Origin of the sequence: Pelagibacterium sp. 26DY04 (assembly GCF_031202305.1) — a bacterium.
Taxonomy (GTDB): Bacteria; Pseudomonadota; Alphaproteobacteria; order Rhizobiales; family Devosiaceae; genus Pelagibacterium.
This window is the reverse complement of the sequence record NZ_CP101731.1, coordinates 3,287,825-3,343,631: the sequence shown is the minus strand read 5'-3', so window position 1 is coordinate 3,343,631 and position 55,807 is coordinate 3,287,825. Positions and strand designations below refer to the sequence as shown.

62 protein-coding genes and 1 pseudogene (2 of these 63 cut by a window edge) are annotated in these 55,807 nt (G+C 61.3%); 41 read left to right on the top strand and 22 right to left on the bottom strand.

Translation table 11 applies throughout. The features are described 5' to 3' along the window. The 16 genes and pseudogenes from NO932_RS16595 to NO932_RS16520 all read left to right on the top strand — a co-directional run. Positions 1–991, top strand: the 3' portion of a protein-coding gene (locus NO932_RS16595; protein ID WP_309208492.1) for a tyrosine-type recombinase/integrase. 374 nt of this gene lie to the left of the window's left edge; 991 of the gene's 1,365 nt are visible here — the last part of the coding sequence; its start codon lies off the left edge, out of view; its stop codon occupies positions 989–991. Then, entirely contained in the window at positions 988–1,845 is an 858-nt protein-coding gene (locus tag NO932_RS16590; protein WP_309208491.1) for a tyrosine-type recombinase/integrase, read from the top strand. The genes NO932_RS16595 and NO932_RS16590 overlap by 4 nt, the downstream gene beginning before the upstream one ends. Then, entirely contained in the window at positions 1,785–1,991 is a 207-nt protein-coding gene (locus NO932_RS16585; RefSeq protein ID WP_309208490.1) for a hypothetical protein, read from the top strand. The genes NO932_RS16590 and NO932_RS16585 overlap by 61 nt, the downstream gene beginning before the upstream one ends. Positions 1,992–2,075: 84 nt before the next feature. Beyond that, positions 2,076–2,222, top strand: a pseudogene (locus NO932_RS16580) (antirestriction protein ArdC); the annotation flags it as partial. Further along, positions 2,219–2,560: a hypothetical protein gene (locus tag NO932_RS16575; RefSeq protein ID WP_309208488.1), complete on the top strand. Its 342-nt coding sequence runs from the start codon at positions 2,219–2,221 to the stop codon at positions 2,558–2,560. The pseudogene NO932_RS16580 and the gene NO932_RS16575, both read left to right, overlap by 4 nt. A 122-nt stretch (positions 2,561–2,682) precedes the next feature. Beyond that, positions 2,683–4,815, top strand: a complete 2,133-nt coding sequence (locus tag NO932_RS16570; protein WP_309208486.1) for a chromosome partitioning protein ParB — start codon at positions 2,683–2,685, stop codon at positions 4,813–4,815. Between the two features lie 87 nt (positions 4,816–4,902). Further along, positions 4,903–5,394 (top strand): hypothetical protein, encoded by a 492-nt coding sequence (locus NO932_RS16565; protein ID WP_309208485.1) that lies wholly within the window; start codon positions 4,903–4,905, stop codon positions 5,392–5,394. 12 nt (positions 5,395–5,406) lie between these two features. Further along, entirely contained in the window at positions 5,407–5,574 is a 168-nt protein-coding gene (locus tag NO932_RS16560) for a hypothetical protein (RefSeq protein ID WP_014132000.1), read from the top strand. Further along, on the top strand, positions 5,567–5,788 hold the full coding sequence (locus NO932_RS16555) for a hypothetical protein (protein ID WP_309208482.1): 222 nt from the start codon (positions 5,567–5,569) through the stop codon (positions 5,786–5,788). The genes NO932_RS16560 and NO932_RS16555 overlap by 8 nt, the downstream gene beginning before the upstream one ends. Before the next feature lie 68 nt (positions 5,789–5,856). Beyond that, complete coding sequence (locus NO932_RS16550) at positions 5,857–6,285, top strand: hypothetical protein (protein WP_309208481.1); 429 nt, start codon at positions 5,857–5,859, stop codon at positions 6,283–6,285. Next, on the top strand, positions 6,282–6,542 hold the full coding sequence (locus tag NO932_RS16545; protein ID WP_309208480.1) for a DUF6117 family protein: 261 nt from the start codon (positions 6,282–6,284) through the stop codon (positions 6,540–6,542). Before NO932_RS16550 ends, NO932_RS16545 begins: the two co-directional genes overlap by 4 nt. Positions 6,543–6,722: 180 nt before the next feature. Beyond that, the gene (locus NO932_RS16540; protein WP_309208479.1) at positions 6,723–11,051 is read left to right on the top strand and encodes a strawberry notch-like NTP hydrolase domain-containing protein; all 4,329 of its coding nucleotides are present in this window, start codon (positions 6,723–6,725) and stop codon (positions 11,049–11,051) included. Continuing rightward, positions 11,048–12,085, top strand: coding sequence for a toprim domain-containing protein (locus NO932_RS16535; protein ID WP_309208478.1), 1,038 nt, complete (start codon positions 11,048–11,050; stop codon positions 12,083–12,085). Before NO932_RS16540 ends, NO932_RS16535 begins: the two co-directional genes overlap by 4 nt. Positions 12,086–12,391: 306 nt before the next feature. Continuing rightward, positions 12,392–13,330 carry a DUF2493 domain-containing protein gene (locus NO932_RS16530; protein WP_309208477.1) on the top strand — a complete coding sequence of 313 codons (939 nt, stop codon included), beginning with the start codon at positions 12,392–12,394 and terminating at the stop codon, positions 13,328–13,330. Positions 13,331–13,499: 169 nt separating this feature from the next. Beyond that, positions 13,500–13,916, top strand: coding sequence for a hypothetical protein (locus NO932_RS16525; RefSeq protein ID WP_309208476.1), 417 nt, complete (start codon positions 13,500–13,502; stop codon positions 13,914–13,916). A 648-nt stretch (positions 13,917–14,564) separates the two neighbouring features. Beyond that, positions 14,565–14,963: a single-stranded DNA-binding protein gene (locus tag NO932_RS16520; protein ID WP_309208474.1), complete on the top strand. Its 399-nt coding sequence runs from the start codon at positions 14,565–14,567 to the stop codon at positions 14,961–14,963. Positions 14,964–15,413: 450 nt separating this feature from the next. Here the strand turns inward: NO932_RS16520 and NO932_RS16515 are convergent, their stop codons facing one another. Both NO932_RS16515 and NO932_RS16510 read right to left on the bottom strand, forming a co-directional pair. After that, a complete protein-coding gene (locus NO932_RS16515; protein ID WP_309211105.1) occupies positions 15,414–15,587 on the bottom strand; it encodes a hypothetical protein in 174 nt (57 codons plus the stop codon). Positions 15,588–15,592: 5 nt separating this feature from the next. Then, complete coding sequence (locus NO932_RS16510) at positions 15,593–15,832, bottom strand: helix-turn-helix transcriptional regulator (RefSeq protein ID WP_309211075.1); 240 nt, start codon at positions 15,830–15,832, stop codon at positions 15,593–15,595. 317 nt (positions 15,833–16,149) lie between these two features. Between NO932_RS16510 and NO932_RS16505 the strand changes: the two genes are divergently transcribed. From NO932_RS16505 to NO932_RS16450, 13 genes are all read left to right on the top strand, one after another. Further along, positions 16,150–16,434: a DUF2285 domain-containing protein gene (locus NO932_RS16505; RefSeq protein WP_309208473.1), complete on the top strand. Its 285-nt coding sequence runs from the start codon at positions 16,150–16,152 to the stop codon at positions 16,432–16,434. Positions 16,435–16,590: 156 nt separating this feature from the next. Beyond that, positions 16,591–16,914 (top strand): transcriptional regulator domain-containing protein, encoded by a 324-nt coding sequence (locus tag NO932_RS19385; protein ID WP_375142778.1) that lies wholly within the window; start codon positions 16,591–16,593, stop codon positions 16,912–16,914. Beyond that, entirely contained in the window at positions 16,847–17,383 is a 537-nt protein-coding gene (locus NO932_RS16500; protein WP_309208470.1) for a DUF2285 domain-containing protein, read from the top strand. Before NO932_RS19385 ends, NO932_RS16500 begins: the two co-directional genes overlap by 68 nt. Positions 17,384–17,544: 161 nt before the next feature. Continuing rightward, positions 17,545–17,775, top strand: coding sequence for a helix-turn-helix domain-containing protein (locus tag NO932_RS16495; RefSeq protein WP_309208469.1), 231 nt, complete (start codon positions 17,545–17,547; stop codon positions 17,773–17,775). A 15-nt stretch (positions 17,776–17,790) separates the two neighbouring features. Then, complete coding sequence (locus NO932_RS16490; protein ID WP_309208468.1) at positions 17,791–18,627, top strand: replication initiator protein A; 837 nt, start codon at positions 17,791–17,793, stop codon at positions 18,625–18,627. Between the two features lie 271 nt (positions 18,628–18,898). Then, on the top strand, positions 18,899–19,366 hold the full coding sequence (locus tag NO932_RS16485; protein ID WP_309208466.1) for a DUF2840 domain-containing protein: 468 nt from the start codon (positions 18,899–18,901) through the stop codon (positions 19,364–19,366). Continuing rightward, positions 19,363–19,908, top strand: a complete 546-nt coding sequence (locus NO932_RS16480) for a S26 family signal peptidase (RefSeq protein WP_309208464.1) — start codon at positions 19,363–19,365, stop codon at positions 19,906–19,908. The genes NO932_RS16485 and NO932_RS16480 overlap by 4 nt, the downstream gene beginning before the upstream one ends. Before the next feature lie 35 nt (positions 19,909–19,943). Continuing rightward, the gene (locus NO932_RS16475) at positions 19,944–20,273 is read left to right on the top strand and encodes a DUF736 domain-containing protein (protein WP_309208462.1); all 330 of its coding nucleotides are present in this window, start codon (positions 19,944–19,946) and stop codon (positions 20,271–20,273) included. 147 nt (positions 20,274–20,420) lie between these two features. Further along, positions 20,421–21,017, top strand: a complete 597-nt coding sequence (locus tag NO932_RS16470) for a lytic transglycosylase domain-containing protein (RefSeq protein ID WP_309208461.1) — start codon at positions 20,421–20,423, stop codon at positions 21,015–21,017. Between the two features lie 342 nt (positions 21,018–21,359). Further along, entirely contained in the window at positions 21,360–23,099 is a 1,740-nt protein-coding gene (locus NO932_RS16465) for a DUF3363 domain-containing protein (RefSeq protein ID WP_309208460.1), read from the top strand. A gap of 228 nt (positions 23,100–23,327) precedes the next feature. After that, a complete protein-coding gene (locus NO932_RS16460) occupies positions 23,328–24,626 on the top strand; it encodes a cytochrome bc complex cytochrome b subunit (RefSeq protein ID WP_375142777.1) in 1,299 nt (432 codons plus the stop codon). Between the two features lie 178 nt (positions 24,627–24,804). After that, positions 24,805–25,908, top strand: coding sequence for a M23 family metallopeptidase (locus tag NO932_RS16455; protein WP_309208457.1), 1,104 nt, complete (start codon positions 24,805–24,807; stop codon positions 25,906–25,908). 240 nt (positions 25,909–26,148) lie between these two features. After that, a complete protein-coding gene (locus tag NO932_RS16450) occupies positions 26,149–26,862 on the top strand; it encodes a phosphatase PAP2 family protein (protein ID WP_309208455.1) in 714 nt (237 codons plus the stop codon). A gap of 156 nt (positions 26,863–27,018) precedes the next feature. Here the strand turns inward: NO932_RS16450 and NO932_RS16445 are convergent, their stop codons facing one another. Continuing rightward, complete coding sequence (locus NO932_RS16445) at positions 27,019–27,273, bottom strand: DUF2171 domain-containing protein (RefSeq protein ID WP_309208453.1); 255 nt, start codon at positions 27,271–27,273, stop codon at positions 27,019–27,021. Between the two features lie 518 nt (positions 27,274–27,791). On the opposite strand from NO932_RS16445, the gene NO932_RS16440 reads away from it, so the two are divergent. Further along, on the top strand, positions 27,792–28,427 hold the full coding sequence (locus NO932_RS16440) for a murein L,D-transpeptidase family protein (RefSeq protein ID WP_309208451.1): 636 nt from the start codon (positions 27,792–27,794) through the stop codon (positions 28,425–28,427). A 449-nt stretch (positions 28,428–28,876) separates the two neighbouring features. On the opposite strand, the gene NO932_RS16435 is transcribed toward NO932_RS16440, so the two are convergent. The 10 genes from NO932_RS16435 to NO932_RS16390 form a co-directional block, all read right to left on the bottom strand. Further along, positions 28,877–29,605, bottom strand: a complete 729-nt coding sequence (locus tag NO932_RS16435; RefSeq protein ID WP_309208450.1) for a cytochrome c biogenesis protein CcdA — start codon at positions 29,603–29,605, stop codon at positions 28,877–28,879. 84 nt (positions 29,606–29,689) lie between these two features. Continuing rightward, positions 29,690–30,445 carry a cytochrome c oxidase assembly protein gene (locus NO932_RS16430; RefSeq protein ID WP_309208448.1) on the bottom strand — a complete coding sequence of 252 codons (756 nt, stop codon included), beginning with the start codon at positions 30,443–30,445 and terminating at the stop codon, positions 29,690–29,692. 174 nt (positions 30,446–30,619) lie between these two features. After that, entirely contained in the window at positions 30,620–31,432 is an 813-nt protein-coding gene (gene phnE / locus NO932_RS16425) for a phosphonate ABC transporter, permease protein PhnE (RefSeq protein WP_309208446.1), read from the bottom strand. Next, on the bottom strand, positions 31,429–32,208 hold the full coding sequence (locus NO932_RS16420) for an ATP-binding cassette domain-containing protein (RefSeq protein ID WP_309208444.1): 780 nt from the start codon (positions 32,206–32,208) through the stop codon (positions 31,429–31,431). The genes phnE and NO932_RS16420 overlap by 4 nt, the downstream gene beginning before the upstream one ends. 5 nt (positions 32,209–32,213) lie before the next feature. After that, positions 32,214–33,113: a phosphate/phosphite/phosphonate ABC transporter substrate-binding protein gene (locus NO932_RS16415; protein ID WP_309208442.1), complete on the bottom strand. Its 900-nt coding sequence runs from the start codon at positions 33,111–33,113 to the stop codon at positions 32,214–32,216. Next, entirely contained in the window at positions 33,094–34,977 is a 1,884-nt protein-coding gene (locus NO932_RS16410) for a cytochrome c peroxidase (protein ID WP_309208440.1), read from the bottom strand. Before NO932_RS16410 ends, NO932_RS16415 begins: the two co-directional genes overlap by 20 nt. A gap of 396 nt (positions 34,978–35,373) precedes the next feature. After that, positions 35,374–35,754 (bottom strand): cytochrome c-type biogenesis protein CcmH, encoded by a 381-nt coding sequence (locus NO932_RS16405; RefSeq protein WP_309208438.1) that lies wholly within the window; start codon positions 35,752–35,754, stop codon positions 35,374–35,376. Between the two features lie 80 nt (positions 35,755–35,834). Beyond that, positions 35,835–37,817: a heme lyase CcmF/NrfE family subunit gene (locus NO932_RS16400; protein WP_309208437.1), complete on the bottom strand. Its 1,983-nt coding sequence runs from the start codon at positions 37,815–37,817 to the stop codon at positions 35,835–35,837. 100 nt (positions 37,818–37,917) lie between these two features. Next, positions 37,918–39,003 (bottom strand): c-type cytochrome biogenesis protein CcmI, encoded by a 1,086-nt coding sequence (gene ccmI / locus NO932_RS16395; protein ID WP_309208435.1) that lies wholly within the window; start codon positions 39,001–39,003, stop codon positions 37,918–37,920. 25 nt (positions 39,004–39,028) lie between these two features. Continuing rightward, a complete protein-coding gene (locus NO932_RS16390) occupies positions 39,029–39,613 on the bottom strand; it encodes a DsbE family thiol:disulfide interchange protein (RefSeq protein ID WP_309208433.1) in 585 nt (194 codons plus the stop codon). 302 nt (positions 39,614–39,915) lie between these two features. Here NO932_RS16390 and NO932_RS16385 point away from each other — a divergent pair, with 302 nt between their 5' ends. The 4 genes from NO932_RS16385 (at position 39,916) to NO932_RS16370 (ending at position 42,232) form a co-directional block, all read left to right on the top strand. Then, complete coding sequence (locus NO932_RS16385; RefSeq protein ID WP_309208431.1) at positions 39,916–40,272, top strand: hypothetical protein; 357 nt, start codon at positions 39,916–39,918, stop codon at positions 40,270–40,272. 46 nt (positions 40,273–40,318) lie between these two features. Beyond that, positions 40,319–40,879, top strand: a complete 561-nt coding sequence (locus tag NO932_RS16380; protein WP_309208428.1) for a copper chaperone PCu(A)C — start codon at positions 40,319–40,321, stop codon at positions 40,877–40,879. A 3-nt stretch (positions 40,880–40,882) separates the two neighbouring features. After that, the gene (locus NO932_RS16375) at positions 40,883–41,518 is read left to right on the top strand and encodes an SCO family protein (RefSeq protein ID WP_309208427.1); all 636 of its coding nucleotides are present in this window, start codon (positions 40,883–40,885) and stop codon (positions 41,516–41,518) included. Positions 41,519–41,587: 69 nt separating this feature from the next. Further along, the gene (locus NO932_RS16370) at positions 41,588–42,232 is read left to right on the top strand and encodes a thioredoxin domain-containing protein (RefSeq protein WP_309208425.1); all 645 of its coding nucleotides are present in this window, start codon (positions 41,588–41,590) and stop codon (positions 42,230–42,232) included. A 61-nt stretch (positions 42,233–42,293) separates the two neighbouring features. On the opposite strand, the gene NO932_RS16365 is transcribed toward NO932_RS16370, so the two are convergent. The 4 genes from NO932_RS16365 to NO932_RS16350 form a co-directional block, all read right to left on the bottom strand. After that, positions 42,294–42,548 (bottom strand): metalloregulator ArsR/SmtB family transcription factor, encoded by a 255-nt coding sequence (locus NO932_RS16365; protein WP_309208423.1) that lies wholly within the window; start codon positions 42,546–42,548, stop codon positions 42,294–42,296. Between the two features lie 503 nt (positions 42,549–43,051). Beyond that, complete coding sequence (locus NO932_RS16360; RefSeq protein WP_309208421.1) at positions 43,052–43,258, bottom strand: hypothetical protein; 207 nt, start codon at positions 43,256–43,258, stop codon at positions 43,052–43,054. A gap of 1 nt (position 43,259) precedes the next feature. After that, complete coding sequence (locus NO932_RS16355; RefSeq protein WP_309208420.1) at positions 43,260–43,904, bottom strand: thioredoxin domain-containing protein; 645 nt, start codon at positions 43,902–43,904, stop codon at positions 43,260–43,262. Continuing rightward, the gene (locus NO932_RS16350; RefSeq protein WP_309208418.1) at positions 43,901–44,332 is read right to left on the bottom strand and encodes a disulfide bond formation protein B; all 432 of its coding nucleotides are present in this window, start codon (positions 44,330–44,332) and stop codon (positions 43,901–43,903) included. The genes NO932_RS16355 and NO932_RS16350 overlap by 4 nt, the downstream gene beginning before the upstream one ends. A 97-nt stretch (positions 44,333–44,429) precedes the next feature. On the opposite strand from NO932_RS16350, the gene NO932_RS16345 reads away from it, so the two are divergent. Next, positions 44,430–44,612, top strand: a complete 183-nt coding sequence (locus NO932_RS16345) for a hypothetical protein (RefSeq protein WP_309208416.1) — start codon at positions 44,430–44,432, stop codon at positions 44,610–44,612. On the opposite strand, the gene NO932_RS16340 is transcribed toward NO932_RS16345, so the two are convergent. The 5 genes from NO932_RS16340 to NO932_RS16320 all read right to left on the bottom strand — a co-directional run bounded on the left by NO932_RS16340 (position 44,609) and on the right by NO932_RS16320 (position 49,737). Beyond that, a complete protein-coding gene (locus tag NO932_RS16340; RefSeq protein WP_309208415.1) occupies positions 44,609–46,618 on the bottom strand; it encodes a M23 family metallopeptidase in 2,010 nt (669 codons plus the stop codon). The two genes, NO932_RS16345 and NO932_RS16340, sit on opposite strands and share 4 nt — an antisense overlap. Positions 46,619–46,624: 6 nt before the next feature. Further along, positions 46,625–47,302, bottom strand: a complete 678-nt coding sequence (locus NO932_RS16335) for a L,D-transpeptidase (RefSeq protein ID WP_309208414.1) — start codon at positions 47,300–47,302, stop codon at positions 46,625–46,627. 642 nt (positions 47,303–47,944) lie between these two features. Continuing rightward, positions 47,945–48,376, bottom strand: coding sequence for a helix-turn-helix domain-containing protein (locus NO932_RS16330; protein WP_309208413.1), 432 nt, complete (start codon positions 48,374–48,376; stop codon positions 47,945–47,947). 282 nt (positions 48,377–48,658) lie between these two features. Beyond that, positions 48,659–48,838: a hypothetical protein gene (locus NO932_RS16325; RefSeq protein ID WP_309208412.1), complete on the bottom strand. Its 180-nt coding sequence runs from the start codon at positions 48,836–48,838 to the stop codon at positions 48,659–48,661. Between the two features lie 77 nt (positions 48,839–48,915). Further along, the gene (locus NO932_RS16320; RefSeq protein ID WP_309208411.1) at positions 48,916–49,737 is read right to left on the bottom strand and encodes a DUF1223 domain-containing protein; all 822 of its coding nucleotides are present in this window, start codon (positions 49,735–49,737) and stop codon (positions 48,916–48,918) included. A 226-nt stretch (positions 49,738–49,963) separates the two neighbouring features. Between NO932_RS16320 and NO932_RS16315 the strand changes: the two genes are divergently transcribed. The 6 genes from NO932_RS16315 to NO932_RS16290 form a co-directional block, all read left to right on the top strand. Beyond that, a complete protein-coding gene (locus NO932_RS16315; protein WP_309208410.1) occupies positions 49,964–50,422 on the top strand; it encodes a hypothetical protein in 459 nt (152 codons plus the stop codon). A gap of 1 nt (position 50,423) precedes the next feature. Then, positions 50,424–51,356, top strand: a complete 933-nt coding sequence (locus tag NO932_RS16310) for a cation diffusion facilitator family transporter (protein ID WP_309208408.1) — start codon at positions 50,424–50,426, stop codon at positions 51,354–51,356. Between the two features lie 148 nt (positions 51,357–51,504). Continuing rightward, a complete protein-coding gene (locus NO932_RS16305; protein WP_309208406.1) occupies positions 51,505–53,802 on the top strand; it encodes a heavy metal translocating P-type ATPase in 2,298 nt (765 codons plus the stop codon). Further along, positions 53,802–54,278, top strand: coding sequence for a signal peptidase II (gene lspA / locus NO932_RS16300; protein ID WP_309208404.1), 477 nt, complete (start codon positions 53,802–53,804; stop codon positions 54,276–54,278). Before NO932_RS16305 ends, lspA begins: the two co-directional genes overlap by 1 nt. A gap of 194 nt (positions 54,279–54,472) precedes the next feature. Beyond that, positions 54,473–55,546 carry an NAD(P)-binding domain-containing protein gene (locus tag NO932_RS16295; RefSeq protein ID WP_309208403.1) on the top strand — a complete coding sequence of 358 codons (1,074 nt, stop codon included), beginning with the start codon at positions 54,473–54,475 and terminating at the stop codon, positions 55,544–55,546. A gap of 30 nt (positions 55,547–55,576) precedes the next feature. Beyond that, positions 55,577–55,807: the beginning of a TlpA disulfide reductase family protein gene (locus tag NO932_RS16290; RefSeq protein ID WP_309208402.1), read on the top strand. 429 nt of this gene lie beyond the right edge of the window; the window shows 231 of its 660 coding nt (coding positions 1–231); its start codon is at positions 55,577–55,579; its stop codon lies off the right edge, out of view.

The window sequence follows — 55,807 nt, the reverse complement described above, 5'->3', positions numbered from 1 at the left end:
CCGACCCAGGCCATTCGGCAGCGTGCTGGGCAAGATGATGGTCGAGCACGTCACATTGATGCACAACCGGGGTTACAAATACACTGCGCAAGCGATGCGGCTATGGCGGCTCGACCGCTTCCTTCAGCTAAGCCCGGAGCTTCAGGACCAGCCGCTTGAGGTGATGCTTGAACACTGGTCCGCGGCGAAAACGACGCGCAATCATCCCAACGAGTGCGAAAAGCTCCGACGGGCCCTCGCGAAAATCCTGCGCCATCAGGACCCATCAATCTCGCCCCGCCGACCTGACCCGCGCCCGGAAAAGGAAGTAGCCAGACATTGGCGAAAACCGCATATTTACACACCGTCCGATGTGCTGCGTATGCTCGACATCGCCCGCTCTTATCCTTCACCTCGATCGCCGCTTCGTCCGTCGAGCATCTACACGATGCTGCTGCTCGCCTATTGCGCTGGTCTGCGGCGAAGCGAACTGGCTCGGCTAGATCTTGGTGACGTGGACTTCCAGGACGGTACGATCACGATCCGCCAAACCAAGTTCTACAAGACCAGGATACTGCCGCTGCCCGACAGCGTGATGGTAGAACTTCGATCATATACGGAAGCACGACGCCGCGCCGGTGGTTCCCTTGATCCGCGTTCTGGCCTGTTCTGGCATGAAGAGCGTGGTGACCGCTATACGAAGCAGGCAGTCGCCTGGCTGCTCGTTGACGTCATACGCCGTGCCGGGCTGAAGCCGCCTCGGGGGCGAACGGGACCTCGCCTGCATGACCTGCGGCATTCGATGGTCGTGAATCGGATTATCGAATGGTACGAAGCAGGCATCAACCCACAGGACCGGCTGCCGTTCCTTGCGACCTATCTCGGCCATCGGGACATCAACTCGACGCTGGTCTACATCACCGTCACGCAGGATCTGCTGCATCACGCCAATGAGCGGTTCCGCGTGCTCGGAGCGCCATGCCTCAATATCGGGCAGGAGGTGCGGGCATGAGCAAGAACAATCAGTTCCCGTGGCTGATGCGCGCGTTCTTCTATGAATGGCTGGTCGAGCAGCGCAATGCCTCCATCCATACGGTCCGGTCGTATCGCGATGCCTGGCGGCTCTTCCTCCGGTTCGTCGCAAAGCGCTCAGGCAAGAAGGTGGCGATGATCACGCTGGCGGATCTGACTGCCGGAGAGGTCATTGCGTTCCTCGGTCACGCCGAACACGAACGTGGCGGCAAGATCGGCACGCGAAACTGCCGGCTTGCAGCGATACGCAGCTTCTTCAACTTCGTTGCAACCAGGGATCCCGGATCGATCGCCCAGTGCGTCGAAATCCTCAACATCCCGATTAAGCGCGGTCCGGTGTCGGAACCCTGCTATCTGGACCCGGCGGAAGTGACGGCCATCCTGGCTCAGCCTGATCGTTCGACACTCGAAGGTATGCGCGACCACGCCTTGCTCTCGTTCCTCTACAACAGCGGCGCGCGAATACAGGAAGCGCTCGATCTGTGCCCCGATGCGGTCCGGTTCGACAGTCCGAGCTGCGTGCGCCTCACCGGAAAGGGTCGAAAAGAACGCATCTGCCCGCTCTGGCCGGAAACCGTGACACTGTTGAAGAAGCTGCTCGAACGGCAACCGCGGGCGCCAGACCAGCGGCTGTTCGTCAACCGCTATGGCGAACCGCTCAGCGCATCGGGGGTCCGGTTCAAACTTGCCGCCTATGTGAAGGCTGCGGCCGAAACCTCACCAACCCTGCGCGACAAGCATGTGACCCCCGCGCCTTCCGGCATGCAACCGCCGTGCATCTCATATCGGCGGGCGTCGACGTCACGGTCATCCGTAGCTGGCTCGGTCATGTGAGCCTCGACACAACCAACCACTACGCCAGAGCCAACCTCGAGACAAAGCGCAAGGCATTGGAAAAGGTCGGTGCTCCCGAAACACCCAGCCGCCAGCCATCGTGGAAACGCGATACGAGCGTTCTCGCCTGGCTCGATACGCTCTGAAATAATGCGGAGGAATGTGGCCAGAAGCCCCGGACTTCCGGCAACTCAGTCGCCTTCCTTCGCATTACGGGCTGCTGCGGATAACTTGACGTGCTGCGCGAGGACAACTGCGCCATCGTTCGTGCGGCCACGCAGGCGAGCAAGGCGGCCGACTGGATTCTGTTCTTCCTGCCGGAGAGCGACGGCAGCGGCGACCGCCCTGCCCATGAGAGCAACAGGAGGGCCGCATGATGACGCACGCCCAGTTGCATGCTGCACTCGATCGCATGGAAGCCAGTCTTGCCGAAACGCGCAGCAACCTGATCCGCGTCGAACACGCGCTCCGCAATCGTGCTGAAGCCGAGACGATCCGCCGGAGGCCGAAGGCTCGCTACTACCATCGCAGAATGAGCCGATGGACCGGGGCGGACGAGGCCGAATACCGGCGCATCCTCGGGCGCCTGCTGGAGACGTCCGGGCCGGAGTTGAACCGGCTGCACGGCAGGATCGCACGGCAGGACGCTGCCATCGAAGCGCTGCGCTCGAAATACCGCATCAACGCCAAGCGACTGCACCGCCCGGCCTGGTGACGATCTCGGGCCTTTCGCTCTCCCGCGGCGCGGGGAAGGGAGAGGGAGAGAGGGGTCGGTTTTTTGTGACGGGTTGGAGGTCGCGAGAGAGTCTTGCGGCCGCCCGTCGTGGAGAAACCGACATGGCAAAGTCGCCCAAGAAAATCGTCTTCTCACGCTCGCGCGACATTCCCTTCGACAAGTTGGTGATCAGCGAGGCCAATGTCCGCCAGATCCGGCCCGAAACCGGGCTGGACGAGTTGACCCAGGACATCGACCGCCGCGAGGATCTGATCCAAGGTCTCAATGTCCGCGCCCTTGTCGACGAAAACGGCGAGGAAACCGGATTTTTCGAAGTGCCCGCCGGTGGCCGCCGCTATCGGGCTATCGCGCGTCTGGTCAAGGCCAAGCGCTTCCCCAAGGACGGCCTGGTGCCGTGCGTCGTGCGCAAGTCCGACACCAAGATCCTCAAGGAAGACGATTCCCTGGCCGAGAACGTTCAGCGCGCTGGGCTGCATCCGCTCGATCAGTTTCGCGCGTTCAAGAGCATGATCGACCAGAACATGACGCGAGCCGAGGTCGCGGCCGCCTACTTTACCACGGAGCGGTTCGTCGAACAGCGTTTGCGCCTCACGAGCGTTTCGCCCAAGCTGCTCGACATCTATGCCGACGGGGGAATGACGCTCGAACTGCTCGAGGCATTTACCGTCAATCCCGACCACGACCGCCAGGAGCAGGTTTGGGACGCTATCCAGCATACCTATCGTCAGCCTTGGCAGATTCGGCAAATGCTGACCGAATCCGCGGTTCCATCTTCCGACAAAAGAGCCATTTTCGTCGGCACCCAAGCCTATGAGCAGGCCGGCGGCGGCGTACTGCGCGATCTCTTTTCCGAGCAGGTCGGCTATTGGCTCGAAGATCCGGCGCTCCTCGACAGGTTGACCACCGACAAGCTCAAGGAGGTCGCAGACGAGATCGCAGCCGAGGGCTGGAAGTGGATCGCCGTCGACGTCAACCTTCCCTACGGCTACAGCAACGGGTTGCGTGCCCTCTCGCGCGCCACGGTCGATCTCACCGAGGATGAACGTGCCGAGCGGGAAAGCCTGCGCGATGAGTACGCGAAGATCGAGGCCGAATACGAGGACGTTGAGGAGTACCCCGACGAGATCGACCAGCGCCTCGGCGAGATCGAAACGGCGCTGGAAGCGTTCGAGAATCGCCCTGTCATCTTCGAGCCGCTGGACATTCCCCTGGCCGGCGTCTTTGTCGGCCTCGATCGCGATGGCGAGCTGATTGTCGATCGGGGCTATGTGCGCCCCGAGGATGAAACGCCGGTCGATGCAGATGCCGAGGGCACCGGCGCCGATACCGGCGATGACGAGGGGAACGGTGCAACGACCCCCGTCGTCATCACTATTGGCGGCGAGCCCGCCCAGCCCGAGGATGAGGATGATGAAGGCGAGGCGGTCAAGCCCTTGCCCGAGCGCCTCGTGATGGAGCTGACAGCTCATCGCACCCTCGCGCTGCGCGATGCCCTGGCGGCCAATCCCCATGTCGCCGTCACGGCGCTTCTCCACAAGCTCGTGCGCGACACCTTCAGCCAGGTCAGGACCGAGGGCGCGGTGATCGAGGCCAACGTCCACCGTGTCCATTTCCGTGAGCAGGGCAAGGACCTTCCCGATACGCCCTATGCGCAGGCGCTTACGGAACGCCATGAAAACTGGAAGGCGGATATCCCGTCCGACGACGAGGCGCTCTGGGGCTGGATCGAAGGGCTCGACGATGCCAGTCGGCACGCCCTGCTGGCCCATTGCGTCTCCTTCGGGGTCAACGCGCTTTACGAGCGGCCGAACCAGTTCGGTGCGAGCGGCATCACCCAGCGCGGCCTTGAGCGGCGTATGGCCGAAGCCGAACGCATCGGCCATGTCACCGGGCTCGACATGGTGGAGGCAGGATTCCGGCCCACCGTCGAGAACTATCTTGGGCGGGTGACCAAGCGGCACATTCTCGAGGCGGTGCGGGAGGGCGTCGGCGACCAGGCCGCGCAGCTCATCGACCATCTCAAGAAGCCGGATATGGCGCGCGAGGCCGAACGCCTGCTCGCCGATAGCGGCTGGCTGCCCGAACCGCTCCGTGCCCTTGAGGTGGAATCGGACACCCCTCAGGGAGCCGACGCCGCTGCGTTACCCGCCTACCTTTCCGGCGGCGAGGAACCCGACGCAGACGCCTCGGTGGACTTCGAGGACAAGGCGACCCCTCCCGTCGCAGCCGAATAGACCCTGTTGGGACGGTGTCTGCCGCCCCGCCCCTCCCTTTCCGGCCCGGCCTCTCGCCGGGCCGTTTTCATTTCAGGAGACATGAGAATGTCCGCACTCACCATCTATGAGAACGCGCCGCTCGGTTCGCTCATCCGCTATTCCGACGGCACCCCCCGGCCTCCCGCCCGGTTCACACGAAAGCTCAAGGCTTGGGAACGTCGCAACGGTGTTGGCCGGCTGGTCAGGAAAGAGCCGGCGCACGAGCGGCCGACCTATTCGTCACCAGCCACGTTCGTGCTGCACGAGGGCAAATTCAGCGCAAGCGGCGTGACACTCATAAGCGTCATGTGCTCGTACACCGTCGACTCCGATCTCAGCTTCGAAGTCGCCGAGCGGCCCGCCATCGGCATGGTGCGCGTTATCCAGCCCGTCGGTGAAAACGCCGAATTGCTGCACCTGGCGGAAAGCCGAGAGGCGGCGGAGCTCTGGGTGTCCCGGAAGGGCTATAGCTCGGCCCGTCTCGAGGAGATCACGGCCGACGAGGTTGGCGCCGATGTCGTCGAAGGCCGGGCAGCTATGCCGGCCGTCGTCCTTTAAGGAGACTCTCTCATGCGCAACGAAACCCATGAGCAGTTCGAAGCCATTGCGGCGAGGGCCGGCTGGGACAGCTTTACCCTCCTGGTGCTGATCGCGCGATGGGCGGAAGACAACGGTCAGTTCCAACCGCTCATCGACTATCTCGATGGCCTCGCCGACGAGGAGGAAGACGATGGATAGGCCGGTCAGCGCCGCCAATCGGCACGTCGTATTCTCCTACCTCGTGCCCGTTCATGTCGAGGTCGAGGACGGCGTTGTGGTCGGTGTTACCGTCATCGACGAAACGCCGATTCGGAACCCGCAATGCGTCGAGGGCGACCCGGCCTATCTTGCCGAGGCCCTTGCCGCCGCAGAAGACGGCCAGCCCTGGCCGTCATGGCAATTCGGATACTGATCCCGTCCTCCACTCACAGCAACTCCCGCCCGGCCCCTGCGCCGGGCTTTTTCTTTATGGAGGCTCCAATGCCCATCTATACCGTTGAAACGACCTACCACCTGCCGGCCTATCGGCACAGGAGCTACGAAGCTGAAACGCCTGCGCAGGCATGCCGCCTCGCCATCGAGGATGAGGACTGGACCGGCGAAAAGCTCGACTATGAAACCGCCGGGGAAAACTATGTCACCGGGATCTGGCAGGGCGCCGACGCGGCCTATGAAGGCCCCTCCATCCCGGTGCCGCCTCGTTTCGAGGAAGGCGTCCAACGCCGCGCCACCCACTTTGAAGTTCTGCTCGGCGTCCTCAAAATCGTGACCGCTAACGCTGTTGCCGGTCGGGCGACTTCCGAGGACTGGCTCGCCAAGGCGTCCTGGGCCATCGAAAAGGCCGAGGCGATCCTGGCGGGCGCGCGCGGTCCTGATGATCCGTCCTCAACCGATGGAGGTCCGGCATGAGCATCCCAGACTATGCCCGCACCAATTTTCAAACCCTGTTGCGCGCCGCTGGCGATGGCAATTTGGCCCTCATGGAATGCGCGGACGCGGAGAGCGGACAGCCGCGCTACGTGATCTGCGCCGTGGGCCGCGACGGAACCGGCTACGTGTTCACGCCCTTCGGACATCTGGCGGACGGCGATCCCTATGACGCCTACCTGCCGCCAGACCCCGACGATCCGACCACCTTCATGCCAAAGGCCGAGCCACACCCCTAAATCTGAGCGCGAACGATGCTCAACCACAAGCGCCCCGCCTCTCGGTGGGGCGCTTTTTTCATGTTGTTCCGCGTAGCGCGATGGAGAGCGAGAGGGGGGCCGGGAAGGGTTCGAGCCGGTGCGGTCGAGAGAGAGCGCCGCGCGGCTCGTGTCCCTCCCGCTCTCCCGAGGCTTTATCCCATGTCCATGCCATCGCCGGTCCAGAGCGCGCCGTCCGCCGACGCCGCGACCGTTCGCCCATCTCTTCCTCCAATTCTCGCCGCCGCGCATCTTATCCTTCCCCATCTCGAACAGGGCCGCCGTGTCGATGCCGTCGCTCTGCGCGCGGCAATGGAGTCGTCTTTCGGCGCCTCGGACGCCTCCGGCGCCTGGGACTGGAAATCCGCCTATGAGGCGTGCGAGGCAGCGACAGTCTTGTTCCTGCGCAAATACGGCAAGGCGCTGCTGCGCAAGGCCGGATCTCCGGCGCTCGCACTCCCCATGCTGGAAAAGGTCGCCGCGCTCCTGCCGACCCACACGCGCCGTTCGGAGGAAAGCCAGTCCTTCCAGCAATTCTCAACCCCGGTTCCGCTTGGGCTGGCGGTTGCTGCCGCAGCGCGTATCACGCCCTCCGATCGTGTGCTCGAACCGTCGGCCGGCACCGGCCTGCTCGCTATTCTCGCCGAGATCGACAGGGGCACGCTCGCCCTCAACGAACTGGCCGAAACCCGCGCCGACCTCCTCGCCGCGCTCTTTCCCGATCTCACCGTCACCCGGTTCGACGCTGCCCAGATCGACGATCATCTCGACCCCGCCATCGTTCCGAGCGTCGTCATAATGAATCCGCCGTTCTCGGTGATGGCGAATGTGACGGGCCGGATGGCGGACGCCGCTTTCCGGCACGTCTCTTCCGCCCTGGCACGGCTGGCCGATGGCGGCCGGCTGGTCGCCATCACCGGCTCGAATTTCGCGCCGGACGCTCCGGCCTGGCGCGATGCCTACGCCCAGATCCAGGAACGCGGCCGCATCCTCTTCTCCTGCGCCATCGACGGCTCGATCTATGCGCGGCATGGAACGACCTTTTCGCCACGTCTGACCGTCATCGACAAACTGCCGGCCGAGGACCGCACGCGCTTTCCGGCTTCGCCCGGCATCGCCCCGGACGCGGCCACGCTCATGGCCTGGATCGGCGAACATGTGCCGCCGCGCCTGCCGGTTTCCCCCTCGGTCGCGGTTCGGCCGGCGCTTGCTCCCCGAACCCTTCGCGGCTACGTCGCACGCGCCGCACGTACCCCGTCGGCGGCCGCTCCGCTGGTGCAGCCCGAAGCCGAAGAGCTGGCTTTCGAAATCCGCGACTGGACGCCGCCCGAGGATGCGCGCCTCTCGGACGCGATCTATGAGGAATACGCCCTCCAGGCGGTCGCGATCCCAGGCGCTCAGCCTCATCCGACCAAGCTGGTGCAGTCGGCGGCGATGGCGTCGGTCGCCCCGCCCAGGCCCAGCTACCGGCCGATGCTTCCGCCAGCCATTGTCTCCAAAGGGCTGCTCTCGGACGCCCAGCTCGAAACCGTCATCTATGCCGGCGAAGCCCATGGCGGGCATCTTGCCGGGTTCTGGACCGTGGACGACACTTTCGATCTTGTCTCGGCCGCGCCCGAGGACGCCGAGAGCACCGTGCGCTTCCGCCGGGGCTTCATGCTCGGCGACGGCACCGGGGCGGGCAAAGGACGTCAGGTTGCCGGGATCGTCCTCGACAACTGGATGAAGGGGCGCCGTCGCGCGCTCTGGATATCGAAATCCGAAACGCTGATCGAGGACGCGCAACGCGATTGGTCGGCCCTCGGCATGGAGCGCCTTCTGGTCACGCCGCTGTCCCGCTTCCCGCAGGGAAAGCCGATCACGCTCAAGGAAGGTATCCTATTTCTTACCTACGCTACGCTCCGCTCTGAAGGCGGCGGAGAAAAGCTTTCCCGCGTCGAACAGATCGTCCAGTGGTTAGGGAGCGAGTTCGACGGAGTGATCGTGTTCGACGAAAGCCATGCCATGTCCAATGCCGCCGGCACCAGGAGCGAGCGCGGCGAACAGGCCGGGTCCCAGCAGGGCCGCGCGGGGCTGCGGCTTCAGCACGCCCTCGCGAACGCGCGCGTCCTTTATGTCTCGGCCACCGGAGCGACGACCGTTCACAATCTGGCCTATGCACAACGGCTGGGCCTTTGGGGTGGCGAGGATTTTCCATTCTCGACCAGAGCGGAGTTCGTCGAGGCCATCGAGGGCGGCGGCGTCGCGGCCATGGAGGTGCTGGCGCGGGATCTGCGCGCGCTCGGCCTCTACGCCGCTCGCTCGCTCTCCTATGATGGGGTCGAATACGAGATCCTCGAGCACGAGCTGACCCCGGAGCAGACACGCATCTACGACGCCTATGCCGGGGCGTTCTCCATCATCCATAACAATCTCGACGCGGCCATGCGCGCCGCAAACATCACCGGCAGCGAGGGGACGCTGAACCGGCAGGCCAAGTCGGCGGCGCGGTCGGCCTTCGAGAGTGCCAAGCAGCGCTTCTTCGGGCATCTGCTCACCAGCATGAAAACCCCCACCCTGATCCGGCGCATTCGGCGCGATCTCGAGGAGGGCCACGCGCCCGTCATCCAGATCGTTTCGACCGGCGAGGCCCTGATGGGAAGGCGGCTGGCCGAGCTGCCAACCGAGGAATGGAACGACGTCCGGGTCAATATCACGCCCAGGGAGTATGTGCTGGATTATCTCGCCCATTCCTTCCCGGTTCAGCTCTATGAGCCGTTCACCGATTCCGAGGGCAGGCTGGCGTCGCGGCCGGTCACGCGCGACGGCCAGCCGGTCGAAAGCCGTGAGGCCGTCGCCCGGCGCGACGATCTGATCGCCCAACTCGCGAGCCTGCCGCCCGTGCCGGGCGCCCTCGACCAGATCGTCCAGACCTTCGGCACCGACATTGCAGCCGAGGTCACCGGACGTTCGCGCCGTATCGTGCGCAAGAACGACCGCCTTATCGTCGAATCCCGCGCCGGCAGCGCAAATCTCGCGGAAACCCAGGCGTTCATGGATGACGTCAAGCGCATCCTGATCTTCTCCGATGCCGGGGGCACCGGGCGCAGCTACCATGCCGAGCTTTCGGCGCGGAACACGCGGCTGCGCAAGCACTATTTGCTCGAACCCGGCTGGCGGGCCGACAACGCCATTCAGGGACTGGGCCGCACCAACCGGACCAACCAGAAGCAGCCGCCGCTGTTCTGCCCCATCGCGACCAATGTGAAGGCCGAAAAGCGCTTCCTCTCCACAATCGCCCGGCGCCTCGACACATTGGGCGCCATCACGCGCGGTCAGAGACAGACCGGCGGCCAGGGCCTCTTCCGGCCCGAGGACAATCTCGAATCCCATTATGCCCGCGATGCGCTGCGGCAGCTCTATCTCCTCCTGGTGCGCGGCAAGATCGAGGGCTGCTCGCTTCATCGCTTCGAAAGCGCCACCGGCCTCAAGCTCATGGACGAGAACGGGATCAAGGACGAGTTGCCGCCGATAACGACTTTCCTCAACCGGCTTCTCGCCTTGACGATCGAACTTCAGAACATCCTCTTCGCCGCTTTCGAGGGTCTGCTTACCGCGCGCGTCGAAGGGGCCATCGCGTCGGGCACATACGACATGGGGCTGGAGACGCTGCGTGCGGAACGGTTCTCGATCATCGACCGTCGAACGATCTACACCCATCCCGGCACCGCAGCCGAAACGCGCCTGCTCACGATCAATCAGCGCAAGCGCAATCTCCCGCTCGCCCTCGATTCCGCGCTCGATCATCTGGGCGATCCGCGGGCGCAGCTGCTGATCAACGAGCGTTCGGGCCGTGCGGCCGTCCAGATCCCCACCACCGGCATCATGCTCGACGACGGGGAGATCGAGCGCAGGGTGCGCCTGGTCCGTCCGACCGAGGCTCAGAGTATTCCGGTCAGGATTCTGGCGGAAACCCATTGGACGGAAGCCGACCAGGCCGATTTCACTTCGGCCTGGACGGCCGAGTTGGCCGAGGTCCCCGAGTTCACCGAGTCCGTCATTCATATCGTCGCCGGCTTGCTGTTGCCGATCTGGAAGCGCTTGCCGGCCAATGAGGGCACACGGGTCTATCGCCTCCAGACCGACTCGGGAGAGCGCATCATCGGCCGTCGTGTTTCACCCGCCTGGGCCGCCAATGCTGTCGAAACCGGATCACTCTCGCTGTCGGCCGAGGACGCCTTTGCGGCGCTCATGGACGGGAGGACCGTTATCGACCTTCAAGAGAACCTCCAGCTTCGTCGCGTTCGGGTCATGGGCGGGCAGCGGATCGAATTGTCCGGCTTCACCGACACCATGCGTCAGCGCCTCAGCAATTTTGGGCTCTTCCACGAGATCATCTCCTGGAAGCTCAGAATGTTCGTTCCCACCGATACCAAGGGTGTCGCGGTCCTCGGCCGCGTACTCGACCGCTGGGCCATCGCGCGCGTTTCCGAGCGTGAGGCCGTCCAATGACGCGGCTCGACGCATCCGAGCTGGCGATCCGTCTCGGCCGAAAGGCCGAGGCGGTGTGCCGGCACTATCTTCCGGCCGGCCGCCGCTTCGGCCGCTATTGGTTCGTGGGCGACGTGCGCAACACCCCCGGACGCTCGATGTTCGTGCGTCTGGTCGGTCCCGACACCGGCAAGGGCGCGGCGGGAAAATGGACCGATGCGGCGACCGGCGAGCATGGCGATCTGCTTGATGTCATCCGGGAATCCCTGGGCCTTGCCGAGTTCAGGGATGTTGCCGAGGAAGCCCGCGCTTTCCTTGCCCTGCCGCGTCCAGAGCCAACATCGCGCCCGCCACTATCGTCGGGTCCGTCCAACTCCAGACGGTCCTCGAAACGCCTGATGTCCATCTCCCGTCCCATTCGCGGCACGCTTGCCGAAGCCTATCTGCGCGGCCGCGGCATCACCGCTTTCGACGGCACCGAAGCCCTGCGCTTCCATCCGCGCTGCTACTATCGGCCCGTTGACCACGGCCCCACCTTGACCTTGCCGGCAATGGTCGCCGCCGTGACCGACCTTGCCGGACGAACGACCGGGGCGCATCGGACCTGGCTCAGCCCCGACGGCTCGGGCAAGGCGGATGTCGAGTATCCCCGTCGCGCAATGGGCGATCTTCTCGGTCATGGTGTCCGCTTCGGAGCCGATGCCGAGGTGATGGCGGCCGGAGAGGGAATCGAAACCGTGCTGTCCGCGCGCTCGGGTCTGCCCTCCATGCCGATGGTCGCGGCGCTCTCTGCGGCACTCCTCGCCGCTTTCCTGTTTCCGGCGACGCTGCGGCGGCTCTACGTCCTGGTCGACCGCGATCCGGTAGGAAACCGAGCGCGGGACGCGCTTGTGTCCCGAGCGGCGAGCGTCGGGATCGAGGTGGTCAGCCTTTCGCCCATTGGCGGGGACTTCAATGACGATCTGCGCACCTATGGCCTCGATGCCCTTTGCAATGCCCTGCGAGCGGGGCTTCGCCCCGAAGACGCCCCCCGCTTTCTGATCGGCACGCCATAGATCGGGCGGAGTGCGGGCCGTGCTTCGGCATCGTCGTCATGGTCACATCGGCAGGCACTCCGTCTTCGGCTGGAGCCGCGACCGGCCTTCGAAGGGGATCGGCCCACAAACGGGACGGGCAGGCAATGGCCGCGCTTGTGGCTATATTCCGCCGGCCGGCGAGCCGGCCTTTGCATCGCCAACAAAATAGCCAACGCGGCCATCAAGGCCCTCGCGGGGCGAGGGCTGCCAGCCCCTCCCGCCCGTGGGCTTTCGTCGCCACGAAGGCCGCGAGGGTCGCGGTCAGACCGACGAAGGAGCACCCCGATGATCCACGACCATGGCGACGATGCCGAACCCCGTCACGCCTCTTCCCCGACCGATCATGTCCTTTCCGAACTTCAGCTCTATGGCTGGCGCCCCTATGAGGACGAACCCGATCCCAGGCCCTTGCCCGATGGCAATGTCGTCTTCTCCGCCCTGGTCGACGTCTTCGACGCCCTCGCTGCCTCGATGACCGACACTCGCCTGGAACCCGACCTCGAAGAGGTGCTCTGGGGAACCGTCAATCTCTTCCAGCGCGCCGCTGCCCGAATCGAACGCGATCTCGACGATAACGAGCAGGCCCAGCGCCGCCTCCAGGGCGAACAGGACGGCAGCGAGGTGAAGTCCGTCGAGCTGGAGCGCCGCACGGCCGAAGGGCTGACCCTTGTCGAGCGCCGCGACGCGATGGAACTCTTCCGCGATCTCGCCGCCGAACAGTTCGAGCAGCATATCGGCTCTGTCTGGCGGCCACGGTCCGGCTCCAAGGTCAACCATCGGGCGCTAACCTCGGCGCTGGTCGACAGCCGCGATTTCCTCACCGCCAAGCGCTGGGCGGACACCGAGGTCTATTGCCCCATTGGTCCGAAAATAGTCGTCTCGGGCGGCCTCGACTTCAACGATCACCGGCTGATCTGGGACGTCCTCGACAAGGTGCGCGACAAGTATGCGGACATGGTTCTCCTGCATGGCAAGTCGCCAAAAGGCGCCGAACTCATCGCCTCACGCTGGGCCGATCAGCGCAAGGTGCCGCAAGTCGGCTTTTCCCCGGATTGGTCCAAGCACGCCAAGGCCGCACCCTTCAAGCGCAACGACGCGATCCTCGAAACGCTGCCGCGCGGCGTCATCGTCTTCCCCGGTACGGGGATTCAGGACAATCTGGCGGACAAGGCGAGGAAGCTCGGCATCAAGATCTACGACTTCCGCGATCGGGGCGGCGCATAAGCGCCGCCTTCTTCGCCTCTGCTGCAAGAGATCGAAGCACCGCTCTCGACAGGACGGTCGCGGTACATTAATTTATTCGTGCAGAACCGGCGCAACTGCTTGGTCGCAGGCGAGAACTTTCCTTTGGCTGCCTGTCGTGATCTCTCGATCCCAGACTTCAGAGGTTGCCATGACGCTTATCCTGCTTGCCATCTCCGCCACGATTGTCCTCGCGGTGCTCGCCTGGAATCTCGCCCTTTATGCACTCCCCGTCATGGTGGCGACAACGGCTTTCCAGTGGATGTATGGAGCCGATATCGGGTTCTGGACGGCGCTGCTGGTTTCGCTCGGGGCCGCATTGATGTCATTTATGCTGGTATTCGCGATCATCGGCTTTGCCAGGAACCCGGCGCTGCGCCTCGCCGCGCTCGCACTGGTCGCCGTTCCCTCCGCCATCGCTGGCTACGCGCTCGCCTATGGCGTTGCCAAAGACGCCATCGACTCCGTGCTCCTTCTCAACCTGCTCGGTGGCATCAGCGGGATCGTCGTGGCTACCGCCGCGCTGTTCAATCTGGGCGCGGTCGCCGCCGCGATTTCCTCGCGCTGAGGCTCACGCCGCGCGTATGGAACCGCGAGGTCCATGTTGATCCAGCCGCCGGGCCTCGCTTGCCATAGCGTCGCCGTCTCATTCCGGCGTTTGCGTCATGGTTCGACCCGGCTGCATCCCCCTGTCGAATGCCCCCTCGGGACCAATCCCGACACCGCAGCGGACAAGCGTTTGGACCGTCCGCCTGGGCGTGGTGGATGCGGCTGCAAGCTGACCAGCCTTTCCGCTTCCGGCAGCATTGACCCAGCCCTGGCCGTCAGCCGTGAGCGCTGCCGTCGCCCTCACTGCAAGTCCCCCCTGCTGCGCCTCGGTTCACCAAGAGCTGCCCCCGAAATGGTCGCGTAGTCGGACTGGTGAAAGTTTGCTGGCGCTAAGGCGCGCGCGTTTAGGGACAGGCCGATATCGGCAGCAATACGATGCGGCTGCTTATGTCTCCGGGCATTCCCGGAAAGACCATTCCCTCCTCCTGACCGATCCCCTAAGTCCGCGCAGTCTCCGCCAGCAACCCCCCGCGGAACCGGCCGTGTTGGCGCGTGCCGCGCCTGCCCGCCCCACCCCGGTCCTTAAGGGTTGCCACCGCATCCAGCCGGCCTTGTCCGGGGCTCATCGGAGGGATGGTCCCCCCGGTAGAAGCAACGGAGACTAAAAATGCAGAACATCGTCATTCTCGCCGGCAACATCGGACGCGACCCGGAAACCCGCAACGTCCCTGGCGGCAACAGGGTCACCAACTTCACCCTCGCCACCTCGCGTCCGCGCTATTCGGAGGGCAAGGTTCTCCGCGACGGTGAAGGGCGGCGGGTCCAGGACACCGAATGGCACCGCGTTATCGCCTTCAACGGCCTGGGCAAGACGGTCCAGGACTATTGCCAGAGGGGCATGAAGGTTCTGGTGCGCGGCCGCATCCACTACACCCAGTGGACCGATGCCGAAGGTATCGAGCGCTACGGTGTCGAGATCATCGCAGAGACGGTGGATTTCCTCAGCCGGGGCAAGCAGGCGGAAGCGAGCCAGGACAGCAACGACGACGATGACATCCCGTTCTGATCGGCGCAATCGAGGCCCGGCGGTCCAACCGCCGGGCCTTTTTTCGTTTCCGGGGCGTGGAGATCGCCCGGAGTGCCGGGAGATGACCGAGGCTGTCTCACGCACACCAGTTCGGGCCCTCTATGCACCTCTCATCTGCGGCTCGAGATAATCAGCCCCTCGGTGGCGGATTATTGAAATGCTCCTTATCAGATCAGGGTCGCGGTCGGAGGACATCGCTTGCGAGGCCGGTTCCGGCACCTGATCGCGGAAACCACCCCGCTCTCGATGGGCGACCTTGGTTTCAGACGTTCCCTAATGCGATCAACCCGTGAAGGGTCCGCTACGCGAGCGTGCGGCCTTTCCGGCCAACGCCTCCAAGGTGATCGCCGTCACGGCTGAAACACACCGGGCGCCTGTCGAACGGGGAATCGTCCCCACTTTCAGAACAGGAGCCGGAAAATGTCCCTCTCAGATGCCAACGCAATGGCCTTTGACCTCGCCCTTACCCTGATGGTGACGATCGTTGTCTTCCGCGCTGGCGACGGCACGATGGGGGTCATGCCAGCCGCCGAATACGACGGTGACGATGATACCATTATCAGTGAACTGGACCCGTTCGCCCCGTACGGGGCGAACGACCATCAAATTCATCCCGTTTCATCAAACCTCTGCGCATCGACCGGACGCTTGAGCAGATCAGCAGCGTCGACATCGAGAACCTTGGCGAGCCGGTCCACCACGTCGATGCTCGCGCCATAGATGCAGCGCTCCAGCGAGCTGATGTAGGTACGGTCCACCTCGGCCCGATGCGCCAATTCTTCCTGAGACAGCCCTCGCGCCTGCCGCAGTGACTTCAAATTCAGCGCGAAGACTTCCCGTATTCCCATCTCCGAAAGGAAGCGTCTTGTCGAGAATTCCACTACGGAGTATTCTCGACAGGAGAAGGAAAAATCCGAGGTTTCACCCACAGCGACTCCTTGCACCGCTGACCATTGCGGATTGACCATGAAGTCTCGACGTTGGTGCCAAGCAGAGTGGGGATGAAAAGCCGGACAAGTTTCGTCACATTATTGTAATTGTTATAGATAGGACATGGGGGTGTGATAGTTCGAAGCTATTGGCGTGACGTATAAACCCCGTTGGCTATCGGGTTTGCGGGGTGCACTTTGTCACTACGCAAATATGCTGATCTGGGATGCTTTGGATGAAGAGGCCACGGCCAGAACGGGAACCAGAGATCGCGGACGCGCCGGTGCTCTCCGACGAGCTGACCAACTACGACTATCGCCTTCTCTATGTTTATCTCCGCCTGCTCATAGCCGAGGAAAAAGGTGCCGACTGGACGGAAGTCGCGAAAACCGTTCTCAGAATCGATCCAGAGGCTGAGCCCGAGCGCGCCTGTCAAGCCTACCAGGCCCATCTGGCTCGCGCGCACTGGATGGTTAGCACTGGCGGTTACGAACTACTGCGTAGCGCCCGTATAGAATAGGCCGAGCCCCTCCCAGTGCGCCTGTCATCGCCGCGACGGTGCGCCACGCCGCCAGTGCCCTATGCTGTGATAGGCGACGCTGCCCTATGCCGTTCCAGCCTGCCCTCCATAATCGGGCACTTCCCTGCGATCGGCGGACTAGGGGAGGAGGCAATCATGGCAATGGCTGGGGACTGGCGGTCGTCCGCGTCCACGGACTACTTCAAAACGCTCGACCTCGAACACCTCGCGTTCGAATTCATCTCGCGCGATCCACGCTTCCGGGAGGAACGCGCAGAGCTCGATCGCCAGGTCAAGAGCGGCCAAATCGACGCCACCCAGGCCGTGCGGTGGTTGCGCGAGTCCTGGGGGTTGTCCTTTCGCGGCGCCCGACGCGCCAGTTCTTTGGGAACCGCACCTCCTGCCGAGTGTCGTGCTGATCGGACCGGCACCCCCTGGCTTCCCCGACGTACACGCAATTCCGCCCCAAAGCCTGCCTGATCTCCTCGCCCAATCCTATGACGGTGCCGGCCGCTCCATTGTGCTGCGTGACACCGAGGGCGAACTCCGAATGCGGGTGGAGGCGGATGCAGACGCGACGGGTTGGGCCTTTGTCATTCCGAACGATACCTGGCGGATAGTTCGCCTCAAAGCGTTGATGCGACTTCTGCTCAAGCTGGCCGGTCTGCCGACAGGCGCCCCAACTCCGGAACCGGCCCTAACCCCTTACCGGCTTCATCGTCTTGCCCTCTCGCTGCGCGCACTCGACGGCGAGGAAGAGGGTGCCAGCCGCCGCGAGGTTGGCGCTGTTCTCTTCACCCAGGAAGCGCGAGACATCACCTCCCATGGCTGGAAAAGTTCAGGTCTGCGCAAGAAGGTCGCCCGCCTAATCCGGCTTGGACATGCCATGCGCGACGGCGACTATCGTCATCTCCTTACCCGCTCCTTCCACCACATTCGTTGGGGTTGATCCGGCCACATCCTCATGCCGGTTCCGGCAAAGGGGGACAAATTTCAAAGGATTTTTCGCCGCAAGGTCGGGACTCCCCCCTGGGCCGAATTCTCCGCCACGCTTGCCGTCGGTCAGCCCCGCTATCCGAAGCTGGGCTGCCAGAGCGACGGAGCCCTACCATGACCGAACCCTTGCCTCCCATTCTCCCGCGCTACCTGCGCACCCCCGACGCGGCGCGTCTGCTTGCCATCTCCCCGCGTACCCTCGAAAAGCACCGCGTCTTCGGCACCGGGCCGGTTTTCCGCAAGCTCGGTGGTCGTGTCGTGTACGCCGTCACCGATCTTGAAGCCTGGGCCGAGGACGGCGTGCGTCGCTCGACCTCGGATCCCGGTGCCGAACGCAAGCGTTGAGGGCGGTGTCTTTCAATGGCCGTACCTGTCCGCTCCGAGACCGACCAACTCGACCTGTTCCGAGCGCGCTCCGGCGCCATCGCGCCACGCGATGCTCAGGATCTCATGGCCTGGCCGTTCTTCTCGCTCGCCAAGTCCCGGCGCATCGCGCCGATCGACTTCCGTATGGGTGAGGTGGTCATCCGGGTCGAGGCTACGGTTGAGCACGGCATGGCGACCATTTGGGATGCCGATATCCTGATCTGGGCCGCTAGCCAGATCGTCGATGCCCGCGACCGGGGCCTCGCCACGTCACGCCTCATGGTTGCGACCCCATACGAGATTCTCGCCTTCATCGGCCGCGGCGATTCCGCGCTGAGCTACGAGCGCCTCAAAGCCGCGCTCGACCGGCTTCAATCGACCACGATCGTCACCTCCATCCGGCAGATCAGCGAGCGCCGCCGCCACCGCTTCTCCTGGATCAACGAGTGGAAGGAACGGCTCGACGCAAACGGCCGCCCGCTCGGCATCGAACTCATCCTCCCAGACTGGTTTTATGCCGGTGTGCTCGACGAGGCGCTGATCCTCACAATCGATCGAGATTATTTCGCGCTGACGGGCGGCCTCGAACGCTGGCTGTACCGGCTCGCGCGCAAGCACGGCGGTCGGCAGGCGCGCGGCTGGAGCTTCGACGTCACGCACCTCTATCTCAAATCCGGCACGCTCTCGCCACCCCGCCGCTTCCGCTTCGAGCTGCGCGGCATCGTCCGGCGGCAGCCATTGCCCGGATATCGCCTCCTGTTGTTCATCGGTGCTGACGGCGGAGAGCGGCTTGGCTTCCAACCCGATCGCGGGATGGGAGGCAGGCCATGACCGCGCGCGCCGCCTTGTGGATAACCGTGTGCAAAACTTCGGCGCGGACCCGTACTATCGGGAACGCCCAAGCCCGTACTATCAGGAACGCCCGACCCGTACTATCGGGAACGCTCACACCGCGTAAGGTCGGGATACCAAACGCGGAATCGGCCCCCTCTAACTATCCTAACATCAAGAATCTAACCTTCTTCTTGACCGGGGAAGTGTGTGGATACCGTTCGCCTCCGGCGCGCGGCAGGCTGGGCATGGCGCGGGAAAGGGGGACGCCATGACTGCGCTCCTAACGCATGTCGAGCTCACTTGGATCGAAAAGAAGATCGAGTTCTGGATCAGGTTCGGCCATCCCGCGCACAACCAGCGCCTCGACCGTCACCGCCGCCGCGCGAGCTTCGCCCCCGGCAGCGTCTTTGCCTTTGTCCGCTGGGCGGCCAACGATTACGGCACCATCATCTCGCGTATCGACATCGTCCTCGCCGTCGAACATGGGCAGGTCTATCAAACGCTCCCTTTCGTTCGGCCGGGCGGGGATATCCTGCTCAAGGTCAATGGCTGGCCCAAGGTCGAGCGCGTCCTGAAGACAATCGACGCCGTAGAGGCCATCGGCGTCGATCCGGCCGACGCGGCGACCGACTATTGGCGGCACGCCCACAATCGTATCGCCGCCGGCCTTGAACCGAACGCATACGAGCCTGCGCAGCACCGCGCTTGGCTCAAGCGCCGGGGGATCGCGCCATGACGCGCTTGGGATGGGTGATCACCACGTATCTCGCCAGCGTTGCCATTGGAGCCTCGGCCTTCGTCGATCCGCCGCCGGCGCTGATCTGGAACGCCTCGCCCAGCGTGCCCATCGGCATGTTTACCGTGCATCCAGCGGGCCATCTGGAGACTGCCGATCTGGTCGCCGTCACGCCGCCCGAAACGCTTGCCGTATTCCTCGCCGAGCGCGGTTATCTGGCGCATGGCGTGCCCATGCTCAAGCGCGTTCTCGGCTTGCCAGGTCAGGAGGTTTGCCGCGACGGGCCCACCATCACCGTGGATGGCATCGAGATGGGCATGGCGCTCAGCCGCGACAGTTCCGGCCGCGACCTGCCGGTCTGGTACGGCTGCCGCACCGTCGCCGACGACGAGATATTCCTGATGAACTGGCAGTCCGTCGATAGCCTTGACGGACGCTATTTCGGCACGCTCTCCGTCACCACGATTGTCGGCCGGGCGCTCCCACTCTGGACCGACGAGGAGGGCGACGGCCGCTACGAATGGCGCGCCCCGACGCGATGACCGTCTCTCCCATCCAGCCATCAATGGAGGTTCCAATGGCACAGATCGGACAGTTTACCCGCACGGAAAGCGGGTTCTCGGGGAGGATACAGACCCCGATACTCGGCGTGGACGTGGTGTTGGTGCCGCTCGAACGCGGCGGCAACGAGAAGGCGCCGGACTACCGCATTCATATCACCGATGCGGACGGTGCCGAGATCGGCGCCGGCTGGACGAGGGTGGGCGAGAAGGCCGGGGAATTTGTCTCGGTGCTGATCGACGGCCTCGCATTCGCTCAGCCCGTGCATGCCAATCTCTTCCGTTCCGGGGACGCCGCCTACACCCTGCAATGGTCGCGCCCGTTGCGGCGCGACGCCAGGGCGTGATCCCATGCAGCCATCGCGCGCAGGGCCGGTCAAGGGCGGCCCCCGGCCGGCGCTTGCGCCTTGCCCTTGAGTGGCGCGAGCACGGTGGCGGGATTGTCGCTGGTCGGGACCAAAAGCCGTGCGGGATTTATCGTTCGGCGTGCATTCATGCTCACCGTTGTGAGCGGTATGATCGGCATCGCATCCGTCATGCCCGTGCAGGCCCAGGACGTTCCGGCACACCTCGAAGCGGTCGATCCCTTCGCGATCCCGATCGCCGAAGCATCGTTCCGCTTCGCCATTCCGGAGCACTGGATACGCGCCGTCATCACCGCCGAGAGCAGCAACGAGCCGTCAGCCGTCTCGCCCAAGGGCGCTATCGGGCTGATGCAGGTGATGCCGGCGACCTATGACGAGTTGCGCGAACGTTATCATCTCGGGCCCGACCCGCTGCATGTCCGTGACAACATCTTTGCGGGCACCGCCTATCTGCGCGAGATGCTCGACCGGTTTGGACCGGACGGGTTTCTCGCCGCCTACAATGCCGGTCCCAGACGTTATGAGGAGTATCTGTCCGGTGCGCGCGAACTGCCGGCCGAGACGCTGGCTTACGTCGAAACTCTTGCCACCGTCATCGCCGAAGCGCACGAAATCGCGCACATTCCGCTCTGGTCGGCGGCACCTTCGACGTGCTCGAAACCGCATCCGTCGACAATCCTTCTGCATCCGCGTTGTCCGTCCCGCTGCAACGCATCGTCGATCTGACTGCGCTCCAGCCGTCAACCGGCCGTTCGTCCGATACCGATCTTTACGCCGCACCGATCTTTGTTCCGGCCAATTCCCGTCCGGGGAGCGCCCCATGATCGGCTTCGCGGAGTATCGCATTGGGGCGCAGCCAGGGGCACAAGAGCGGAAGGGCCGGCAGGGACGGGGCAACAAGCTGGGGTCATGGCAAGATAAAAGCCGCACGGTGCGGCACGGTCGGGAGTGCGGGAGACAGGGGGTTTCCAAGCCATTATCGCACCGTACTGGCCGATATCGCACCGTGCGCCATCGCGATTTCGCGTTGCTTTTGAATCCATTTCGCACCGTGCGGAGATTTCGGCCATGAGCAAGGATCGCGACTTCAAGGTCCGGCCGGGACGCATCCGCTCGCGCGCCAGCCAGAGAATGCGGCCCTTCATCGCCCAGGCGCTCGCCGCTGCCACGCGAGCCGGCGGCAGCCACGGGCGGGGCAACGGCTTCGGGTCATCGAGCTCCTCTAACTTTGGGCGCGGTCGCACCGCCAATGTTGTGGCCAATCGCCTCATCAAGCGCCGCAGCCGGGTTGCCGTGGTCAAGGCGCGGGTTGTCCGCAACGGCGGCTCAGGGGCACGCGCCTCGCGCCATCTCGATTACCTGCGGCGCGAGGGCGTCACCCGCGACGGCGAGAAGGCAATCCTGTTCGGCCCAGAGACCGATCATGCCGACGCCGGCGACTTTGCCGAGCGCTGCGCCGACGACCGGCACCATTTCCGTTTCATCGTCTCACCCGAGGACGCGGGGGACCTGAACGAGCTCAAGGGCTTTACCCGCGAGCTTATGGACCAAATGCAGAAGGACGTCGGCACCGATCTCGAATGGGTGGCGATCGATCATTGGAATACCGAGCATCCGCACATCCATGTCCTCGTGCGCGGCGTAGCCGACACCGGTGAGGATCTGGTGATCTCGCGCGACTATATCCGCTCAGGGTTGCGCGACCGGGCGCGCGATCTCATCACTCAGGAACTTGGGCTACGCAACGATCTCGACATTCGCGCCAGCCTCGAGCGGCAGACGGGAGCCGACCGCTGGACCGACCTCGACCGCCAGCTCCTGCGCGACGGCGGTGAGAACCGCATCGTCGATCTCGCGCCCAAGCCGGGCGAGCGGCCGGACCAGTACCATGCCTTCAAGGCCGGCCGGATACGCACGCTCGAAAGCTTCGGCCTGGCTCATCCGGTCGGCGGTCAGAAATGGCAAATCGCAGAGGAAGCCGAATCCACATTGCGCGAACTGGGCGAGCGCAACGACATCATCAAACGGATGCATAAGGCGCTCGCCGACCGAGGTATCGAGCGCGCCGTGTCCGACTATACGCTCGCAAGCGCCGCCGGCGACGGCCCGGTCATCGGCAGGATGGTTGATCGCGGCCTGCATGATGAACTGACCGGGGAAGCCTATGCGGTGATCGATGGCACCGACGGGCGCACTCACCATGTCCGCTTCCACGATCTTTCCGCCACCGGCGACGGCGGGCTCGGCTCTATCGTCGAGCTGCGCACCTACACCGATTCCAGGGACCATGTGCGAACCGCACTGGCGGTGCGCTCGGATCTCTCTATCGCGGACCAGATCAAGTCCGATGGCGCCACCTGGCTCGACCGCCAACTCGTGGCCGGCGATCCGGCCGGGCTCGGCGGCGGCTTCGGCGCCGAGGTGCAGCAGGCGCTCGAGGCACGCACCGATCACCTGATTGAGGAGGGCCTGGCCCGGCGCGAGGGTCAGCGCATCGTCTTCGCCCGTAGTTTTCTCGCCACCTTGCGGCGCCGCGAGTTGGACGCGCTTGGGGAACGGCTGGCCGCAGAGACGGGTAGCCCGTTCCAGAAAGCGGCATCGGGAGAATATGTGGCCGGCACCTATCGCCAGCGTTTCGCTCTCGCTTCGGGCCGCGTGGCGATGATTGACGATGGACTGGGGTTCAAGCTCGTGCCCTGGACACCATCGGTCGAGCAGCATCTCGGCAAGCACATCTCGGGCGTCGCGCGCAGCGACGGCGGCATCGATTGGAGCTTCGGACGAAAGAGAACTTTGGGTCCGAGCTAAGTCGGTTTCGACCTGGGCACATGGGGAGGTGCCGCGCAAAGAGCATGTTCAGTGCGACATTCCGCGACATCGCACATCCTTATCGCAACAGGCTTAATTTCGCAGTCGAATGATATTCGTTCGGCCGAGATCGACATTCTCACATACTAAAGACAAGGTCGGCCAGCGCGCTACCAAGAAAAATGACCTAGGCATCAGCGGAAACGCAAAAAAAAGGACTCGAGAACTTTGGCGACATCGAGCGACTCGAAAGCAACGACCCACTCGGGCGGCTACGTGCCCGGCACCAGGATCGAACGCTGGCTCGATGAAAGGCTTCCGATCCTTAGGTTCTCCAAGGAGCACCTGATGGATTTCCCCACCCCCAGGAACCTCAACTACTGGTGGACGTTCGGGGGCATTCTCGCCTTCATGCTGGTAGTGCAGATCGTGACGGGTGTCGTGCTTGTCATGCACTACACACCAAACGTGGACCTCGCTTTCGCCTCGGTCGAGCAGATTCGCCGTGACGTCAACTACGGGCGCATCATCCAGGGTACACATGCCGTGGGCGCGTCGATGTTCTTCTTTGCAGCCTATGTCCATATGTTTCGCGGACTCTATTACGGGTCCTACAAGGCTCCGCGCGAGATCATCTGGATGCTCGGGGTGATCCTGTTCATCCTGCTCATGGCCACGGCCTTCATGGGGTACGTGCTGCCCTGGGGCCAGATGAGCCTCTGGGGCGCCACGGTTATCACCGGCCTCTTCTCTGCGATCCCGGTCGTGGGCGAGCCGATCCAGACCCTGCTGCTGGGCGGCTTCTCGGTCGCCAACCCAACGCTCAACCGCTTCTTCTCGCTTCACTACCTTCTGCCATTTATCATCGCAGCGGTCGTCGTTCTGCACATCTGGGCGCTTCACGTGCCGGGGAACAACAACCCTACCGGCGTAGAGGTGAAAGAGAGCCGCGATGCGCTGCCTTTCCACCCTTACTATACGATGAAGGACCTGTTCGCGATCGTCGTCTTTCTGATTCCGTTCGCCTGGTTCGTGTTCTTCGCCCCCGACATCTTGGGGCATGCCGACAATTACATACCGGCCAATCCGCAGGTTACTCCAGCTTACATCGTGCCCGAATGGTACCTTCTGCCCTTCTACACCATGCTGCGGGCCATCGATTTCAACGTCCTCTTCATCGAAGCCAAGCTGGGCGGGGTCATCGTGATGTTCGGGTCGCTTCTGGTCCTGTTCGTCCTGCCGTGGCTCGACACATCCAAGGTGCGCTCGGGGACGTTCCGCCCGCTGTTCAAGCCGTTCTTCTGGCTGTTCGTCGTGAACTTCATCGCGCTGGCCTATCTGGGCGCGCAGCCCGCCGAAGGGATCTATGTTCTCCTCGCCAAAGTGACGACGGCATACTATTTTGCCTACTTCCTCGTCATATTGCCGATCTTGGGACGTATCGAAAAACCTGCGCCGTTACCGGCAAGCATATCGCAAAGCGTTTTGGGCGAGAGAGGTAGTGGACCGAACGAAAAAATTGCGTAAGTTCGGGCTGAAAAGTGATCTCCAAGGTGCTGCTGCGCACTGATGGCCGTGCTGGCCCAGAATTTCATCAACGTCGAATAGATGAAATTCCAGAAAATGTGACCTGCTTAGGCGCGGACATTTCCATTTCGTTAACCATAGCGAACGACGCTGTTCGGGGTCTTTCGGAGTGGTCGTCGTGAGCGGTCGTACATCATCATACCAAATGCTCGCTTGCTGGGCGGTGCTTGGCGGGCTGCTTGTCACCAATGTGCTCACGTTCACAATCCTCCGCAACAATGAGGATCTCAGCGATTTCTGGAACAACCAAAGTTCCGTGGTGCTGAGGGCATATGAAGGTCGCATCGCCGAGTTGAGCATGAATGTTGACCGGCTTCGATCCAGAGAAATCGCTAACTCTGGAACGGCAACTCTCAGAGGTCAGGAATTGGGTGAACGCCAGGCACAGCTGGAAGATCAGTTCCTTTCGATAGAGATGCTCGCAAAGACGGCACTTGCTCCCGAGTTGGTACCATTCTCCCAGCCGAACGAAGGTCCGGTCCTTCCGGCAGCGGATGGGGCGAGCCCTGCTGAGCAGCTTGACCTTCTTGAAGCGAACCTAAGAGTAATGGAAGAAGAGACCCGCGAGTCGATGACGCTTCTTTCCGAGACGATGGACCGATCAGTCGAGATCATCGTTGCAGAGCTGCGGCGCGTCGGACATGAGCCGGCTTTGAGCGATCTGGCCCTTGGCGGTCCCTTTTTGGATGCCAGCGATTTTCCATCGGGTTCCGAGACCCCTGATATCGTCGATATCCTTACTGCCATGGGACGCTTGGAAGAAGCGCGCAGGGCCATGGACGATGTACCAATTCATCGACCGATCGAAACTACCCGCATAAGCTCCAACTTCGGTTTGCGCCAAGATCCTTTCACTGGCCAATCCGCGTTTCATTCCGGCATAGACTTTCCCGCTCCGACTGGCACGCCGATTCTGAGCGCGGGCCGCGGGACCGTCACTTTTGTCGGTTGGAAGGGCGACTACGGCAGGGTGGTCGAAATTACCCACGCCTCGGGCCTGATGTCGCGCTACCCCCATCTTTCGCGTGCACTGGTCGACCAAGGGGATGAGGTCGAAGCAGATATGGTGATCGCGCTCGCCGGCTCTACCGGCCGGTCGACCGGACCCCATCTGCATTTTGAAATTCGCAACGAGAGCAGTGCAATCGACCCTACGCCGTACTTGGCTGCCGGAAGGCGTTTAGAAGTATTCGATCCGTGGTTCACGACCGCCTCACGGTAACATGAAGCATGATAGGGAAATTGTTCTCGCTATCTGCGGCAAAATTGCAGTGGCGGGTCCATAGGCAAAGACGGTAGCAAGATGCACGTTCTCGCGGAAGACGTCCGCCATTAAGGTTGCAGGATGGAAAAAGCTCAAGAGTTTTCTAGAAGCCGATGGCCGTTCGCTACTGGGTGGAACCGCCTTGTCGCTCCGGCGAGTGTGACGCCACCTTCTCTTCGCGCCCCACTCGAACGTCCGTTGGTCATTCTCGCGCTATTGTTTGCTCTTTCGGTGTGGACGATAGTCAATATCGATCGTCCGATTGCGATCTGGATGCGCGCATTCCCCGAAGAGCTGTCTGCCCTCGCCAATCACATCACACGACTGGGTGCAGGCGTGGAAGTGCTCGTAGGCTCGGGCGCGCTGCTCATCCTATTGGCTTTCCTGCCCAGGGCGCGGTTGCGTCGCCGAATCGTGGTGGGCGCCAACGCCGTCGTGGCTGCGGCAGCGTTTATTTTTCTCTCGGTCGCTGGCGGCGGACTTGCTGCACTGATTACGAAGTATTCGATTGGTCGCGCCCGGCCCGGGGTGTCGCAAGGGGAGTATCCCCTTGACTTCCAGGTGTTCGCCCTCAACCCAGACTACGCAGCCTTTCCATCTGGCCATGCGACGACCGCTGGCGCCATGGCCATGGCCCTTGCACTGGTTTTCCCTCGGTTTCGATCGATTTTCATTTCCATCGGCATCCTGATCAGCCTGTCCAGGCAATTGGTCGGCGTTCACTGGCCAAGCGACACGGTGATGGGGTGGGCGGTAGGGGTCGGCTTTACCCTCTGGCTTGCCCATGTCTTCGCCCGTCGCCGCTTGCTCTTCGTCTATAGCGCGGACGGCACCTTGCGGCCGAGGTTGGCCGGCATGCCGCTCGTGTCCCTTCTGCTCAGAAACGCACGAAAAACGACCACACCCGGCTAGCCACTATCCTGAGATGGCTCCATTCGATTGGGCTTCTAAGGATTCTGGTGCAGGACCGAGAGGAATCGTTGCGCGAACTGCACAGGATAGATGCTCCTGTTGCCGTGCAACGTCCGCAATGATGGGGCCTTGGCACCAATTCGCCTTTGGCGCAGTTTAGTCGGCTGGCGAGCCGTCGATTTCCTCATCCAGCAGGACCGCATTGGCGCCGGTGGCCGAAAGGCGGACGGTATTCTCTTCCACGATGGCCACAATGCCGCCTGGGATGTAGTGCTTGTGGCCTGCGTGCGACCCAATGTCGACGGCTTCCAACCGAATACGGTCCTCATCGACTGAAGCAACTATACCCACCCGCGCGTCGTCGGCTCCAAGCACTTTCATTCCAGCTTTGATGCCGGAGAGATCGTGCATCTCAGTTTCTCCTTCAGATAATCCAAGTCTTCTTTGCGGCAGTAGGTGCGAGCACCCTCGTGCACTTCTACGCTAGCAGCAAACCATATCCTGGAGAATGCGCAATCATCTTGAACAGGCGCCGGGGCGGGTTGATCTGAAATTGTTTAGTCCGCCATCAGTCCCTTGCCGATGGCTGTCTGCAAGGGCGACGGCGATGAGAAATCGTGCCCCCAAAAGGTACAGGATGCCGCCTATTGCGACACATGATGCTTGATGGTGTGAATGTTCATGCCGCGGGGTAGCAATGCCAGTTCCTCAAGGCGGTAGCGCGCAAAACCGCGATCGCAAGAGATCGGTAACACCGAGCCAGTATGGTTAGCCGGCACTTACCCAGGTGATCCCCCATGCCTTTCGCTGTCGCATATGTTAGTCGCATAGCTATCGCATTTTTCGCCGTCTTGGCGCTGACAGCATGCAGTCAGTATACAGGCGACAATCGCCATAACGTGCCGCTGCCGCGAGAGCTCCTCCAGCGCATGGCCGAAATCAACTCATCGCCATCTGAGCCGATGATGATCCGCCTCTACAAACAGACCTCGACGCTCGAGGTTTGGAAACGAACCAGCGATGGCACGTACAGACTCTTAAAGACGTACGACATTTGCAAATGGTCGGGGGAACTGGGACCGAAATTCCGCGAAGGCGATCATCAATCACCGGAGGGCTTTTACAACGTCACTCCCGACCTTATGAACCCGAACTCTTCCTATTGGCTATCGTTCAACGTCGGTTTTCCGAACAAATTTGATCAGGCTTGGGAGCGCACAGGAACAAACTTGATGATTCACGGAGACTGCCTGTCAGTTGGCTGCTACGCTATGACCGACGATGGTATCAAGGAGATTTTCGCACTCGCACGGGAAACATTCAGAGGCGGAAATCGATCCTTCCAACTACAGTTGCTGCCCTTTCCGATGACTGAAGCCAACATTCAAGCGAACGCATCGAGTCCTCACGTTGATTTCTGGCGCAATCTCAAAGAGGGCGCGGATATCTTCGACAACACAAGCATCCCGCCGACATGGGATGTCTGCGACAGGCGCTATGTCTTCAACGTGAATGATCCCCGAACCGCCCCCCTGGATCCCTTAGGCCCTTGCCCGGTTTTGTAGTCAGCAAAACAGGTCCAAGCTGGCAAGCCAACACTTTGGCAGAAATAAATCTCATTTGCCCTTACTTCTATAGCGACTAGAGAATGCACAATACTCCGATTATTGTTGGAGAGTTGGGCGTATGAACGGAATCCTTGTCGCATATTTTCCGGCGCAAGATAGAAAAGGTCACATCAAAAATTGCTTCGCCGCCATATGGATCAATGCGCGGGTCAAGTTGTCCTTCTATCAGGATGAGCCTCCGTTGGCCCTGCAGGCACCTTATGTCAGGTAAGCCGCCCCTCGGACTGCGTCTGTTTCATTTGCTCCTTTGGGGCTCTTTCATCGTCGCGATTCTATGGTATGTGGCCGCCCCTCTTGTAGTTCGCCTTTTAACATAGTTTCCGGACTCCCGATTGTGGGGACATGGCTGCCAGACAGCAGCAGTGCGTTCCTCCTCCCGGATCCCATTATCCTATACGTGCGAACACCGGAAAGCGCTCGAGAAGCCAAAAAGCAAATGCGGACATCTGACCGGTGATCATCGCCACGCCCATAAGGATCATCACTATCCCGGCGAGGATCTGTAGCACCCGGCCCAGCCGACGCATGTGCTTGAGCCTTGCCGTTAAGCTGTCTGCAAAGGTGGCGGTGAGCAGAAATGGCACCCCAAGACCTGCCGAGTAGATCGAGAGCAGCAGGATGCCGCTTCCTGCCGCCTCTGACGTCGCGCTTACGGTGAGGATTGCGCCGAGGATCGGGCCGATGCAGGGCGTCCAGCCGAAGCCGAACGCCAGCCCCAAGACATAGGCGCCAGCCGGCCCCCCACCCTTCAGGGCACCATGATATCGAAGTTCCTGAGAGAGCCATGGAAACCTGACGAGGCTGGTCGTAAAGACGCCGAACACAATGACGATCGCCCCTCCGACGATGTTGGCTTCGTAGCGCCACGAAAGCAGCAGCCTGCTGAGCGCTGTGGCGCTTGCCCCGAGCGCAACAAAAATCGTAGCAAACCCGGCTACAAAACAGATGCTCAGGAGCAAGGCGTTCGAGCGCACCGCCACGCTGCTGCGATCCATGTTGCCTGTGATGTAGGAGACATATCCCGGCACCAGGGGAAGCACGCAGGGTGAAAGAAACGAGATCATGCCTGCAAATAGTGCTGCCAAAATCCCGATACTGGCAATCTCAAAGCCCATTTGCCGAACCGTTCTTATAGGTCCGCATCGGATCGCTGCGGGCATCCAGATTATCAGCAATGCAGGCGGGTATAGGCTTGGATATCATACGGGGGTTTCGGGACGTTTGGTGTCGTCTGGACTGCTCAGGAACCGCATCAGCAACCACAGCGCGACGGCGATGTACGGAAACATTGCGGGGACCCACATCACTAAGCCTGCAAGTTGCTGGTCGCTGAGAGCAGAGATTCCAAACGGCTCCGTTGTCAGGAAGTGCGGTGGATAAATCGGTCTGCGCGCAAAAACCAAGATGGCGCCGAGCAGACCCATTTGTGCCACAAACGAAAGCAGCGCCAGTATGCTCGGTCCAACTTGCCGCTGCGGGCTGAAGATTTCACGCCAGAAGAGCCAAGAGGTGGCAAGCAAGGTCAATTGCATTAACCAGTATGGAAGAGCGGCGCTGATCGCCCATTCATAGGCCAATGGAGCGTGCCAGATCCACAACGTGATGGCGCTGAGCACCGCCAGTAGGGCAAGTGGCAGCCGGGGGCCTCCCCGCCAAGGCAGCGCAAGTGCGAGCAGGGGGGCCGTCACCGAGATCAGGATGACATGATGGGCTACTCGAACGGAGAACAGCGCTACGGTCAAGGCGCAAATGGGCGAGAGGAATGCAACGCCAACCAAGACAAGCGCCCCGAGTATTGCCGCTCTTCCTGCTGAATCCCTTCTACCTTGGGTGAACCACCCAATAGCGATCAGGGCCATGAGCGCGATGGCAAAGGGGTCGAAATTCCATTGCAGCCAAATACTGTCCGGCACGGGCGGCGGGCCGCAATAGGAGTCGAAGGATTCAGCAATCATGAGATTTCTAGCTCTGACAGTTCGCCGCTGCTGACCCTTTAAGCTGCCATTCTTTCGCTGCGCATGGGCCTGCCTCGCATAAATCTACTATATCTATGCTCCTCAGTCATTCTTGGGGTTGACAATGAAGCACATAAGGCAAGCCGAAGCGGTGATCGCTTTGCTACCCAGCTTCTAGCGCAGAAGGCCGCGGATGGCGTTGTTGACCAGTTCTATGACGACCACGAAGGCGATCACCACGATCGTCAGCGTCGCGACCTTGTCGTATTGGAACGCACGCACATACATCTGGATGTAAAAGCCGATGCCGCCCGCCCCCACGATGCCCAGGATGAGGGATTCGCGCAGGTTCATCTCGAAGCGGAACAAGGTATCCCGAAGGACGTCCGGAGCGATCTGCGGCCAGGCGCCGAAACGCAGCTTTTGAAGAAAGGTCGCGCCGGCGCTCTCCAGCGCCTCGATTGGGGCGGGGTCGATGCTCTCGATGGCCTCGGCGTAGAATTTTGCGAGCATACCGGTGGCATGGAAGGCGATGGCCAGTATGCCGGGCAGCGCGCCCAGCCCCACGGCACCGACCATCAGCATCGCGACGAGGATCAGCGGTACGCCACGAATGACAGCGAGGACCGCCTTAAGCGGAACATGGACGATCGCCGGGGTCAGGTTCCGCGCTGCCAGCAGGCCAAGAACGGCCGAGAGAAAAATGCAGCCCACGGTACCCAGGATCGCAATGCGCAGCGTCTCGGCCGAGGATTCGATGACCACCGGCAGCACCGAAAGATCGGGCGGCATCATCCTGCCCACGAACTCGGCGATCCGCCCGCCGCTCTCGGCCAGGCGCGGCAGGTCGATCTCGCTGCCGCTCCACGACCACACGACGAGCAGAACGATCATGACCGAGAGCAGGAACTGCCCCCAGGCGCGTTGCCTGTCGCGATCTCGCGCGCGGCTGCCTACCGCGGTTTGCCTTTGGGAACTCGCCGTCATCGCGGGGACGCCTCGTTCTGGCCTTGGGGGGACACGCCATAGATGCCGGCCAGTTGGGCTTCGTTCAGCGCGTCCGGGGGCCCGTCGAAAACGATGCGTCCCTCTTCGAGCGCGATGAAGCGGTCCACGTAGCCCGCGACCAACCCCGGCTGATGCGAGGACAGTACCAGCGTAGTCTCACGGCTCGTGACCGCCCGTTGCAACAGCTCGAGGACTGCGCTGGCCCTTACGGGATCGAGACTGCTGACCGGCTCGTCGGCCAGCAGCAGGTGCGGTTCCTGCGCGAGGCAGCGCGCGATGGCGATCCTCTGACGCTGGCCACCGCTGAGCCGGTCGACGCGGCGGTCCGCGAAAACTTCCATCCCCACATCGCGTATTGCCTGATCGGTGATCGCGAAGTCGTCTTCCCCGAACCGGCCCATGAGAGTCCAGAACGGATCGGCATGGCCCAGCCGACCGTTCAGCACGTTGTCCCGCGCAGTCCCCCGCTCGACCAGCGCGAATTCCTGGAAAACGAAGCCTACGCGGCGGCGCCACGCCCGGGGCGGCGGGCGATTCGGACCCAATGGGAGGCCGAGGACCTCGCAACTGCCTGACCAGCCGCGCAGTCGCCCGTCGATGAGGCGCAGAAGCGTGCTCTTGCCCGCGCCGGAGGCGCCGATCAGCGCCACGCGCTGTCCCATCGGCACGCGTAGCTCGGAGATCGTCAGGACCGGCCGCCCGTCGCCCGGATACCGGAAGCTCAGATCCCGAAGTAGGATTGCGTCGGACGCCATGGCCTCTATCTCAGCAAACCATAGGCCCTCGCCAGGGTTCTGACCTCCTCATAGGCAGCCAGATCCGCGACGACGTAGCCGTCCGGGCCGTAGACGTATTGAAGCAGATATCGCAGATCCGGCTCGTTCAACCTCAGCATCGCGGAAACGAAGGCATCGCGCAGGTCAGGCGCCAGGTCACCGCGCGCGATGACGCTGTGCGAGGGGATCGGCCGGGATTCGGCGATCCATGTGACCTCGAGCTGCTGACCCGGCGTCAGCAGCATGTCGGCGTACTGGCTGGCGCCCGCCGCATCGACCAGCCCGTTCGCCACGGCCTGGATCGCCTGCTGATATCCGCCCGCGAACAGAACGCGGTCGAAGAAGGTTCTCGGATCGTCGCCGCGCTGGAACAGCCCCGCCTCCGCGAAGAGATCCAGCGGATAGTAGTAGCCCGATTCCGAGATCGGATCGGCGAAGGCAATGGTCTTGCCGCGCAGGTCCGCGAGCTCGGCGATGCCGCTATCCCTACGCACGAACAGGCGCGCGGTATAATAGGGCCTGCCGAAATAGACCTCCTGCAGGATGGCCGTGGCGCCGGCATATTCATTGGCGAGGACATAGGGCAGTGCTCCCATGAAGGAGATATCAGCATCGCCGTTGCGCAGGGCCTCGACGGCCGCCGCGTGATCGCTGGTCACGAAGCCGCGTACCGGCATGCCGAGCTCTCCGCCCAGCCATTCGGTGATGACCCGGATATCGCCGAGAAGCTTCTCGGGGTCCTCCTGCGGAACGAAGGCGAGCGTCAGGCCCTCGTCCGCCTGCGCCCACGCCATTGCAGGCGCGAAAGGCAGGACCGCCATCGACAGCAGCAGCGTGCGCCGCTTCGGAGAAAAGGGATACGGCTCAGTACATGTCGTCTTCATAGAGGTCCCTCATCTCCTGGAAGTCGGCCCAGAGCGTCTCGGCTTCGGTCCAGTTGCCGGCGTTGACCGCTGTCCGCATGCCGTTGAGGATATCGACGAGCTCGAAGACCTGTGCTCGTGCCCTGGAGTTGAACATCCCCGTGGCGTCGAGCGCCAGATCAAGGGCGACAGTTTCGAGCATCAGGTTAGCGTTCACCGCATCCTGGTTCCTGGCAAGCGTGTCGAAGGTGGTGGCAAAGGTCGTCAGCTCTTCCCAGGCGAGCCGGAAGACCGTGTCGCGGTCGTCGAACGTCTGGTAAGGCTCGTCGGCCGCGCCGACCGCCTGTAGATAGGCCACGAGATCGTCTCGCTCCTGGTCGGCGAGGCCTAGCTCGAAGCGAGTATCGAACCAATCCACCACACTGGCCAGAGTTGGCTGTGAACCGTCATGGAAGTAGGGTGCGGTGAAGTTGATCCCCAGCAGCGTGGGCGTATCGAAATAGCCGTCCATGGCGCCGCCGTAACCTTCCGAGCCGGAGCCGATGTTGTGCGATTGCCGATCGAGGAAGGCCGAGGACGGCACATGGCACGACGCGCAGGCCCTCCCGTCCATCTGCGCGAACGGTCTGCGGAAGAGCTCCTCCCCGCGCAGTTCGGAATCGGTTGCCCCCGCTGTCAGGCGGCCCATCCCGTCGATCCGTGCGTTCGGCAGGAAGTCGAACTCCAGCATGTAGGCAACCAGCGCGTCGAGCTGGAACGGCGTCGGCTCAGGTCCACCGAACTCGCTGACGATCACGTTGCGCGTAAACTCCGACAGGCTGGCGAAACGGCCATCCCGGCCGTAGGGTCCGGTGAAGCGCAGACCGCGCAGCGACGGGATGTCGAGGCTGCCGCGACGCTGATCGTTGAAGAGGGGGTTGAAGAAGGACCCGCGCACATCGACTGCACCCGGCTGATGGCTGATTCCGGGGATGAAGAAGCTCTGGTTGATGTCGCTTCGGTTGTGGCAGTTCGAGCACGTGATGCCCAATGACCGGGCGGGTTCGCCAAAGATGTTCGAGCTGTCGAAGAGCATGTCTCCGAAGGCGATCAAGGGCAGTTCCGCCTCGTCGATGCCGCGCTCCTCGAAGTTCAGGACCAGCCGGGGCAACGGATCCTGATCGGCGAGGCTGGACCCCGGCGGCAGCCAGGCGGCGACCTGTACCTCGCCACGCGTGGCGACAACGCTTTCCGGCTGGGGGGTCAACGTCCGTCTTTCGACAAAACTAGTCGGCTCGAAGTTTGCAGCGAGATAGGCATCGATCTCCGCCCACGCTCGCTGGAAGGTCTCTTCGTCCGTGCCGATCACGTTGGCTCCCATGATGCCCGTCGTGCCGATCGCGCTCATCAACTCGAGCCAGGCAAAGCCAAGGCGCCGGGCCGCTTCACGATCAGCCTCTTCGATGAACGATGCGAAGGCCCTGTAGTAGGCTTGTGCCTCTAGCGCCTTCTGCTGGGCCCTTCCCGGATCGGCTAGAGCCGCGGCGGTCTCGGCGAGCGCCGCTCTCGCGAGCCAGGAGACAGCTCGCGTTGATGCTTCGTAAAGGGCCTGACGGTTTTCCGAAGCGATAGCGTCGACGATCGCAACGTTCATATCCGCTGGCAAAGCGTCGAAATAGGTACTGGCCGGTCGTTGGATGGCAGCGGCCGGATGCGGTTCCTCATAGGCTCTTCGGATCTCGTCCCACGGCGCTGGCACGAGATCTGCCATGAACAGCATGGTACGATAAGCGGCGGCGGCAGGATGCCAGGGTTCCTCGGTGACGACCGTCGAGAAGGCCGTAGGCGTCAACAGCACCATGACCAGAAAGATTGCAATCCGCGACCTTCGAAAGACCTCGAGCATGATTGAGTCCGCACAATTCCAATTCGCGAACAATAATGCTATTGCGAAGCATTTGCAATAAGGATCGCTGTGTTGGTCCGGTTGTGCCTGTTGTCATGGTACCGTGGCACTTGAAACCGCGGTCTATGCGAATCCTCGGCTATGGGAGGCTTGTGACCGTGATCTCGCCCGCCGCGGTCACGCGAACCCTGATCGGATATGCGGCAGAATCCGTTGTAGAGATCGTCGTGGTCGACCAATTGGAACTGATCGTCCATTTACGGTGAAAGCCAGTCCGCCAGCCAACCCATCACAGTCACCGGAGCTTAATGGGAATGAAGTCGACATGGCAGCTCTTTGACCGAGGACAATTACCCTTTTACGACGACAAGAGGGTCGGAGAACACCAGTAGATGGCTAGTCGCTTCGCAGTTGCTCCAGGATTTTGGCTTCTTCTGACGAAAGGCTCGGAGCGCCAGTTCGGATGTTTCGGCGCCTGGCAGCCAAAACGGCCAGTGCGATCAGACTTGCTAACAGGAGGATCGGCGTTGCAACCCAGAGAAAGATGGTATGACCGGCAAACACCGGATTGAGCAGTACGAACTCGCCATAGCGCGCTACGACGAAATCATACACCTCGGTGTCGGAATCCCCTGAGATAAGACGTTCACGCACGATTAGTCGCAAATCCCGGGCAAGGGGCGCGTCCGAGTCATCGATCGATTGGTTCTGACACACAAGGCAACGCAGGTTGCTCGAGATGGCGCGGGCACGCTGTTCGAGGACCGGGTTGGCCAATACTTCGTCCGGCTGAACGGCTGGGACGGCTACGGGGGTTAGAAGCGCTCCGAGGGTTACTATGAGAATAATCAACTTCCTCATGGGCGCGCCTCTACCGGCTTAGTCCTGTTCCTGGCCACCGCAGGCGCCCCGATGCGCAGCCTCCGGTCGGTCAACGAGAGAAACCCCGCACCTGCCATGAAGAGCGTGCCCAGCCAGATCAAAAGGACAAACGGCTTGTGCCAAAGACGCACGACCCGGCCATCAGTACCGAAACGTTCTCCGAATTGAACGTACATTTGGCTCAATCCATATGTGCGGATTCCTGCCTCGGTGGTTGGCGTGCCACTAACTGGGTAGATCCGGCGCTCCGATGTTATTTCCCTTTCGCCATCCCAAGGCGAATGGATCATGAATGAACCGCGTTCGGCGGTGAAGTTCGGGCCGCCTACCTGGGTTTCACCCTGATAGGTCACCGAGTATTCAGAAATCTCGATGGTCTCGCCCGCACGCATTGATGTGACGATTTCAGTCTGGAACGCCGTGGCACAGACGATGCCGATGACCGATACTCCCACGCCGAAATGAGCGATTGCCGTCGACCAAGCCGTTCGCGGCAGACCTTTGAGACGCGCCCAGCTCTGTCTCGGTGCAACCCGGCCGGCCGCGATGCGATCGGCGATTTCGGCAATCGCGCCGACCATCACCCAAATGCCAATTCCGAGGCCGATCGGTGCGAGTGTTACAGGGAAACCCAGAAAGGCGAAGACGAGAAGGGCCAGCACCAGCGTGACCACTATGGCCGCAATGAGCCGCTGCCCAACAGCAACCAGATCACCGCGCTTCCAGGCAAGGAACGGCCCGAACGGGATCAGGAGCAGCAACGGCATCATGAGCGCGCCGAAGGTCAGATCAAAAAACGGTGCTCCAACCGTGATGCGGGCGCCCGTAAAGGATTCTAGAACAAGAGGATAGAGCGTACCGATCAAAACACCTGTCGTTGCAGCAGCAAGGAAGACATTGTTCAGGATCAGCGCGCCTTCCCGACTGATTGGGGCAAAGAGGCCACCGTGACGAAGTGAGGAAGCGCGCAGGGCAAAAAGCGTGAATGCCCCACCGATCAATGCGGCAAGCATCGCGAGAATGACTGTGCCGCGCGTGGGATCGGAAGCGAAGGCATGAACCGAGGTGAGAATGCCCGAGCGCACGAGGAAGGTGCCGAGCAGCGATAGCGAGAAGGTGACGATAGCCAGAAATATTGTCCAGATCTTGAGCGCGTTGCGCTTTTCCATGACGACCGCCGAATGCAGCAGCGCGGTTCCCGCCAGCCACGGCATGAAGCTGGCGTTCTCCACCGGATCCCAGAACCACCAGCCGCCCCAGCCCAGCTCATAGTAGGCCCAGTAGGACCCCATGGCGATCCCGAGGGTGAGAAACGCCCAGCTCGCCAGTGTCCAGGGCCGCACCCAGCGCGCCCACGCCGCATCGATCCGGCCCGACACCAGTGCAGCGATCGCGAAGGAAAAGCAGATCGAGAACCCGACATAGCCCAGATAGAGCAGCGGGGGGTGGATGGCGAGGCCGATATCTTGAAGGATCGGGTTGAGTTCGGTTCCGTCGAACGGCGCGGGATCGAGCCGCCAGAACGGATTCGATGTGAAGATCACAAAGGCGGAGAACGCCGCGACCATCAGTCCTTGGTTTGCCAAAACCAGGGTTTTGAGCTCGTTAGGAAGATTGCGTCCGAACGCAGCTACCGCGGCACCAAACAGCGTGAGTGTGAGAACGAACAGCAGCATGGAACCCTCGTGATTGCCCCATGTGCTAGTGAATTTGTAGAGCATCGGTTGGAGGGAGTTGGAGTGCTGTACAGCCAGCCGCAACGAGAAGTCATCGCTCATGAAGGCTTGAACGAGCGCTGCGAAGGAAAGCCCCACGAGACCGAACTGCAGAAGTGCTGCATGCTTCACGAAGCGTTGCGCCATTTCGTTGCCGCGCCAGAACGCAAAGCCGATTCCGGCCTGAGCGGCCGCAATCACGAAGGCAAGTATAAGCGCCAGATGGCCCAACTCGATCGTCATTCCACATTCCTCCCCTGACCGATACTCGGCAATGACCGAAACGCAACACCGCATGGTGGCGGGGATCGTCTGGCTTGCTCTTTGGAGATCACTGCCATTTCTATTCCACCAATCCCAGATCCCGACCAAAATCCTCAAGGGTCAGACGATCCTCACCTGAAAGAGCGGCCAGACCGCGCTCGAGATCCGATCTGGCCGCATCCGGGCCGTAGAGTTGATTGCGGGAACGCACCAACTGCATCCATTCGGCCAGGCTGCCCCCGGTGCTGTCGAGCCGGGCAGCCAACCCCTCGACCATGCCGCGTACGGCCTCATTGGTCTGGTCTTCCTGCCCGATGTCTTCGCCGCGCGTTCCCGCTTGCGCGGTGGCCAAGCCCGAGCGTGCGGTTTCAACCCAGGCCTCCTCGCCGGTTGCGATGGCCAGCAACTCTTCCCATAAGGCAACGGCCTCGCCATATTGACCCGAACGCGTCAACTCTCCCGCGAGATAAAACCGCGAGCGGACATGAAGCGGATCCGTGCTCATTGCGCTTTCAAGGAGCGCCAGCGTTTCTTCGCCAAAAGCTCCATCGTCGCCGACGATCAGTGCTTCAGCGAGATTGGTTTGTCGGTCCGCCGTCGGCGGTTCGAGCGCCAGAACACGGCGCCAGGCATTTGCCGCTTCCGCGTACCTGCCCTGATCCATGTAGATTGGCGCCAGAACCAACCAGCCGCGCACATCGTCGGGGGTTTCCGCCATTCGGGCCTCGACGGTGGCAATGGCAGCCTCGATATCGATGGCCGCAGCCTGAACGGGAGTTTCGCGCCCGACCAAAGGCGCGTTTGGAAGATCGGCGCGACCCACCCAAGCATAAATCCCTAATGCAACGAGTGCGATGGTCGGAAGGGTCGTCCAAATGGCCAGCTTGCCGCTTCGGGCTCCTGTGCTGCCAACATGATCCTTTTCCTGGCGGAGCACTTCGCGCGCGAGTTCAGCACGAGCTGCGGTCGCTTCGTCCGCAGAAATCCTCCCAGTTTCATGATCGCGGTCTATCCCATCCAGCTGGTCACGGAAGAAGGCACGCATTGCATCCAGCGTCGCGCCCTTTTGCGGAGATTCAAGTCTCGTTCTCAAGCTCCGAGCCAGCACCGCGATGCTCCCGAGAACACCTAGAACTGCAAATGTCCAAAACAAATTCGCGCTCAATTACGCCTCTCGGAACGGTTTCGGGTCATTGCGTGACCTGCGAAAACAGTGGCAAAATATCGTTCTGGAGAGCTTGGTCGGTCAGGACCCCTATGTGCTTGTAGACGATAGTTCCCTCTGCATCGACTACGAACGTCTCTGGCACGCCGTAGACGCCCCATTCGATCGCAACACGGCCGTCCACGTCAGCGCCGGTTCTCGTAAAGGGGTCGCCCAAGGCGTTGAGCCATTGGTCAGCGGCGGATGGATTGTCTTTGTAGTTGATCCCGTACACCGTGACCTGCCCCTCTTCTTTAAGCCGCATCAACAAAGGATGCTCTTCACGACAGGGCACACACCAAGACGCAAAGACATTTACCAAGCTCATCTCTCCGACCAAATCCTGGCTGGACAGACCCAACTCCCGCCCTGCAACAGGGGGTAGTGAGAAGGCCGGCACGGACTGCCCTATCAAAGGTGACGGCAGAGCACCCGGATCACGAGTCAGGCCCCAGCCGAACACAAGGACGAGAGCAGCCACGAACGCCAGCGGCACAAAAAGATACAGCGACCTGCTGCGTCTCGAGCCTGCCGCATTGTGCTCTCCCGAGATTTCCGAAATGGGTGCCATTGATACGATCCAAGAAACCTCCAGTAAGGCACGTCACGAGCATCTTGCCTCCTAGAGCCGCTATAGGTTCAAGCAGAAATTTGAGGTCTTTTTGCCGCATCACCAAAATTTGTGGCGCCGCTCGCACTCTAGTATCGTGCCCGAGGTAAGTATAGTTTCGGGGCATTGGCGTCGCGCGTAGTGACTGTTGGTCCATCATATTCGCGGACCACTTTTTGCGTGGTGAGCGGTGTCAATGTGCCGCATTGGTTTCAATTCGTGATTGTGTACAAGCCGCAATCGGAAATCAGGATGCCGGAGGCATGAGCCTTGCGCGTGACATCGGCGGGGAGGTCGGGAAAGCGCTGGTCGTTCTGGCGCTGTTCTTCTTGTCGTTCGCATATCAGTCACCTCAACTGCCGGCATTTGCGGAAGAGGGGGCAGTCTGGTCCGCTGCCAATTTTTCCATCTGTGGCAGCGGCCATGACAAAACTGACGCGAGCCACACACCCTGCCACGCCTGTCGTCCCGATCTGGCTGTGCTACCACCGCCTCCAAGTGTTGTCGTTCCGGCCTATCTCTCTTTCATAGCTGTCGGCTGCTCAAATGAAATCGACATCTCTGCCAGTCAGGCGGCCTATTCGCTTCCCAACCCACGAGCGCCTCCAGCCCTGAACTGACCGCACTTTACGTCACTCAGACCTTTCCTTTGCTGGAGTCATCAGAATGATCTATACGCTTTTGCGCGTTTCCCTTGTGGCCGCGCTTCTTTTCACATTCGCTCTACCAGTATCAGCTCAGCTGGCCCCGGAACTTAGTCACTCCGGTACGGAAGCCCAGGCCAATGCGGCCATTATGATTGAAGAGTTTGAACTGGAGGGGCTTTTCGCTCGGGCAACTCTGCCGCGCGCGCCAAACGGTGGGGCCTATTTCTCCTTGACCAATAGCGGTCCCGCCGACGATCGGTTGATCGGAGCCTCAACATCGATTGCAGGGGAGGTCCAGATTCACTCGTCCACTGTTGAAGGCGACGTCATGCGAATGCGCGAGGTGCCCGACGGCGTCCTTCTTCCCGCCGGTGAAACGGTTACATTCGAACCGAGCGGGCTCCATCTCATGCTGGTCGGTCTCAACCAGCCACTGGTTGAAGGCGAAGCATTTCTACTGACTTTGCAGTTCGAGCAGGCGGGAACTATCGAGATCGAAGTCCCCGTTGCCGGCATCGCCGCCCGCGAAGCTCCTGACGACGGCGCGGAGAGAAATGGATCCAGCCATCAAGGGCACTGAGAGATGACGCACTCGACCTTGAAGACGGTGAGGCTGGTGCTGTGGGGCATGGTTTGCGTGGCCGCGCTTTGGGCAGGATGGACATGGTACGGTTCCCTGTCTACCCCTGCTCCCGCTTCGGTCACCCAAAGACTGGCCGAAGCGCAGGATGGCCAGTATGGCGCCGGCGACTATCGACTGGTCACGCACACTGGCGAGGATGTTGATGATTCGATTTTCGTGGGCAAGCCGTCGCTGGTCTTTTTTGGCTTCACCCATTGCCCCGATGTCTGCCCGACCACGCTCGCCGACATCGAGTATTGGTTTACCGAACTAGGGGGTGACGCCAACGACATGCAGGCCTTCTTCGTCACCGCCGATCCTGAACGGGATACGGTTGAGGTTATGGCCGAGTATGTGGGTTGGTTCTCGGAGAGGATCATCGGATTGACCGGCGAGCCCGAAGAGATCGCGGAAATGATCGATGCCTGGGGCGTCTTCACGCAAAGGACCGATCTTGAAGGGGGCGGTTACAACGTCGACCACACCGCATCGGTCTTCATGCTCGACAGCGGTGGACGTTTCTTCGGCACGATCTCCTATGAAGAGAATTCGGAAACGGCCATTGCCAAGGTCAGGCGACTTGCGGACGCCGGATGAGCCTACCGCTACTTTATTTACAGCTAGCGCAGCAATCACGATGAAAACCGTGTTGCGCGAGGAGAAAACATGAACAGACGCACAGTGGTTGTTGGCACATTGGTTGTCGCCGGCGCGGCACTTGCAGGCAGTGCCTATCTCTATAACGCCAATCAGGCCGAGCAGGCCGTGGCAATAGCGAACGAAAACGCTGCCGTGCTGATCCGGCCAAATTCACCGATTATCGGACCGGAAGACGCACGCGTAACGATCGTCGAATTTCTTGACCCTGCCTGTGAGGCGTGCCGGGCGTTTTATCCGGTGGTCAAATCGATCCTCGATGAGAGCCCAGAAGATGTGAGGCTCGTGGTGCGCTATGCACCCTTTCATGACGGTTCCGAAGAAGCCGTCGGCATTTTAGAGGCCGCGCGTGCGCAGGATCTCTATGTTCCAGTGATGGAAGCCATTTTTGCCGCTCAACCCCAGTGGGCGGCTCACGGCAGCCCTAAAATGGACCTGGCATGGACGGCCGCAGAGGAAGCCGGGCTCGATGTGGAACGCGCGCGCATCGACATGCGATCGCCCGCGATGGTGGCTCTCCTCAGTCAGGATCTCGCCGATATCGAGCAACTTCAGATTGGGCAGACTCCCACATTTTTCATCAATGGACAGCCCTTGACGGAATACAACTTCGAGCGGCTGGATGAACAGGTCCATGAAGCGCTGGGCAACTGATCGCGCCGTGCTCATTGAAGATGGCATAAGGTTTGGAGCGGTTGACAACTTGCAGCTTGTGTCACCGCTTCAGGGCTGAAGCCTCCCTGAAATGTGCCGCCATGTTGGAGATCATATCGCTGACATGGCGGTCGGGGATGCTGTAAAAAACATGCTGTGATTGTCGCTTGCCAATCAGTAGCCGTGCACCACGCAGCAAGCGCAAATGATGGCTCACCAGCGTTTGCGAAAGTTCAAGTTTGGCGGCAATATCCCCAACTGATTTAGGTGCGCTTGTGCAGTACATAATGATCCGGAGCCGGTTGGGTTCGCCCAATAGCCGAAACGCCTCGGCCAACGCGTTCAGTTGAGCGCTCGATAGCGCCGAAGTGTTGTGTATATCCCGGATGCTGGAGGCTGATATCCCCTGGTGCGCTGCTGATCCGCCACAGTCCTAAAGTCGTGTTGGAACCCAACCTCGATCGTGGTTGCCTCCCGGCGGAGGGCCTTACAGCCAATAGCGTTAGCCAATCTAGAGCAGCAGGCCCAAGGTCGACCTGAACTGCTAGAAACCCAATCCTCTGACTAAACCTCACGCCTTCATTATTCCTAACAGACTGACAATCCGCATTATAAAACTCGATTCAAAACTATCTTGTAGTTTTTCTATCGAGGCAATCCGGGCTGCCTATCGTGAACTCCGTCGGGGAGATCACGATAATGAAAAAAGCAAGCATCCTTCTTTTCGGACTTGTCAGCCTCATCACTTCATGGGGAGCAGCAGGGCTCGCAATGGAGAAAGAGGTTCATCCAGCTTTCGCCTCCGTAGGCAGTTTGACTTCAATTCCGGTCGGCCACGCCGAGTACTGCCAGCGCCGTCCGCCTGATAAGAAAGCTCAGCCAGACGCCTTCACCCGCCGCACCGGCGGCCGGACCGATTACCGAATAGATTCCGGCGCCGATAATGGTGCCCACTCCGTAGAGGGAAAGCCGCACGAGACCGAGCGCCTTCGTTAGACCGCCATGTTCCCCGCTGCCGTGCGTCATCTCAATTGCTCAAAGCCCGCTCAACCTCCGAAACGAGCGCTTCGAAAGAGTATTCAGTCAAGGGTGTGCCGTTGATGAAGAAGGTGGGTGTCTGGCGGATTTCGAGTTGGGCGATGTCCGCCTTGTCCTGATTGATCAGGGCAACGGTGGCAGGAGAGCTCATGTCGATCCGGGCCCTCTCCACGTCGAGACCCGCGGCCTCGGCGGCGCTCCATGCGATCTCGAGGTTCGGACTGCCGTGTGCGGCCCATGCCGGCTGGCTGGCGAAGACCATCTCCATCACCGGCTCGAACAGGTCCTGGGCGCGGGCCGCCTCTATAATGCCGACGGCTTCTTCGGAACCGTCATGAAAGGGTGCATAGCGCACCACGAGTCTTAGATCTTCCGGATTGTCATCCAGTAAGCCTTTGACCACGGGATAGAAGGCGCGACACGCCTCGCAGGCAGGATCAAGAAACTCGACGAGGGTGACCCGGGCGTTTTCCGGTCCCAATACCGGCGAGTTGGGGCGGACGAGAATATCCGCATTCTCACTGGCGAGCGCCACCGCTTGCTGGGTCTGGTTGGATTGGTAAAGGTAGGCTCCGCCCGCCAGGGCCAAAACGCCGACGGCGAGAGTTCCAATTACGAGCGCACGTCTGTTCATGACTTCTCCTTGCGCAGCGCAATCAGGAGGAGGGCTGCGATCGCTATGAATGAAAGGGTGGAAAGAAGGGGAAGCGGCACCGCTCCCCAGATCGTCATGTTCGCGTCCGTACAGGATACGCCTTGCGAGCATGGCGCGATGGCCTGTGAGATAAGCCCGAAATACAAACTGGTATGCCAACCCGCGATCAGGAGGCCCGGAACGGCCACAAGGAGACCATACTTGGCTCCCCCGAGATCGCCCTTGAAGCAGGCCAGCCCCAATATCAGCGCCATCGGGAACATGAATATCCGCTGATACCAGCATAGGACACACGGGGTCTGTCCCATGACCTCGCCAATGAAAATGGCGCCGCCGGTCGCAACGAGGGCGATGGTCCAGGCGACATACATGGCGATAGAGGGAACATCCTGCCGTCGGATTTGCATCTAGCGAGCCTTTCCGGAATGCGAGGCGACTTTGTCGCAGTTTCCATGGTTTCCATTGCCGACTACAACTGCTGCGCTGATGCGTCCTGCGACTTGGATGGACGTCGTCATCTCTGTTTTCTTTGAGCAGGTTCTGCTGATGTCTTCTCTGCGCGTTCGCAATATCGCCGTGCTTGCCGTTCTCCTGGTGATCGTCGGTGGTGTTTTCATTTTGTCGTTTACCCATGTTCCAAACGAAGTCCGAGCCTCCCAGACGGTCGAAACGGACGCTGTCGACTAGCCGCCACTTGCCAGGCCCGCGCCGTTGGCTGCCCCCGTGCGCGCCAGGTTGTCGATGTTCTCAACGATCCGCGCGAACTCGGTCATCTCGCTTGGCGTCAGCGAGTGGCTTGCAGGGAGCCGGGCTTCCAGCGCGTTGAGAAGCCGTCCGTTGACGCTTAGTTCGAAGTGGAGGTGATTGCCGGTCGAAAGACCTGTCGTTCCCACATATCCGATCACGTCGCCTTGCCGGACGACGGCGCCGGGCTCGATGCCATCAGCGATCCGGCTCATATGAGAATATGAGGTGACATAGCCATTTTCGTGCGTGAGGCGGACGTGACGCCCGTAGCCGCCATTCCATTGCGCCATGGCGACCTGTCCATCCGCTGACGCGTAGATCGGCGTCCCCGCGGGTGCGGCAAGATCCACTCCCTCGTGCCCGAGAATCTCTCCTGTAACGGGATGCGTGCGCATCCCCATGGGAGATGTTAGGCGCCCCCCACCTTCGAGTGGCCTCCGCAAGAACATCGGTCCCCAGGACTGGCCGGCCCGATCCATATAGAATGCTGTTCCGTCCTGCCCAACAAACTGAAACAACTCCCGAAGGCGGGTGCTTTCCGAAAGCGCGACATAGAGCGCCTGGCTTCGGCCGTCGCTGTCCACCGCCGCAAGGATTTCGATCGTGGTGCCAGGCGTGATGCGTTCATTGAGATCGAGTTGGCCCTCAAGAGCCATGATCACGCTTTCAACCACAGCGTCCTCAAGTCCGTTTCTGCGACCCAACTCCCAGATGGACTGATAGAGTGAAGGAAGTCGCGCCGCGTTCACCTGCTCGACGTTCTCTTCCGGCATCGCAATTCTGGGAGGCTCGTTAGCCAGCACGAAACCGCCATTGTCCGTTCGCGCACTTGTAAACGCGTGCGTGTCCGCATTTGCCGTCGCGTCGTGACGATAGACGCTGATGCGCATTGGGATAGCTTCCACTCCGTCCTGTCGGCCCGAGTAGTAGAGGATCCGCAAGCGGGAAAGGGGAGGCAGGCTATCCATTCCGTAGGCGGTCCTCGCCCATCTCAAAATTGTCGCCGCATCGGCCTCCGCGAACCCGTTTTCCCCGAGCAACGTTGAGAGTTCGCGTTCCTCATCGAGCTTAAGCAACCGCTCTGACCATCCATCCGAACGTATCGACTTCGGGACAACGGTAATGTTTTCGGGTTCCGAGGTGATGATCCTCCCCGGTTCGACGTCCGTGATGGGCAAAACCCCACTCGGGGGCGCATAGCTGGAAAGTTCGGAGAAGAACGACGCCAAAGCTATGCGGGCCTGTCCCGAATCCGACATGACGTACTCGACTGCTGCCTGGTCGGAGAGTCCGAGCGTTGGGGGTGTCGAGAAACTGAGCGGCGTCATGGACAGAGCGACTTCAGATTGCACAGGTTCACCGTACAGCGAAGACGCTATGCTCTGGTCTACCCTTGGTTGATCGTCGCTTCGCCCGACCAGCGTATCCATTGCAGGAATGTCCGCTGAGACAATGGTTGTCGAAGTCGCGAGCGCTGAATTGAACCACACGAAGGTCTGATTGCGAAGCTGGGTTTGCGAGCCTAGCGATTCTTCGACAGCCATTTCGAAAGTAACCAGATCCCGCTCCGTCGATACCGATGCCCTGACCCTGTTGGTCTTCCCATTCGCACTCGTTTGGGCCGGGGCCTGAACGGGAATACGCAAGGCTTCCGTGGGGGTCGAGAAAGACTCCCGGCCATCGAACGCGAGGTAAAGAGCTGCGTTCATGAGCAGGAAGCAAGATACCCCGGCTACGACGGTGGATGTGACGGCCCTGGGATTGATATCTCCAAGCACGGTGAACTGCGCATCCAACCCTCTGACCGAGAGCGGAGGTTCGTCAACAACCCCTATGCGCAGCAGGTGAGCGCCTCTCATCCTCTGCGTAGTGGTTTGCCTGTTTCGCGATTTTTTTGAAGAAATAGCCACTATCGCGCTGCCGTACCATGTATGGGGCTTGGTCACGTCACCTCAGAAGACGACGATGGGGGATCCCCATTTCACCCTATCCGCAAGATGGATCACGTCATGATGCAACAGACGCACGCACCCGGACGACACCGCCTGACCTATCGTCCAGGCCTCCCCGGTCCCATGAATTCGGTAAAGTGTGTCGCGGCTTCCCTGGTGAATATAGAGCGCACGGGCGCCGAGCGGATTGTCCAGCCCTGGAGGTTGGCCAGTACGCCATTGCTCGAGCTCGGGCTGACGTTCGATCATCTCCGTGGGCGGCGTCCAGACCGGCCATTCCCGCGAGTAGGCGATATGTCCACGTCCCGACCATGCGAAGCCGGCCCGGCCCAATCCGGCGCCGTAGCGCATCGCGGTCCCTCCCTCCTCGACGTGATAGAGGTAGAAGCTTGAAGTATCCACGATGATCGTTCCCGGCTCCTCGGAGGTGGGATAGTCGATACGTCGACGATAGAAATTCTGATCGAGATAGCGCAGATCGACAGGCGGAACGGGAAACTGTTCATTTGGGAGCGCCGCATACATGGCGATGACTTCAGGTGATATTGGCGGCGGCAACGTCACCTGTTGTTGGGGAGGTTCGTTTCTGTATGTCGAACAGCCCGCGACTGACAGCGCCATAAGGCTGGATGCACCTGCCAGGAAGTGGCGGCGTGAAAGAGAGATAGAAGATGCCATCGTATTCCGCTCTTAAGTCTCAGGCGATATACCGCGCCGGCCTGCGCCAGAACGGTGATCAGCATGAAAGAAATACAGAACCAGGGCGTCGAGAGGCATAGAGCCAGAGTCAGAAACGCCCTAATACTGCGCCGATTTCGATCAGGCGCGCGGAGGGGGCTCGTCGAGCGGACGTAGCCACAGATAGCTGGATTTGGGAGGGAGTGCTAAGGCCCAGGTTTGTCGCGGCTGTGGCCTTTCTGGTTCGTCGGTAACCGCGGTCTGGATTTCGCAGTGTGGGCAGGTGGCAAAGATCCCTGGAATTTGGCCAGTTTGGCGGGCTTCGAAACTCCAACCCGTCAAAGGCGAAACAAGCGTCGTTACAATCTCGATGCTTCCACTTGGCAGGACAGGGCTCACATGACCGTTAGGCGTGGACGCTTGCACGGCAGCGAGCCATGCCAAGATCAGCATGGCTCCAAAGCCCAAAGCCAACAAAGCGAAATGACGAACCATATAGCATTGATGCAACGTTGATCATGGCATGATCAAGGCACAATCCCCAAGTTTTGGTAAAAAGAAACCGTCATGTCGGAATTTTTTGCACCCTACCAATTCCAAAGAAGAACAGAGGAAAGGTACGCACAAGCTCCATTCTTTTATTCAAGCGCGGGTGCTGTGATAAACGCATTGAGCATGGTCGGCCAGCGTCTCGATCACACGGCATGTGGCAATATGACCATGTGAACCCTCCTCGAGCATGCGCGACAATTCGGCTTCGAGGAGCTTGAGATTGCTGATCTTGGTGCGCACTTCCGCCAGTCGTTCCCGTGCAATCATGTCAGCGTCGGCACAGGGACGCGCCGGATCGTCCTGAAGCCGAAGCAGGGCGCGGATCGCGTCGATGTCGAATCCCAGTTCTCGTGAATGCCGAATAAATTTCATTCGGTCTATATCGACGGTGTCGTAGAGACGGCGATTGCTCAGGCTTCGCCCAACCGATGGCAGCAACCCGATTTGCTCATAGTAGCGGATGGTTGGCACCTTGATCCCACTCGCCTTGGCGGCCAATCCGATGGGAAGCCCGTCTTGCATTTTTTTCTCCTCTAGCTTCTGGAGTATGTACGCCCTGATCGTGGCGAGGGAAAGGAGAGTCCGGGTGCCGTTTCGTTTTGCATCTTGGCTTTCGTCGTCGGACAACTTCGCCCAACTATGCGAAGTCAGATAGCCCAGGTTCGAGTGCCAATAGGGCGACGCTGGCGCAAACTAAACCGGCAGTACGGAAACTTCCGCGGTTGACCCGTATCATCGCCTCGACGTCGCGAGGGCGAGGCTGCGCAGCGACACCCTAGACAGCCGTCGTGGCTCCCTACTCGCTCAGTGCTTTTGGTCGATCTCGGCTGGAAGCTCCAGATATCCTTGATCGCTCAACCAGTCGTGCAGGATGTAGCGCAGTCCATCTTGCCGGGTCCTTATAGGTTCGGGTGACTTCTCGATGAAGGCATTAAACGCTTCAGCCAATTCCGGCGTTACACGGACCGTAATCTTGTCTTTCATGCGCAGCTCCTTCAGCCGGGGCTATAAAGCCAGGGGAGCGGTAATGTCGAGTCGGTGCAAGCGAATCCCTAACTGGCTCAGCGCATGACTGCGGCAGCCCCCAGAATACGGCCGGGCAACGCGCCGTTCTTTTCCTGTATGATGAGCGCGAAACCATCGTTGTCGGGCCCGAGAGCCTCAGGCACTGGAATGCGTATCTCGGCCCCGCTCGACGGATCCCACATCCCGACCGGCTGGCGGGACGTGACGATATGAGAATAGGATAGGCGTTGGCCCATGTTGTCGCCCCCTGTGACCTCAACCTCGGCACTGTTCCGAAAGGCAACCAGCCACACGACCGCCGCGCCCAGACCGGAACGGGGGCCCGCTCGAAGAATGACGACGTCCTGAGATTCGGCCTCAACGTCCATGGAAAGCGCCAAATCCGCTTCGGCAAGCGCATCCAACACCTCCTCGGCGTTTGACCCTGCCATGCTGCGTGCGCCGTTGACGATCATCTGGGGCGTATAGAGCCTGTTTGTGCCCGACGCACTGGCATATGCCTTCTGTAGCTCGCCATTCGCGGATATGGCGAAAGTGTCGGCCCAGCCCGTATAGTCCCAATAGTTCACGTGATAGGCGAGAGCGATGACGTTGTTCTCATCGCTCATCCGGGACAGGAGTTGGTCTGCTGCCGGGCAAGGCGGGCAGCCCTGGCTCGTGAAGAGTTCAACGACTGCATTGGGCCGGTCGCGTATCTCCAATGAGTACGCAGCACCGGCCGCCAAGCAGGTCATCGCTGCCAGATACAGGCGAAGAACCAGCCGGGCAGATTGGGAAACAGGAACGCGCATGGCGTTTTTTGTAAGGATGAACCCGGCGTGCAGCCACTCAATTCGAGGTGAGGATCGCACAGTCACGCCCACAGATTCCTCGGTTGACGATTCCGCTTGCTCCTCTAGTGGCTAGAGGATGCAGGTTGTCGAGCGAAGATCAATAGGGTGAAATGACAGTGAACTGGGAACAAATCATAGAAGCGTCGAACGAGGCCGCGACGTGAACCGAAACCCTGCTATCATTGCCGCAGCCTTTTTGTTTTCCATGTTGGTTCTGGTCCTGGGCTATGCGGCGTTCGGCTTCTGGACGATGCTGATCTTTACCTCCGGGTTTCTTGGGGGGTTCGCGCTGTGGCTGTTCTTTCCTGCCAATCCCTCCTTCGCCGCAATCAAGACGCCTTACTTTCTGGCACTGGCACTCTTCGTTCTCCATCGTATCGAGGAGTATTCAATGGATTTTTTTGACAGGCTGGCGGCGATCACCGGCATAAGCACGCCCGACGTTGGTTCCTGGCAAGTGATCCTGCTGGTCCTCCTCTCAGTGGGCGCCTGGCTGCTTGTGCCGCCGCTTGTCAGCCGGGGATACCCGTTCGGAACCTATCTTGCCTGGACCTTCTTTGCCGCCATGGGCATTACCGAACTGGCGCACTTTGTCGTTTTCCCATGGCTTACCCCACAGCCGTTTGCCTATTTTCCCGGCATGGCAAGCGTTGTGCTGCTTGCACCCGCTGCGTGGTGGGGCATGCAGCAGCTTTCCCGAGGAGCTTGATATGGCGCAAAACGCCGAAACCCGGAATGACGGACATGCTCATGAAGGGGGCCACGATCACGGGCAGACCGTTATTGCCTCGAACGAGCGGCGCATCCGTCTTGTCCTCATTTTCACCGCCAGCTATGCGATCGTGCAGGCTGTCGGCGGTTGGTTCTCCGGTTCACTGGCGTTGATCGCCGATGCCGGCCACATGGTCTCGGATTCGGCCGCACTGCTCCTGGCCCTGATCGCCTACCGCATCGCGCGGCGCGCAGCGGACGCCACGCGGACCTACGGATTTCACCGCGTGAGGGTGCTCGCGGCGCTCGCCAACGGCGCGACGCTGCTCTTGCTCGTCGCATGGATCGTCTGGGAAGCGGTGCAGCGGATCAATGCTCCTGTCGAGATTCTGGCAGGGCCGATGCTGATCGTCGCGGTGATCGGCCTCGGCGTGAATGTGGCTGGAGCCCTGATTCTCTGGTCGGGGAACAGCGGCGATGGCAATCTCAGGGGCGCGTTCCTGCACGTCATCGGCGACCTTCTCGGCTCGTTTGGCGCCATCGCCGCCGCGATCGGGATCATGCTGACGGGTTGGACGATCCTCGATCCCATCCTCTCGGTGCTGGTGGCGATGCTCGTGGTCCGCTCCGCGTGGAGCCTTATCTCGGACTCGATCCGTGTTCTGTTGCAGGCCGTCCCCCGGGGCGTGGATGCGGTTGATGCGGAGCGCGGTCTTGCGAGCCTCCCCGGGGTGGCGGAGGCGGGACATTTTCACGCCTGGACGCTGACCGATGAATCCAGCGTTGCCACCGTCCACGTCAGCCCGGCGGAGGGAACCGATCCGCTCAGCCTGCCCCAGATCGTCTCGGGATGGCTCAAGGAGCGGTATGCGATCGACCACGTCACCGTACAGGTGGACCCGCCCGGTAAACTCGACTCCAGGCACCACTGAGGCGAGTTTGCGCGCTATCTGGAGTCTGGCACGGAGCTGACATCCTGCGGATTCGACGCGTGGGCAAAGCGGGCGAAAATTTCGCTTGCTCCTATAGTGGCTAGAGGATGCAAGCTGGTCGTCATATGATGACTAGGAGCCTACCGAAATGACTCGCGAACACCGCCAAACCCGCTATCGCGTCGCTGGAATGGATTGCGCCAGTTGCGCAGCCAAGATCGATACGGCGGTTCGCCGCATGCCTGGCATCGAGGATGTAAAGGTCTCCGTCATGGCCGGAACCATGACGACCACGGACAATGGCAGCGCCGACCTTGACGCGATACGTTCCAAAGTCGAAAGCCTGGGCTACAAAGCGAATAGGGTGGCGGATGCAGGCCTGGAGAGCCGAGTATCCGGTGTTCCGGCGAACGACCATGAGCATTGCAGCCACGACGGCCACCATCATGGCCATGACCATAGTCACGACCACGACGACCACGGTCATGGTCAAGAAGATCGAACCAGCGCAGTGCAGAAAAACGCGAAGGCTTCAACCGGCGCGCATGGCCATGACCACGGCCCGTTGGACGGTCCCTGGTGGAAAACCTCCAAGGCTCAATTGACCATCATATGCGGCCTCGCCCTTGGTGCCGCATTCCTAGCCGGTCAGATGCTTCCGCAGACCCAGCCCTGGGGCTTCATCATCGCGATGTTCGTAGGGCTCATACCCATCGCGCGCCGCGCCTACATGGGTGCGATCAATGGCAGCCCGTTCTCCATAGAGACCTTGATGACGGTCGCGGCTATCGGCGCGGTCATCATCGGAGCCACCGAGGAAGCGGCCGTGGTCGTCCTCCTTTTTCTGATTGGAGAGTTGCTCGAGGGCATCGCTGCCAGCCGCGCCCGCGCCAGTATCACGGCGCTGGCCGATCTCATGCCCAAAACCGCACTGCTCGAAGTGGATGGCGAGACCCGTACCGTGCCTTCCGACAGCTTGTCCGTTGGAGCATTCATTCTGGTGCGGCCCGGCGATCGCATTTCCGCCGACGGGGAGGTGATCTCTGGGGATAGCGCCGTCAACGAGGCGCCGGTTACGGGAGAATCCGTGCCAAAGCGTAAGGAGGCTGGCGACATGGTCTATGCCGGCACGGTCAACGGCGAGGGTGTGCTGCGCATCCGCGTCACCGCGACCAGCGCTGACAACACCATCGCGCGAGTGATCGCGTTGGTCGAGGAAGCTCAGGAATCAAAAGCGCCCACCGAGCGCTTCATTGACCGGTTCTCCAAATACTACACCCCGGGCGTGATGGTGTTCGCACTCCTCGTCGCCATCCTGCCTCCACTGGTTGCGGGCGAGGATTGGGGCACATGGGTTTATCGTGGATTAGCGGTTCTTCTCATCGGTTGTCCGTGCGCTCTCGTCATCTCGACGCCCGCTGCGATCGCCGCCGGACTTTCGGCGGGGGCGCGGCGCGGTCTGCTGATGAAGGGCGGCGCCGTCCTGGAAAGCCTGAGAAAGATTGACCTTGTTGCCTTCGACAAGACCGGCACCCTGACCGAGGGCAAACCGCAGGTGACCGACATCGTCGGCATCGGCCGGGATGAACGGGAAGTGTTGCGGCTTGCAGCCGCGCTCGAGGCGGGATCGAGCCATCCGCTGGCCGTGGCCATCCTCGCGCGGGCCGATGTGGAGGTTGTCCCCATCCGGCCTGCCGACGATGCCGGCGCGGTCGGCGGCAAGGGTGTGGTTGGGTCGCTGGATGGCGTTGAGCTGTTCTTGGGCTCGCCGCGGGCGGCACGAGAGCGCACCGAGCTGGGTGCAGAGCTCGACGGCAAGATCGCGGCGCTCAATGACGCGGGCAAGACCGTCTCGGTTCTTCTCGCCGGCGGAGAAATCGCCGGGCTGATCGCCATGCGCGACGAGCCGCGCGAAGATGCTCGGGCGGGTATAGGACGGCTCAAGGAGCTTGGGGCGGGCGCTCTCATGTTGACCGGCGACAACACGCGAACTGCAAGCGCCATCGCCGCCTCGCTCGGCATGGAGGCGCGGGCTGAGCTGCTACCGCAGGACAAGCAGAGGATCGTGGGCGAGCTGCGCGGCACTGGTCGCGTCGTCGCCAAGGTGGGAGACGGCATCAACGATGCGCCCGCGCTGGCCGCAGCCGATATCGGCATCGCCATGGGCGGGGGTACCGATGTGGCGCTAGAGACGGCTGATGCCGCTATCCTGCACGGCCGGGTGACGGACGTGGCCAACATGATCGGGCTGTCGCGCGCGACCATGAGCAACATTTTCCAGAACATCACGATCGCGTTGGGACTCAAGGCGGTGTTCCTGGTGACGACGGTGCTCGGCATCACCGGCCTTTGGCCAGCGATCTTGGCTGACACCGGCGCCACGGTCCTTGTCACTGCAAACGCCATGCGCCTGCTCGTATGGCGGGGAATCGGACGCGAGGCCTAATGAAGTTCCCCGTCGCATTATACCTCGTGCCTGGCCTTGTCGGACTGGATCTCGCAGCGAAAATCTGGGCGTTGGGCGCGTTGGACGTTTCGGATCCGGCAATCGCCCTGATGCCCGGCCTCTCACTGAAGCTTGCTTTCAATTCGGGTGTGTCGTTCGGTTTTTTTTCCGGTTCGCCGTTCCTTGTGCTGATCGTGACGGCCGTGCTCGTCCTGGCTTTGACGATCTGGTTTTTCCGCACGTCGTCTTCGCTCGACGCGCTTGCCTTGGGCTGCATCATCGCCGGCGCGGTTTCCAATCTGGCGGATCGGGGCGTCCATGGCGCCGTGACGGATTTCCTGGCGTGGGGCCCGCGCGACTCTCCATTTTTCGTCAACAATCTCGCCGATATCTGGATCACGGCAGGCGTCTTGATACTGTTCGGAGGGCCAATGCTCCGCTCTATCGGATCGAGGAGGCCGAAAACTGCAAAATGATTTCGCAAGCAATGTCGTGATCGTCGCTTTCGCAGCCATTGATCATATGGCGCCGCTCATGCATGGCGGCTCCATCATCAACGACGGTGCCAGCCTTTTCGTAACGGGTTGGCCCGACGATCTTGTCGCGGCGACCGCCTTGCGAGAAGCTAGAACACCCCAAGGCTGCCGGATCCTAGTTTCCCTAGAACCGCATGATGCTCGATCGGCGTGCCAATGTCCTCGATACCGACGTATTGGTCATCGGCGCGGGTCAGGCTGGGCTGGCCGCTGGATATCACCTGGCGCGGAACGGGGGACAGTTCGTCATCGCCGAGCGAGAGGGACGCGCAGGTGCGAGCTGGCTTCGCCGCTACGAGTCGCTCACCCTGTTCACCCCGCGTCGGCTTGACCAACTGCCGGGATTGTCACTCAAAGGGGACGCCGGTGGCTATCCAACACGCGGCGAGTTCGCGGCGTATCTGGATGCTTACGCCAAAGCCTATCACCTGCCGATCCGATATGGTTTTCCCATAACAAAGCTAGAGCGGTTTGATGGTGGCCGGTTCCTTGCGTCCGGGCCAGGGCCTGAGCTCATTTCGGCTCGCGCGGTTATCGTTGCAACGGGCGGATTCCAGGTGCCGGTGGTGCCGGCTCTCTCAAGCGGATTGGACCGCAGTGTCGTTCAACTCACGCCCGAAACATATTGGAATCCAGGGAGCGTTGCGCAAGGCCCGGTTTTTGTCGTCGGTGACGGCGCCTCTGGCCGCGACATTGCGGCTGAACTGAGTCTCCTTCACACCGTCCTGCTCTCTGGTGGTCGCCGCCGTCGGTTGTTGCCTGAACGGATCTTCGGGGTGAGCATCTGGACTTGGCTGGCAGCAACCGGGTTGCTAAGAGCACCTGCTGAATCGCTGTTGGGGCGTAAGATGCGGGAAGCCGATCCTTTTCCCAACCGCAGCCGAAGTGACCGACACCTCCTAGACAGGGGCGTGGTCCGAAAGGCCCGGCTGATCGGGGTGCACGGAAATCGCGCCCTCTTTGCGGACGGCACCTCGGCTGACGTGGGAGCCGTAATTTGGTGCATGGGCTATCGGGATGAATTCGGCTGGCTGGCGATCGAAGACGCGAAGGATACCTCAGGGAACGTGAAACACGATAAGGGCCATAGTCCCGTGGCTGGCCTGTTTTATGTCGGAAGGCCGTGGCAGCGCAATCGGGGCTCCGGTCTGGTGCTCGGTGTTGGCGAGGATGCCCGGCTCATCGTTGCGGCGGCCATGAGATTGTGAGGACGCTGATAACCTGCAAGTGAAGATGCGATGGAACAGGACAAAACGGAAGAAAACAAAGCGCGTAGTTCATCTCGCCCCTTGGTCCTTGGGACAGGACTTGTTGCGGCGGTGGCGGGCATAGCCGCAGCAGTCTGGATCAGCAATGGCACTTCGGCCTCCAGTTGCCCCGTAAGGGCAGAAGCGGTCCAGTCGATCGATGAAGTGGCCCGGGGTGAACTGGCCGCGCTCATGGCCTCCACCCAATGGCGTGACTATTCC

Bases quoted from the DNA above. Each gene is read 5' to 3' on its own strand.
- NO932_RS16570 (WP_309208486.1), top strand. From the start codon at position 2,683: ATGGCAAAGTCGCCCAAGAAAATCGTCTTCTCACGCTCGCGCGACATT.
- NO932_RS16310 (WP_309208408.1), top strand. From the start codon at position 50,424: ATGGCGCAAAACGCCGAAACCCGGAATGACGGACATGCTCATGAAGGG.
- NO932_RS16315 (WP_309208410.1), top strand. From the start codon at position 49,964: ATGCTGATCTTTACCTCCGGGTTTCTTGGGGGGTTCGCGCTGTGGCTG.
- NO932_RS16445 (WP_309208453.1), bottom strand. From the start codon at position 27,273: ATGCACGATCTCTCCGGCATCAAAGCTGGAATGAAAGTGCTTGGAGCC.
- NO932_RS16490 (WP_309208468.1), top strand. From the start codon at position 17,791: ATGGCCGTACCTGTCCGCTCCGAGACCGACCAACTCGACCTGTTCCGA.
- NO932_RS16385 (WP_309208431.1), top strand. From the start codon at position 39,916: ATGAGCCTTGCGCGTGACATCGGCGGGGAGGTCGGGAAAGCGCTGGTC.
- NO932_RS16430 (WP_309208448.1), bottom strand. From the start codon at position 30,445: ATGATTGCTGAATCCTTCGACTCCTATTGCGGCCCGCCGCCCGTGCCG.
- NO932_RS16400 (WP_309208437.1), bottom strand. From the start codon at position 37,817: ATGACGATCGAGTTGGGCCATCTGGCGCTTATACTTGCCTTCGTGATT.
- NO932_RS16295 (WP_309208403.1), top strand. From the start codon at position 54,473: ATGATGCTCGATCGGCGTGCCAATGTCCTCGATACCGACGTATTGGTC.
- NO932_RS16355 (WP_309208420.1), bottom strand. From the start codon at position 43,904: ATGAACAGACGTGCGCTCGTAATTGGAACTCTCGCCGTCGGCGTTTTG.
- NO932_RS16375 (WP_309208427.1), top strand. From the start codon at position 40,883: ATGACGCACTCGACCTTGAAGACGGTGAGGCTGGTGCTGTGGGGCATG.
- NO932_RS16420 (WP_309208444.1), bottom strand. From the start codon at position 32,208: ATGGCGTCCGACGCAATCCTACTTCGGGATCTGAGCTTCCGGTATCCG.
- NO932_RS16350 (WP_309208418.1), bottom strand. From the start codon at position 44,332: ATGCAAATCCGACGGCAGGATGTTCCCTCTATCGCCATGTATGTCGCC.
- NO932_RS16555 (WP_309208482.1), top strand. From the start codon at position 5,567: ATGGATAGGCCGGTCAGCGCCGCCAATCGGCACGTCGTATTCTCCTAC.
- NO932_RS16440 (WP_309208451.1), top strand. From the start codon at position 27,792: ATGGCCGAAATCAACTCATCGCCATCTGAGCCGATGATGATCCGCCTC.
- NO932_RS16530 (WP_309208477.1), top strand. From the start codon at position 12,392: ATGATCCACGACCATGGCGACGATGCCGAACCCCGTCACGCCTCTTCC.
- NO932_RS16535 (WP_309208478.1), top strand. From the start codon at position 11,048: ATGACGCGGCTCGACGCATCCGAGCTGGCGATCCGTCTCGGCCGAAAG.
- NO932_RS16560 (WP_014132000.1), top strand. From the start codon at position 5,407: ATGCGCAACGAAACCCATGAGCAGTTCGAAGCCATTGCGGCGAGGGCC.
- NO932_RS16550 (WP_309208481.1), top strand. From the start codon at position 5,857: ATGCCCATCTATACCGTTGAAACGACCTACCACCTGCCGGCCTATCGG.
- NO932_RS16415 (WP_309208442.1), bottom strand. From the start codon at position 33,113: ATGAAGACGACATGTACTGAGCCGTATCCCTTTTCTCCGAAGCGGCGC.
- NO932_RS16590 (WP_309208491.1), top strand. From the start codon at position 988: ATGAGCAAGAACAATCAGTTCCCGTGGCTGATGCGCGCGTTCTTCTAT.
- NO932_RS16520 (WP_309208474.1), top strand. From the start codon at position 14,565: ATGCAGAACATCGTCATTCTCGCCGGCAACATCGGACGCGACCCGGAA.
- NO932_RS19385 (WP_375142778.1), top strand. From the start codon at position 16,591: ATGGCAATGGCTGGGGACTGGCGGTCGTCCGCGTCCACGGACTACTTC.
- NO932_RS16305 (WP_309208406.1), top strand. From the start codon at position 51,505: ATGACTCGCGAACACCGCCAAACCCGCTATCGCGTCGCTGGAATGGAT.
- NO932_RS16475 (WP_309208462.1), top strand. From the start codon at position 19,944: ATGGCACAGATCGGACAGTTTACCCGCACGGAAAGCGGGTTCTCGGGG.
- NO932_RS16380 (WP_309208428.1), top strand. From the start codon at position 40,319: ATGATCTATACGCTTTTGCGCGTTTCCCTTGTGGCCGCGCTTCTTTTC.
- NO932_RS16435 (WP_309208450.1), bottom strand. From the start codon at position 29,605: ATGGGCTTTGAGATTGCCAGTATCGGGATTTTGGCAGCACTATTTGCA.
- NO932_RS16480 (WP_309208464.1), top strand. From the start codon at position 19,363: ATGACGCGCTTGGGATGGGTGATCACCACGTATCTCGCCAGCGTTGCC.
- NO932_RS16515 (WP_309211105.1), bottom strand. From the start codon at position 15,587: ATGGTCGTTCGCCCCGTACGGGGCGAACGGGTCCAGTTCACTGATAAT.
- NO932_RS16335 (WP_309208414.1), bottom strand. From the start codon at position 47,302: ATGGCATCTTCTATCTCTCTTTCACGCCGCCACTTCCTGGCAGGTGCA.
- NO932_RS16510 (WP_309211075.1), bottom strand. From the start codon at position 15,832: ATGGGAATACGGGAAGTCTTCGCGCTGAATTTGAAGTCACTGCGGCAG.
- NO932_RS16410 (WP_309208440.1), bottom strand. From the start codon at position 34,977: ATGCTCGAGGTCTTTCGAAGGTCGCGGATTGCAATCTTTCTGGTCATG.
- NO932_RS16575 (WP_309208488.1), top strand. From the start codon at position 2,219: ATGATGACGCACGCCCAGTTGCATGCTGCACTCGATCGCATGGAAGCC.
- lspA (WP_309208404.1), top strand. From the start codon at position 53,802: ATGAAGTTCCCCGTCGCATTATACCTCGTGCCTGGCCTTGTCGGACTG.
- NO932_RS16565 (WP_309208485.1), top strand. From the start codon at position 4,903: ATGTCCGCACTCACCATCTATGAGAACGCGCCGCTCGGTTCGCTCATC.
- NO932_RS16495 (WP_309208469.1), top strand. From the start codon at position 17,545: ATGACCGAACCCTTGCCTCCCATTCTCCCGCGCTACCTGCGCACCCCC.
- NO932_RS16345 (WP_309208416.1), top strand. From the start codon at position 44,430: ATGGACGTCGTCATCTCTGTTTTCTTTGAGCAGGTTCTGCTGATGTCT.
- NO932_RS16360 (WP_309208421.1), bottom strand. From the start codon at position 43,258: ATGACGCACGGCAGCGGGGAACATGGCGGTCTAACGAAGGCGCTCGGT.
- NO932_RS16545 (WP_309208480.1), top strand. From the start codon at position 6,282: ATGAGCATCCCAGACTATGCCCGCACCAATTTTCAAACCCTGTTGCGC.
- NO932_RS16525 (WP_309208476.1), top strand. From the start codon at position 13,500: ATGACGCTTATCCTGCTTGCCATCTCCGCCACGATTGTCCTCGCGGTG.
- NO932_RS16370 (WP_309208425.1), top strand. From the start codon at position 41,588: ATGAACAGACGCACAGTGGTTGTTGGCACATTGGTTGTCGCCGGCGCG.
- NO932_RS16465 (WP_309208460.1), top strand. From the start codon at position 21,360: ATGAGCAAGGATCGCGACTTCAAGGTCCGGCCGGGACGCATCCGCTCG.
- NO932_RS16330 (WP_309208413.1), bottom strand. From the start codon at position 48,376: ATGCAAGACGGGCTTCCCATCGGATTGGCCGCCAAGGCGAGTGGGATC.
- NO932_RS16505 (WP_309208473.1), top strand. From the start codon at position 16,150: ATGAAGAGGCCACGGCCAGAACGGGAACCAGAGATCGCGGACGCGCCG.
- NO932_RS16485 (WP_309208466.1), top strand. From the start codon at position 18,899: ATGACTGCGCTCCTAACGCATGTCGAGCTCACTTGGATCGAAAAGAAG.
- NO932_RS16325 (WP_309208412.1), bottom strand. From the start codon at position 48,838: ATGAAAGACAAGATTACGGTCCGTGTAACGCCGGAATTGGCTGAAGCG.
- NO932_RS16540 (WP_309208479.1), top strand. From the start codon at position 6,723: ATGTCCATGCCATCGCCGGTCCAGAGCGCGCCGTCCGCCGACGCCGCG.
- NO932_RS16390 (WP_309208433.1), bottom strand. From the start codon at position 39,613: ATGGCACCCATTTCGGAAATCTCGGGAGAGCACAATGCGGCAGGCTCG.
- phnE (WP_309208446.1), bottom strand. From the start codon at position 31,432: ATGACGGCGAGTTCCCAAAGGCAAACCGCGGTAGGCAGCCGCGCGCGA.
- NO932_RS16470 (WP_309208461.1), top strand. From the start codon at position 20,421: ATGCTCACCGTTGTGAGCGGTATGATCGGCATCGCATCCGTCATGCCC.